Annotated in this window: 56 protein-coding genes (1 of these 56 running past the window's edge); 25 read left to right on the top strand and 31 right to left on the bottom strand. The window is 71.3% G+C overall.

The window, feature by feature from the left end; all coding sequences use genetic code 11:
• From ACFYRX_RS35255 to ACFYRX_RS35240, 4 genes are all read right to left on the bottom strand, one after another.
• Positions 1-1,368: the 5' portion of a TerD family protein gene (locus ACFYRX_RS35255; RefSeq protein ID WP_389108888.1), read on the bottom strand. 672 nt of this gene lie to the left of the window's left edge; 1,368 of the gene's 2,040 nt are visible here — the first part of the coding sequence; its start codon is at positions 1,366-1,368; its stop codon lies beyond the left edge, outside the window.
• Between the two features lie 49 nt (positions 1,369-1,417).
• On the bottom strand, positions 1,418-1,996 hold the full coding sequence (locus tag ACFYRX_RS35250; RefSeq protein WP_389108885.1) for a TerD family protein: 579 nt from the start codon (positions 1,994-1,996) through the stop codon (positions 1,418-1,420).
• A gap of 134 nt (positions 1,997-2,130) precedes the next feature.
• Positions 2,131-4,257 (bottom strand): excinuclease ABC subunit UvrB, encoded by a 2,127-nt coding sequence (gene uvrB, locus ACFYRX_RS35245; protein WP_389108882.1) that lies wholly within the window; start codon positions 4,255-4,257, stop codon positions 2,131-2,133.
• Between the two features lie 73 nt (positions 4,258-4,330).
• Positions 4,331-5,200, bottom strand: a complete 870-nt coding sequence (locus ACFYRX_RS35240) for an MHYT domain-containing protein (protein WP_389108880.1) — start codon at positions 5,198-5,200, stop codon at positions 4,331-4,333.
• 280 nt (positions 5,201-5,480) lie between these two features.
• Between ACFYRX_RS35240 and ACFYRX_RS35235 the strand changes: the two genes are divergently transcribed.
• The 3 genes from ACFYRX_RS35235 to fdhA all read left to right on the top strand — a co-directional run bounded on the left by ACFYRX_RS35235 (position 5,481) and on the right by fdhA (position 8,358).
• Positions 5,481-6,350 carry a glycerophosphodiester phosphodiesterase gene (locus tag ACFYRX_RS35235; RefSeq protein WP_389108877.1) on the top strand — a complete coding sequence of 290 codons (870 nt, stop codon included), beginning with the start codon at positions 5,481-5,483 and terminating at the stop codon, positions 6,348-6,350.
• 57 nt (positions 6,351-6,407) lie between these two features.
• The gene (locus ACFYRX_RS35230; protein ID WP_389108874.1) at positions 6,408-6,962 is read left to right on the top strand and encodes a methylated-DNA--[protein]-cysteine S-methyltransferase; all 555 of its coding nucleotides are present in this window, start codon (positions 6,408-6,410) and stop codon (positions 6,960-6,962) included.
• Between the two features lie 169 nt (positions 6,963-7,131).
• Complete coding sequence (fdhA, locus tag ACFYRX_RS35225; protein WP_389108871.1) at positions 7,132-8,358, top strand: formaldehyde dehydrogenase, glutathione-independent; 1,227 nt, start codon at positions 7,132-7,134, stop codon at positions 8,356-8,358.
• Between the two features lie 59 nt (positions 8,359-8,417).
• Here the strand turns inward: fdhA and ACFYRX_RS35220 are convergent, their stop codons facing one another.
• Complete coding sequence (locus ACFYRX_RS35220) at positions 8,418-8,846, bottom strand: VOC family protein (protein ID WP_389108869.1); 429 nt, start codon at positions 8,844-8,846, stop codon at positions 8,418-8,420.
• Between the two features lie 99 nt (positions 8,847-8,945).
• On the opposite strand from ACFYRX_RS35220, the gene ACFYRX_RS35215 reads away from it, so the two are divergent.
• Positions 8,946-9,854 (top strand): pseudouridine-5'-phosphate glycosidase, encoded by a 909-nt coding sequence (locus ACFYRX_RS35215; RefSeq protein WP_389108867.1) that lies wholly within the window; start codon positions 8,946-8,948, stop codon positions 9,852-9,854.
• Positions 9,851-10,789 (top strand): carbohydrate kinase family protein, encoded by a 939-nt coding sequence (locus ACFYRX_RS35210; RefSeq protein ID WP_389108864.1) that lies wholly within the window; start codon positions 9,851-9,853, stop codon positions 10,787-10,789. Before ACFYRX_RS35215 ends, ACFYRX_RS35210 begins: the two co-directional genes overlap by 4 nt.
• Before the next feature lie 34 nt (positions 10,790-10,823).
• Here ACFYRX_RS35210 and ACFYRX_RS35205 read toward each other — a convergent pair whose 3' ends face one another.
• Positions 10,824-11,618, bottom strand: coding sequence for a methyltransferase domain-containing protein (locus ACFYRX_RS35205; RefSeq protein WP_389108862.1), 795 nt, complete (start codon positions 11,616-11,618; stop codon positions 10,824-10,826).
• A gap of 210 nt (positions 11,619-11,828) precedes the next feature.
• Here ACFYRX_RS35205 and ACFYRX_RS35200 point away from each other — a divergent pair, with 210 nt between their 5' ends.
• Positions 11,829-12,956, top strand: a complete 1,128-nt coding sequence (locus ACFYRX_RS35200) for a magnesium and cobalt transport protein CorA (RefSeq protein ID WP_389108860.1) — start codon at positions 11,829-11,831, stop codon at positions 12,954-12,956.
• 22 nt (positions 12,957-12,978) lie between these two features.
• Here ACFYRX_RS35200 and ACFYRX_RS35195 read toward each other — a convergent pair whose 3' ends face one another.
• The gene (locus tag ACFYRX_RS35195) at positions 12,979-13,410 is read right to left on the bottom strand and encodes a CBS domain-containing protein (protein WP_389108857.1); all 432 of its coding nucleotides are present in this window, start codon (positions 13,408-13,410) and stop codon (positions 12,979-12,981) included.
• A gap of 200 nt (positions 13,411-13,610) precedes the next feature.
• Positions 13,611-14,243, bottom strand: a complete 633-nt coding sequence (locus tag ACFYRX_RS35190) for a uridine kinase (protein WP_389108855.1) — start codon at positions 14,241-14,243, stop codon at positions 13,611-13,613.
• 349 nt (positions 14,244-14,592) lie between these two features.
• Here ACFYRX_RS35190 and ACFYRX_RS35185 point away from each other — a divergent pair, with 349 nt between their 5' ends.
• The 4 genes from ACFYRX_RS35185 to ACFYRX_RS35170 all read left to right on the top strand — a co-directional run bounded on the left by ACFYRX_RS35185 (position 14,593) and on the right by ACFYRX_RS35170 (position 18,262).
• The gene (locus ACFYRX_RS35185; protein ID WP_389108852.1) at positions 14,593-15,108 is read left to right on the top strand and encodes a putative immunity protein; all 516 of its coding nucleotides are present in this window, start codon (positions 14,593-14,595) and stop codon (positions 15,106-15,108) included.
• 61 nt (positions 15,109-15,169) lie between these two features.
• On the top strand, positions 15,170-15,883 hold the full coding sequence (locus ACFYRX_RS35180) for a DUF2293 domain-containing protein (RefSeq protein ID WP_389108849.1): 714 nt from the start codon (positions 15,170-15,172) through the stop codon (positions 15,881-15,883).
• A gap of 158 nt (positions 15,884-16,041) precedes the next feature.
• Entirely contained in the window at positions 16,042-16,521 is a 480-nt protein-coding gene (locus tag ACFYRX_RS35175) for a DUF1772 domain-containing protein (RefSeq protein WP_389108846.1), read from the top strand.
• A 253-nt stretch (positions 16,522-16,774) separates the two neighbouring features.
• A complete protein-coding gene (locus tag ACFYRX_RS35170; protein WP_389108843.1) occupies positions 16,775-18,262 on the top strand; it encodes a glutamate synthase subunit beta in 1,488 nt (495 codons plus the stop codon).
• Between the two features lie 103 nt (positions 18,263-18,365).
• Here ACFYRX_RS35170 and ACFYRX_RS35165 read toward each other — a convergent pair whose 3' ends face one another.
• Positions 18,366-18,845, bottom strand: a complete 480-nt coding sequence (locus ACFYRX_RS35165) for a carboxymuconolactone decarboxylase family protein (RefSeq protein WP_389108840.1) — start codon at positions 18,843-18,845, stop codon at positions 18,366-18,368.
• A gap of 46 nt (positions 18,846-18,891) precedes the next feature.
• On the opposite strand from ACFYRX_RS35165, the gene ACFYRX_RS35160 reads away from it, so the two are divergent.
• Positions 18,892-20,349 (top strand): PLP-dependent aminotransferase family protein, encoded by a 1,458-nt coding sequence (locus ACFYRX_RS35160; RefSeq protein ID WP_389108837.1) that lies wholly within the window; start codon positions 18,892-18,894, stop codon positions 20,347-20,349.
• 152 nt (positions 20,350-20,501) lie between these two features.
• Here the strand turns inward: ACFYRX_RS35160 and ACFYRX_RS35155 are convergent, their stop codons facing one another.
• Positions 20,502-20,759, bottom strand: a complete 258-nt coding sequence (locus tag ACFYRX_RS35155) for a DUF397 domain-containing protein (RefSeq protein WP_389108835.1) — start codon at positions 20,757-20,759, stop codon at positions 20,502-20,504.
• On the bottom strand, positions 20,760-21,620 hold the full coding sequence (locus ACFYRX_RS35150; RefSeq protein WP_389108832.1) for a helix-turn-helix transcriptional regulator: 861 nt from the start codon (positions 21,618-21,620) through the stop codon (positions 20,760-20,762).
• 312 nt (positions 21,621-21,932) lie between these two features.
• Here ACFYRX_RS35150 and ACFYRX_RS35145 point away from each other — a divergent pair, with 312 nt between their 5' ends.
• From ACFYRX_RS35145 to ACFYRX_RS35135, 3 genes are all read left to right on the top strand, one after another.
• Entirely contained in the window at positions 21,933-22,595 is a 663-nt protein-coding gene (locus tag ACFYRX_RS35145) for an ATP-binding protein (RefSeq protein WP_389108829.1), read from the top strand.
• Positions 22,586-23,032: a hypothetical protein gene (locus tag ACFYRX_RS35140; protein WP_389108826.1), complete on the top strand. Its 447-nt coding sequence runs from the start codon at positions 22,586-22,588 to the stop codon at positions 23,030-23,032. Before ACFYRX_RS35145 ends, ACFYRX_RS35140 begins: the two co-directional genes overlap by 10 nt.
• Positions 23,033-23,458: 426 nt before the next feature.
• Positions 23,459-25,321, top strand: a complete 1,863-nt coding sequence (locus ACFYRX_RS35135) for an ABC transporter ATP-binding protein (protein ID WP_389109334.1) — start codon at positions 23,459-23,461, stop codon at positions 25,319-25,321.
• Between the two features lie 2 nt (positions 25,322-25,323).
• On the opposite strand, the gene ACFYRX_RS35130 is transcribed toward ACFYRX_RS35135, so the two are convergent.
• The 4 genes from ACFYRX_RS35130 to ACFYRX_RS35115 form a co-directional block, all read right to left on the bottom strand.
• Positions 25,324-25,506, bottom strand: coding sequence for a hypothetical protein (locus ACFYRX_RS35130; RefSeq protein WP_328746496.1), 183 nt, complete (start codon positions 25,504-25,506; stop codon positions 25,324-25,326).
• A 173-nt stretch (positions 25,507-25,679) separates the two neighbouring features.
• Complete coding sequence (locus tag ACFYRX_RS35125; protein WP_389108823.1) at positions 25,680-26,369, bottom strand: DUF899 domain-containing protein; 690 nt, start codon at positions 26,367-26,369, stop codon at positions 25,680-25,682.
• Between the two features lie 108 nt (positions 26,370-26,477).
• On the bottom strand, positions 26,478-26,693 hold the full coding sequence (locus ACFYRX_RS35120; RefSeq protein ID WP_389108820.1) for a hypothetical protein: 216 nt from the start codon (positions 26,691-26,693) through the stop codon (positions 26,478-26,480).
• A gap of 118 nt (positions 26,694-26,811) precedes the next feature.
• Positions 26,812-28,164: an amidohydrolase gene (locus ACFYRX_RS35115; RefSeq protein ID WP_389108817.1), complete on the bottom strand. Its 1,353-nt coding sequence runs from the start codon at positions 28,162-28,164 to the stop codon at positions 26,812-26,814.
• A 137-nt stretch (positions 28,165-28,301) separates the two neighbouring features.
• On the opposite strand from ACFYRX_RS35115, the gene ACFYRX_RS35110 reads away from it, so the two are divergent.
• Positions 28,302-29,282, top strand: a complete 981-nt coding sequence (locus ACFYRX_RS35110; protein WP_389108814.1) for an endonuclease/exonuclease/phosphatase family protein — start codon at positions 28,302-28,304, stop codon at positions 29,280-29,282.
• Positions 29,283-29,303: 21 nt separating this feature from the next.
• On the opposite strand, the gene ACFYRX_RS35105 is transcribed toward ACFYRX_RS35110, so the two are convergent.
• Both ACFYRX_RS35105 and ACFYRX_RS35100 read right to left on the bottom strand, forming a co-directional pair.
• Positions 29,304-31,286: an FUSC family protein gene (locus ACFYRX_RS35105; RefSeq protein WP_389108811.1), complete on the bottom strand. Its 1,983-nt coding sequence runs from the start codon at positions 31,284-31,286 to the stop codon at positions 29,304-29,306.
• Between the two features lie 178 nt (positions 31,287-31,464).
• A complete protein-coding gene (locus tag ACFYRX_RS35100; RefSeq protein ID WP_389108809.1) occupies positions 31,465-32,247 on the bottom strand; it encodes a nucleotidyltransferase family protein in 783 nt (260 codons plus the stop codon).
• Between the two features lie 121 nt (positions 32,248-32,368).
• Between ACFYRX_RS35100 and ACFYRX_RS35095 the strand changes: the two genes are divergently transcribed.
• The 4 genes from ACFYRX_RS35095 (at position 32,369) to ACFYRX_RS35080 (ending at position 34,947) form a co-directional block, all read left to right on the top strand.
• Positions 32,369-33,007 (top strand): hypothetical protein, encoded by a 639-nt coding sequence (locus ACFYRX_RS35095; RefSeq protein WP_389108806.1) that lies wholly within the window; start codon positions 32,369-32,371, stop codon positions 33,005-33,007.
• A 65-nt stretch (positions 33,008-33,072) separates the two neighbouring features.
• Positions 33,073-33,993, top strand: coding sequence for a GNAT family N-acetyltransferase (locus ACFYRX_RS35090; protein ID WP_389108802.1), 921 nt, complete (start codon positions 33,073-33,075; stop codon positions 33,991-33,993).
• A gap of 94 nt (positions 33,994-34,087) precedes the next feature.
• The gene (locus tag ACFYRX_RS35085; protein WP_389108799.1) at positions 34,088-34,501 is read left to right on the top strand and encodes a RidA family protein; all 414 of its coding nucleotides are present in this window, start codon (positions 34,088-34,090) and stop codon (positions 34,499-34,501) included.
• The gene (locus ACFYRX_RS35080; RefSeq protein ID WP_389108796.1) at positions 34,498-34,947 is read left to right on the top strand and encodes a GNAT family N-acetyltransferase; all 450 of its coding nucleotides are present in this window, start codon (positions 34,498-34,500) and stop codon (positions 34,945-34,947) included. Before ACFYRX_RS35085 ends, ACFYRX_RS35080 begins: the two co-directional genes overlap by 4 nt.
• Positions 34,948-35,090: 143 nt before the next feature.
• Here ACFYRX_RS35080 and ACFYRX_RS35075 read toward each other — a convergent pair whose 3' ends face one another.
• Both ACFYRX_RS35075 and ACFYRX_RS35070 read right to left on the bottom strand, forming a co-directional pair.
• A complete protein-coding gene (locus tag ACFYRX_RS35075) occupies positions 35,091-35,810 on the bottom strand; it encodes an aspartate/glutamate racemase family protein (RefSeq protein WP_389108793.1) in 720 nt (239 codons plus the stop codon).
• A 5-nt stretch (positions 35,811-35,815) separates the two neighbouring features.
• The gene (locus ACFYRX_RS35070; RefSeq protein ID WP_389108790.1) at positions 35,816-37,288 is read right to left on the bottom strand and encodes an NCS1 family nucleobase:cation symporter-1; all 1,473 of its coding nucleotides are present in this window, start codon (positions 37,286-37,288) and stop codon (positions 35,816-35,818) included.
• Between the two features lie 177 nt (positions 37,289-37,465).
• On the opposite strand from ACFYRX_RS35070, the gene ACFYRX_RS35065 reads away from it, so the two are divergent.
• Positions 37,466-38,134 (top strand): GntR family transcriptional regulator, encoded by a 669-nt coding sequence (locus ACFYRX_RS35065; RefSeq protein ID WP_389108787.1) that lies wholly within the window; start codon positions 37,466-37,468, stop codon positions 38,132-38,134.
• On the opposite strand, the gene pip is transcribed toward ACFYRX_RS35065, so the two are convergent.
• Positions 38,131-39,099: a prolyl aminopeptidase gene (gene pip / locus ACFYRX_RS35060; protein WP_389108784.1), complete on the bottom strand. Its 969-nt coding sequence runs from the start codon at positions 39,097-39,099 to the stop codon at positions 38,131-38,133. The two genes, ACFYRX_RS35065 and pip, sit on opposite strands and share 4 nt — an antisense overlap.
• A gap of 43 nt (positions 39,100-39,142) precedes the next feature.
• Entirely contained in the window at positions 39,143-39,847 is a 705-nt protein-coding gene (locus ACFYRX_RS35055; protein WP_389108781.1) for a uracil-DNA glycosylase, read from the bottom strand.
• Between the two features lie 95 nt (positions 39,848-39,942).
• Here ACFYRX_RS35055 and ACFYRX_RS35050 point away from each other — a divergent pair, with 95 nt between their 5' ends.
• Positions 39,943-40,725 carry an RNA-binding S4 domain-containing protein gene (locus tag ACFYRX_RS35050; protein WP_389108779.1) on the top strand — a complete coding sequence of 261 codons (783 nt, stop codon included), beginning with the start codon at positions 39,943-39,945 and terminating at the stop codon, positions 40,723-40,725.
• Between the two features lie 102 nt (positions 40,726-40,827).
• On the opposite strand, the gene ACFYRX_RS35045 is transcribed toward ACFYRX_RS35050, so the two are convergent.
• Positions 40,828-41,292 carry a DoxX family protein gene (locus ACFYRX_RS35045; protein WP_389108776.1) on the bottom strand — a complete coding sequence of 155 codons (465 nt, stop codon included), beginning with the start codon at positions 41,290-41,292 and terminating at the stop codon, positions 40,828-40,830.
• 180 nt (positions 41,293-41,472) lie between these two features.
• Positions 41,473-42,372: an acyltransferase domain-containing protein gene (locus ACFYRX_RS35040; RefSeq protein WP_389108774.1), complete on the bottom strand. Its 900-nt coding sequence runs from the start codon at positions 42,370-42,372 to the stop codon at positions 41,473-41,475.
• Between the two features lie 75 nt (positions 42,373-42,447).
• Between ACFYRX_RS35040 and ACFYRX_RS35035 the strand changes: the two genes are divergently transcribed.
• Entirely contained in the window at positions 42,448-42,714 is a 267-nt protein-coding gene (locus ACFYRX_RS35035; RefSeq protein ID WP_389108771.1) for a DUF6343 family protein, read from the top strand.
• A gap of 22 nt (positions 42,715-42,736) precedes the next feature.
• On the opposite strand, the gene ACFYRX_RS35030 is transcribed toward ACFYRX_RS35035, so the two are convergent.
• The 4 genes from ACFYRX_RS35030 to rpsA all read right to left on the bottom strand — a co-directional run bounded on the left by ACFYRX_RS35030 (position 42,737) and on the right by rpsA (position 46,529).
• Positions 42,737-43,117, bottom strand: a complete 381-nt coding sequence (locus ACFYRX_RS35030; protein ID WP_389108768.1) for a tetratricopeptide repeat protein — start codon at positions 43,115-43,117, stop codon at positions 42,737-42,739.
• 50 nt (positions 43,118-43,167) lie between these two features.
• The gene (gene coaE, locus ACFYRX_RS35025; RefSeq protein ID WP_389108766.1) at positions 43,168-43,821 is read right to left on the bottom strand and encodes a dephospho-CoA kinase; all 654 of its coding nucleotides are present in this window, start codon (positions 43,819-43,821) and stop codon (positions 43,168-43,170) included.
• Between the two features lie 28 nt (positions 43,822-43,849).
• A complete protein-coding gene (locus tag ACFYRX_RS35020) occupies positions 43,850-44,788 on the bottom strand; it encodes a PAC2 family protein (protein WP_389108763.1) in 939 nt (312 codons plus the stop codon).
• A gap of 232 nt (positions 44,789-45,020) precedes the next feature.
• The gene (gene rpsA / locus ACFYRX_RS35015) at positions 45,021-46,529 is read right to left on the bottom strand and encodes a 30S ribosomal protein S1 (protein WP_389108760.1); all 1,509 of its coding nucleotides are present in this window, start codon (positions 46,527-46,529) and stop codon (positions 45,021-45,023) included.
• Between the two features lie 317 nt (positions 46,530-46,846).
• Between rpsA and ACFYRX_RS35010 the strand changes: the two genes are divergently transcribed.
• The gene (locus tag ACFYRX_RS35010; protein ID WP_389108758.1) at positions 46,847-47,740 is read left to right on the top strand and encodes a class I SAM-dependent methyltransferase; all 894 of its coding nucleotides are present in this window, start codon (positions 46,847-46,849) and stop codon (positions 47,738-47,740) included.
• Between the two features lie 31 nt (positions 47,741-47,771).
• Entirely contained in the window at positions 47,772-50,246 is a 2,475-nt protein-coding gene (gene hrpB, locus ACFYRX_RS35005) for an ATP-dependent helicase HrpB (protein WP_389108756.1), read from the top strand.
• Here the strand turns inward: hrpB and ACFYRX_RS35000 are convergent.
• The 3 genes from ACFYRX_RS35000 to ACFYRX_RS34990 all read right to left on the bottom strand — a co-directional run bounded on the left by ACFYRX_RS35000 (position 50,236) and on the right by ACFYRX_RS34990 (position 53,273).
• Positions 50,236-51,222 carry a DUF3068 domain-containing protein gene (locus ACFYRX_RS35000; RefSeq protein WP_389108753.1) on the bottom strand — a complete coding sequence of 329 codons (987 nt, stop codon included), beginning with the start codon at positions 51,220-51,222 and terminating at the stop codon, positions 50,236-50,238. The two genes, hrpB and ACFYRX_RS35000, sit on opposite strands and share 11 nt — an antisense overlap.
• 21 nt (positions 51,223-51,243) lie before the next feature.
• The gene (locus ACFYRX_RS34995; RefSeq protein ID WP_389108751.1) at positions 51,244-51,378 is read right to left on the bottom strand and encodes an SPW_0924 family protein; all 135 of its coding nucleotides are present in this window, start codon (positions 51,376-51,378) and stop codon (positions 51,244-51,246) included.
• A gap of 146 nt (positions 51,379-51,524) precedes the next feature.
• A complete protein-coding gene (locus ACFYRX_RS34990) occupies positions 51,525-53,273 on the bottom strand; it encodes a lytic transglycosylase domain-containing protein (protein WP_389108747.1) in 1,749 nt (582 codons plus the stop codon).
• Positions 53,274-53,581: 308 nt separating this feature from the next.
• Between ACFYRX_RS34990 and ACFYRX_RS34985 the strand changes: the two genes are divergently transcribed.
• The gene (locus ACFYRX_RS34985; protein WP_389108744.1) at positions 53,582-54,427 is read left to right on the top strand and encodes a DUF4184 family protein; all 846 of its coding nucleotides are present in this window, start codon (positions 53,582-53,584) and stop codon (positions 54,425-54,427) included.
• Here the strand turns inward: ACFYRX_RS34985 and ACFYRX_RS34980 are convergent.
• Positions 54,360-54,761: a hypothetical protein gene (locus ACFYRX_RS34980; protein ID WP_389108741.1), complete on the bottom strand. Its 402-nt coding sequence runs from the start codon at positions 54,759-54,761 to the stop codon at positions 54,360-54,362. The two genes, ACFYRX_RS34985 and ACFYRX_RS34980, sit on opposite strands and share 68 nt — an antisense overlap.
• Positions 54,762-55,217 lie beyond the last annotated feature (456 nt).

The raw sequence follows: 55,217 nt of genomic DNA, 5'->3' as shown, positions 1-55,217 counted from the left end.
CAGCGGCAGCCTGACCAGCATGGGGATGCGCAGCTCGGCGCACTCCGGCAGGTGCAGATCACCCAGGCGCACGGCCATGGGCACCTCGAACGGCACCCGGTAGCCGTGCCAGACGGGGCTGTCCCAGCGGGCGAACGCCGGCGGCAGGGCGGGCTCGACGACCTCGGATTCGGCCGTCAGCTGGCCGAGATCCCGGTCGTAGGCCGCGCGGGCCTGTTCGACGAGCTGGGCGTGCTTGGCACGGGCCGCCTCCCGCGCGGCGTCACCCTGCCCACCGATCCGGCTGCGCGGGTCGGCGAGCGCCGCGTCGAGCTCCTTCTCCATGCGCGAGTCGGCGAAGTCGACGGCACTTCGGTATGCGGCCGTGGAGCGGGCCAGATCCTCGAACATGCCCCACACCTGGTTGTAGAGCCGCTCGTCCATGGACCAGCCGGTCGCGTCCCCGGCGACCGGCTGCGCGGGCTGCCCGGGCGGGGCGGGAGGCGCGACGGGCGGCGGAGGGGGCGGGGCGGCGTCCCGCCGCCGAGGGTGGCTGTAGTCGATCGGGCCCCCGGCCGAGGGCGCCGGTGGCTGGGCCGAGCCGGATGCGTGCGCGGGCCCGTGCGGGGCGTCGGAGACCGGGCCGCCGTTCGCGGACAACGGCTGTGGTGGGGAGTCCGGTGACGATGTGCCGTACGGCGACAGCGCCTGCGGCGGTACGGCGCCGGAGCCCCCGTGGGCCGCGGAGGACCCCTGGTCCGGGCCCGGTGTGGGCGTGGCCGTCTGCCGGGGGCGGTCGCCGCCCGCCGTGAGCGGCGGAGCCACCGGTACCGCGCGGGCCAGGCCTTGGGCCACTGCCTCGTGGATGCCGTTCGCGAGCCGGCGGGCCTCGGGAAGGCCCTGGTCGGTGAGGAGTTCGCCGAGACCGCCCGCGTAGCCCTGGCCCACGGCACGCACCTTCCAGGCGCCCTGACGACGGTAGAGCTCCAGCGCGACGACGGCCGACTCGGCGTCCAGGCCGGTGACGGTGTAGCTGGCGAGCTCGGTGCCGTCCAGGCCCGTCACCGCGACGAACGGGGCGGCGACGGCGCCGAAGCACCCGGGACCGCCCACCGCGGGCAGGGCGAGCAGCACATGGACCCGGTGGACGGCCTCGGGCACGGCACCGAGGTCGACCGCGAGACGGTGGTCGGCGGCAGCCTGCCGGGGAACCTCCAGACCCGGCAGGGTGGGGGCGCCCGGGTGGGCAACCCACTCGACGCCGTGCACCCTGCCGTGCTCGTCGCCGAGCGTGGCTCCGGCCACGACCGGCGTTCCGGCCGCGATCCGGATCTCGAGACGGGCCTGGGAGAGCGGGTGGTTCTGCCCCCGCACCAGCTCGGCCGTCATCGCCTTGTCCCCCTGTGTCGTGGTGTCGGTCGGGCCGCTCGGCGGGCCGTTACAGGTGCGGCAGGATCGCCGGCATCAGGTCCTGGAAGGTCCGGCCGCTGGCCGGCGTACCGAGGGCCGTCAGCGTCCAGCCCGGGCCCGTGCGGTGCACCTTCGCCATGATCTGGGCGGTGTAGGAGCCACCCCCGTCGAGCGTGTAGCGGGCGAGTTCCTGGCCGTTGGTCTCGTCGACGAGGCGGCAGAAGGCGTTCTGCACCTCCTGGAAGGTCTGGCCCGTGAAGGAGTTCACGGTGAAGACGATCTGGTCGACGTGGACCGGGACGCGGGCCAGGTCGACGAGGATCGCCTCGTCGTCCCCACCCTGGCCGACACCGCCGACGAGGTTGTCACCGGTGTGCTTGACCGAACCGTCGTCACTCACCAGGTGACGGAAGAAGACGACGTCGACGGGCTGCTTGTCCGCGAACAGGACAGCGGAGGCGTCGAGGTCGACCTCCCGCGTGCGCGAGCCGAACAGGCCACGCCGGGGGGCCGCCTGCCAGCCGAGGCCCATGCGCACCGCGGTCAGGCTGCCCCCGTCGTTCTTCTGCAGACTGATGGCCTGACCCTTGGTCATGTTGACGGTCACGCGCCGAACCCCTCTCGCTGCTGTCCCCTGTTGCCGCGGCGCCCGCGGTTGTCCAGAACCCTACGCAGGGCCGCTGCCGGTGACGCCCCTCGGACCGCACTTTGTGTCGGTCTTGCAACACAGCGCGATGGAGGTCAGGCCAGGCCCGCCTCCTTCATCTGACGGAGTTCCTTCTTCATCTCGGAGACCTCGTCGCGCAGCCGGGCCGCGACCTCGAACTGGAGGTCGGCGGCGGCGGCACGCATGCGTGCGGTCATCTCCTCGATCTGCGCCGCGAGGTCGGCCGCCGGACGGTCGGTCGGCACGGTCTCCTTGGCCCTGCCCCCGGCCGCTCTGCCGCCTGCCGCCTTGCCGCCGAGGGAGGGCACGGGCGCCTTGCCGTCCTTGCCCTTGCGATAGCCGGAGCCGAGCAGTTGCTCGGTGTCCACGTCCTCGCGGGCGATCTGCGCGACGATGTCGTTGATCTTCTTGCGCAGCGGCTGGGGATCGATGCCCCGCTCCTTGTTGTACGCGACCTGCTTCTCCCGGCGGCGATTGGTCTCCTCGATGGCCTTCTCCATCGCCGGGGTGATCTTGTCGGCGTACATGTGGACCTCGCCGGAGACGTTGCGCGCCGCGCGGCCGATGGTCTGGATCAGGGAGGTGCCGGAGCGCAGGAAGCCCTCCTTGTCGGCGTCGAGGATGGCCACCAGGGACACCTCGGGCAGGTCGAGGCCCTCCCGCAGGAGGTTGATGCCGACCAGGACGTCGAACTCGCCGGAGCGCAGCTCCCGCAGCAGCTCGATGCGGCGCAGGGTGTCGACGTCGCTGTGCAGATAGCGGACCTGGATGCCGAGCTCCAGGAAGTAGTCGGTGAGGTCCTCGGACATCTTCTTGGTGAGCGTGGTGACCAGGACGCGCTCGTCCTTCTCGGTGCGCTTGCGGATCTCGTGCACCAGGTCGTCGATCTGGCCCTCGGTGGGCTTGACGACGACCTCGGGGTCGACGAGGCCGGTCGGGCGGATGATCTGCTCCACGGCGCCGTCTCCGCGCGAGAGCTCGTACTTGCCGGGCGTCGCCGACAGGTAGACGGTCTGGCCGATGCGCTCCGTGAACTCCTCCCACTTCAAGGGGCGGTTGTCCAGGGCGGAGGGCAGCCGGAAGCCGTGGTCCACGAGGGTGCGCTTGCGGGAGGCGTCGCCCTCGTACATGGCGCCGATCTGCGGCACCGTGACGTGCGACTCGTCGATGACGAGAAGGAAGTCGTCCGGGAAGTAGTCGAGCAGGGTGTTCGGCGGGGAGCCCGGCTCGCGGCCGTCGAAGTGCATCGAGTAGTTCTCGACACCGGAGCAGGAGCCGATCTGGCGGAGCATCTCCAGGTCGTACGTCGTGCGCATGCGCAGCCGCTGGGCCTCCAGGAGCTTGCCCTGCTTCTCCAGCTCGGTCAGGCGCTCGCCCAGCTCCTTCTCGATGTCGTTGGCGGCCCGCTCCAGGCGCTCGGGGCCGGCGACGTAGTGGGAGGCCGGGAAGACGTACAGGTGCTCGTCGTCGCTGATGATCTCGCCGGTGAGCGGGTGAAGGGTGGAAAGGGCCTCGATCTCGTCGCCGAACATCTCGATACGGACGGCGAGTTCCTCGTAGACCGGGAAGATCTCGATGGTGTCGCCGCGGACCCGGAAGGTGCCCCGGCTGAAGGCCAGGTCGTTGCGCGTGTACTGGATGTCCACGAAGCGGCGCAGCAGCTGGTCGCGGTCGACCTCGTCGCCGACCCGGAGGGGGACCATGCGGTCCACGTACTCCTGGGGGGTGCCGAGGCCGTAGATGCAGGAGACGGAGGCGACCACGACGACGTCACGGCGGGTGAGCAGGGAGTTGGTCGCGGAGTGGCGCAGCCGCTCGACCTCCTCGTTGATCGAGGAGTCCTTCTCGATGTAGGTGTCCGACTGCGGGACGTACGCCTCGGGCTGGTAGTAGTCGTAGTACGACACGAAGTACTCGACGGCGTTGTTCGGCAACAGCTCGCGGAACTCGTTGGCCAGCTGGGCGGCGAGTGTCTTGTTCGGGGCCATCACGAGCGTGGGGCGCTGGAGCTTCTCGATCATCCACGCGGTGGTGGCGGACTTTCCGGTGCCGGTCGCGCCGAGCAGGACGACGTCCTTCTCACCTGCCTCGATGCGCTTGGCCAGCTCGGCGATGGCCGCCGGCTGGTCGCCGCTGGGCTGGTAGGGGCTGACGACCTCGAAAGGCGCCACCGTGCGTTCGATGTGGGAAACAGGCCGCATGGAGTCCACCGTACGACCCCCCACTGACAACGCGGCCGGATCAGGGGTTCCGGGCGGCGCGGGAGCCGGTGGGTCAGCGGTTCTGCGGGGTCCGGGAGTCGCGGTGGGCCGGGTCGCGGCGGGTTCGGAGTGCGGGGCGGTGGTCGGCGGGGTGCTGGACGATTTCTCGCGCGGGCACACCGGGTTTGTTCTCGACGGGTGACCACACGGGCTTGCCCATCACCATCAGCGGATCGAACATCACGACGACGCCCGCGAGCAGCAGGAAGGCGAGCGGACCGATCATCATCGGCGCGAGCAGGGAAGCGGGCGAGTCGCCCGCGACGGGGGCGGACGAGTTGTGCACGTGGACGCTGAGGGCGGCCATGCCGGTGTAGTGCATGCCCGTGACGGCGAGCCCCATGACGAGGCTCGCGCCCACGCTCCACAGGAACCCCCGGACCTGACCGGCGGCCCACAGTGCGGCGGTGGCGGCGACGACGGCTATGACCACGGAGGCGGCGACGGTGAGCGTGTTGTACTCCAGCTGCCCGTTCAGCCGCATCCCGGCCATGCCGAGGTAGTGCATCGAGGCGATGCCCAGTCCGGTGATGGCACCGCCGGTCATCAGGGCCGTTCCGCGCGCCCCGCGGTAGCCGACGATGAACACGCCGACACCCACCATGACGATGGCGACGCCGAGGCTCGCGAACGTGGTCGACCGGTCGTAGTGGATCGGCGCCTGGCGGACCTGGAACCCCATCATCGCGACGAAGTGCATGGTCCAGATGCCGGAGCCGATCGCCGCCGAGCCGAGAGCCAGCCAGCCGGGCCGCCAGGACCGGTTGACCAGCATGGATCTGGTGGTGCAGCGCAGGCCGAGGGCACCGCCGAGGCAGGCCATGAGGTAGGCCACCAGCGGTGTGACGAGTCCGTAGCTGAATCCGTCGACCGTGCCTTGCATGCGCGGCTGCCCTTCCGCCCTCTTACGTCCTGGAATTCACTGAAAATGCGCCTCTTCCCAGCACCGCCGAGCGGTCGGGGTCGAGGCAGAGAGTATGACCCCCACCAGAATGGTCGAACGATTTTCCGGCAAAGAAACACGCCCTTGCCCCAGATGTGCGGCCGCGGTGAGCGGCCTTGGGACGGTCCCGTTCAGGATGTGCTCATTCTGTACCCCACTGCCGTTGACCCGGTGCTGTCAGAGTGGTGCTGTACGTGATTGCTCGACGCGAGGAGTACGTATGCACGCGCGCGCAGCGACCGCCATGACCACCGCGTTCCTGGGAACCGCCGCCCTCCTGCTTCCCGCAACCGACGTCCGGGCCGTCGGGGACGGCACACCACCCGCGGTCATCGCCCACCGGGGCGCCTCCGCCCTGGCCCCCGAGAACACCCTGGCCGCCGTCGACAGGGCCGCGGCGCTCGGCGCGGTGTGGGTCGAGAACGACGTCCAGCGCACCAGGGACGGCACCCTCGTCGTCCTCCACGACGACAGCCTCCAGCGCACCACCGACGTCGAGGAGGTCTTCCCCTCCAGGGCGCCCTGGAAGGTGAAGGACTTCACCGCCGCGGAGATCGCGCGCCTGGACGCGGGCAGCTGGTTCAGCGCCTCCTATGCGGGCGCGCGCGTGCCGACGCTGAAGCAGTACGTGCACCGAGTCGATCTTCACCATCAGAAGCTGCTGCTCGAACTCAAGAACCCGGAGCTGTATCCGGGCGTCGAGCGGGAGACCCTCAAGCTCCTCAGCAACGAGGGGTGGCTGGACCGGCGGCACAGGGACCGGCTGGTCGTGCAGAGCTTCAGCACGACCGCCCTGCGGACCGTCCACCACCTGAAGCCCGGTGTGAAGACCGGCTTCCTCGGGACCCCGGCCATGGCGGACCTGCCCGCGTACGCGATGTTCGCCGACCACATCAATCCGTCGTACCGCTCCGTCTCCGCTGCCTACGTCTCCGCCGTGCACGCCTTCACGGGCCCGCACGGCACACCGCTGAAGGTCTTCACCTGGACCGTGGACACCGCGCGCACCGCCCGGCTCGTCGCCGGGTATGGCGTGGACGGCATCATTAGCAACAAGCCCGATGTGGTGCGGCGCGCGCTGCCCGACTGACGGTCCGTCCGCGCAGGTCACGAGGGGTTGTCAGTGACGGCCCGTACCGTGGGACGCATGAACAGCCATGGGCGGGAAGAGCAGCAGGTCGTGTGGGCCGTCGTCGGCACGGCCATCGGCCCGCTGCTGCTGGCCGCGACCCACGAGGGTCTGGTCAACGTCGTCTTCCACGCCACCGACGAGGTGCGGGGCAAGGCGCTGGAGCGGCTCGCGTCCCGGCTGGGCACCGAGCCCGTCGAGGCGCCCGGATCCCCGCTGCTGGCCGAGGCGATATGCCAGGTCGAGGCGTACTTCGCGGGTGAGCGACACGACTTCGAGCTGCCCCTGGACTGGTCACTGAGCTCGGGCTTCAACCGGCAGGTGCTGCGCGAGCTGGCGTCCGGCGTGGCGTTCGGCCAGGTCGTCGGATACGGCGATCTGGCGGGGCGGGTGGGTCAGCCCGGTGCCGCCCAGGCCGTGGGGGTGGCCATGGGTTCCAACCCGCTGCCGGTCGTCGTGCCCTGTCACCGGGTCGTCGAGCGCGACGGCGGTATCGGCGGGTTCGGCGGCGGTCTGGAGACCAAGCGGAAGCTGCTCGCGTTGGAGGGCGTGCTGCCCGAACCACTGTTCTGAGCCGCTGTTCTGAGCCGCTGTTCTGAGCCGCTGCGATGTGACGGCTTCGGGGGGTGTTCGGCCTGTCCGTGCGCGACGGCTGGTCGGAAGCGCGGTGCGGTAGCAGACTCCGCCATGCGCACAGCCGCTGGCATCCGAGGGCTCGGAGTCGAAGGGACGGCGATCAGAAATGAGCGGAAACAGGGCAGTCGCGTATCTCAAGCCGGGCGTCGTGGAGGTCAGGACCGTCGACCACCCCACGCTCGAGCTCCAGGACGGGCCGGGGGTGTCTCCCGAGGCTGTCGGCAGGAAGTGCCGGCACGGGGTCGTCCTCAAGGTCCTCGCCACCAACATCTGCGGAAGCGACCAGCACATGGTGCGCGGGCGGACGACCGCGCCCGAAGGGCTGGTCCTCGGACACGAGATCACCGGAGAGGTCGTCGAACGGGGGCCGGACGTCGAGTTCATCGAGGTCGGCGACATCGTCTCCGTACCGTTCAACATCGCCTGCGGGCGCTGTCGCAACTGCAAGGAGCGCAAGACCGGCATCTGCCAGAACGTCAACGCCTCCCGCCCGGGGGCGGCCTACGGCTATGTCGACATGGGCGGCTGGGTCGGCGGCCAGGCCGAGTTCGCCATGGTCCCGTACGCGGACTTCAACCTGCTGAAGTTCCCCGACCGGGACGAGGCGCGCGAGAAGCTGCTCGATCTGACCATGCTGTCGGACATCTTCCCGACCGGCTTCCACGGTGTGGTGAGTTCGGGCGCGGGCGTCGGCTCCACCGTGTACGTCGCCGGGGCGGGCCCGGTGGGTCTGGCGGCGGCCGCGTCGGCGCAACTGCTCGGCGCCGCCGTGGTCATCGTCGGTGATCTCAACGCCGAGCGCCTCGCCCAGGCGCGGAGCTTCGGCTGCGAGACCGTCGACGTGTCGCAGGGCGGTGTGGAGGAGCAGATCGCGCAGATCCTCGGGGAGCCCGAGGTGGACGCGGCGGTCGACGCGGTGGGCTTCGAGGCACGGGCCCACGGCAAGGATGCCCCGGAGGCGCCCGCGACCGTCCTCAACTCCCTGATGGGCGTCACACGCGCGGGCGGTGCGCTGGGTGTGCCGGGCCTGTACGTCACCGATGACCCCGGTGGGGTCGACGCGGACGCGAAGAGCGGCACGCTGAAGGTGCGGCTCGGGCTCGGCTGGGCCAAGAGCCACCGCTTCATCACCGGGCAGTGCCCGGTGATGCAGTACAACCGGAGCCTGATGATGGCGATCCTGCACGGCCGTGTGCACATCGCCAAGGCGGTCAACGCCACGGTCATCGGGCTGGAGGACGCACCGCGCGGTTATGCCGAGTTCGACCAGGGCGCCAGCCGCAAGTACGTGCTCGACCCGCACGGGGCACTGAGCGGAGTGCGGCCGGTCTGACACGCCTTCCGGTGCGGCGGGGGCCGCGCACGCGCCCGTACGCGCGGCCCCCGCCCGCGTCAGTCGTAGTGACGCGCCTCGAAGACGTTTCCGTCCGGGTCGCGGAAGTAGAAGCTGCGCCGGGCCGTTCCGCGGGCGCCGAAGGAGTCGTGGGAGAGGTCCGAGACAGGCACGGACCGTTCCTCCAGGCGGGCGCGGAGTGTCTCGAAATCGTCGGCGGGCAGGGCCAGGCAGACATGATTGACGGGGTGTCCCGCGCTCTCGGCGGCGCCGGGGAGCATGTGCATGTGTTCCGCCATGGTGAGCGGCATGAGGTCGAAGATGGTCTCGTCGTTGAGCCGTACGGAGGGGAAGGACACCGCCCCCGCGGCGTAGTCGGTGATCCTCAGGGATTCCATGCCGAGCGTCTTCTCGTAGAAGCCGGCCGATGCCACCGGGTCCTCCACCCAGAGCACGACATGGTCGAGACGTATCGAGTTGTCCGTCATGCACCCCAGGCTGGTGTCCTCCTCCACAGCCCGCAAGGGTTTGACCGGCCGTGCCGCCTGCCAGAGATGAGGGAAGACCGATCGACAGAAGGCAGGCCCGTGATGCTGGTGATGTCCGAAGAGGTGCGCGAGGCAGTCGACGCGCGTCGACCCGTGGTGGCCCTGGAGTCCACGATCATCGCGCACGGGCTGCCGCGTCCGCGGAACCTGCAGGTGGCGCTGGAGCTGGAGGACGTCGTACGGCAGGAGGGAGCCGTTCCGGCGACGATCGCGGTGCTGGACGGGCGGCCCCATGTCGGCCTGGACAAGGAGCAGTTGGAGCGGGTCGCCAACGAGGACGGGATCCGCAAGCTCGGCCATCGCGATCTGCCGCTCGCGGTGGCCACCGGGGCGAGCGGGGCGACCACGGTGTCGGCTACGGCCCAGCTGGCGGCCCTCGCCGGGGTGCGGGTGTTCGCGACCGGCGGGCTCGGCGGGGTGCACCGGGAGTGGACCGTCACACAGGACGAGTCGGCCGACCTCGGTCTGCTGGCGCGTACACGGATCACCGTGGTGTGCGCGGGGGTGAAGTCGATCCTGGACGTGCCCGCGACCCTGCAGCGGCTGGAGACCCTGGGGGTCGCGGTGGCCGGGTACGGCACGGACCGGTTCCCGGGCTTCTATCTGTCCGACTCGGGACACCCTGTGGAGTGGACGCTGAACACACCGGACCAGGTGGCGGACGTGATGCGGGCCCAGGACGCGCTCGATGCGCCCGGATCCTCGCTGATCGTCGCCAATCCCGTCCCCGAGGCGCAGCAGCTGGACCCCGGGCTGCACGCGCGGGTGCTGGCGGAGGCGCTGCACGCGTGCGGGGAGGCGGGGGTCACCGGGCAGGGGGTCACACCGTTCCTGCTGGACTACCTGGTGCGGCACACCGACGGTGCATCGCTGGACGCCAACCTGGCGGCGGTACGGGGCAACGTGCGGCTGGCGGGGCGGATCGCCGCGGCCTGGGCCGGGGCGTGACGACGGACCGGACCGGCACCGCCGCGGCTGATCCGGCAGGCGCCCTCCTGGTCGTCGGGGATGTCATCACGGACATCGTGGCCCAGCATCGGGGGCCTCTCGCCGCGGGGACGGACACGGTCGCGGCGATCCGCACGGTGCCGGGCGGGGCGGGCGCCAACGTGGCCTGCTGGGCCGCCCGCGAGGGCGGTGCGGAGGTGCGGCTGCTCGGACGGGTGGGCGCGGAGGCCGCCGCGTGGCACGAGCGGGAGCTGTCCGCGTGCGGGGTGAGGCCGCGGCTCGTCGTCGATCCGGAGGCGCCGACCGGAACGGTGATCTGCCTCGTGGACACGGGTGAGGCGGCCGAGCGGACGTTCCTCACCGACAGCGGGGCGTCGCTGCGGCTGGAGCCGGACGACTGGTCGGACGCGCTGCTCGACGGAGTGGCGCGACTGCATCTGTCGGGATATCTCCTGTTCTCGGAGCCGAGCCGGGCGCTGGTGGCGGTGGCCCTGGAGTCGGCACACGCGCGTGGTGTGCCGGTGAGTGTGGACCCGGCGTCGGCGGGCTTCCTCCGAAAGCTGGGGGTGGACCGCTTCCTCTCCCTGGTGGAGGGGGTGGACGTCCTCTTGCCCAGCCGGGACGAGGCGTGTCTGCTCACCGGGCTGCCCGACGCGGCGGACGCGGCGGCCAAGCTGAGCCGCCACGTCCCGCTGGTGGTCGCCAAGCAAGGGGCCGAGGGAGCACTGATCGCCCGGTCCGGCGCCGTGTACGCCCAGGTACCCGCCGTGGCGGCGACCCCCCGGGACACCACCGGGGCGGGCGACGCGTTCACGGGCGCGTTTCTCGCCGCCCTGCTGGCGGGCGCCGGGCCCGAGGACGCGGCGGCGGCGGGATGCCGGGCGGGTGCGCTGGCGGTGGAGCGGGTGGGCGGGAGGCCTCCGCTGCCGGACTGACGCCGGGCCGGCCGGCCCGGCTCCCGCTCCCCTGCTATGCCTTGCGCCCCCATGCCGAGATGAGGGGAGCGGTGGCCAGGTCCATGGTGCCGGTGGCCACGTTGGCGAGGTGCTGGTCGATGTCCTCGTCCGTGGCGAGGCCCGCCGTGACGAGCTGGTCCCGGATCTGACGGATCGTGGCGGACTCCAGGGCGGCGCAGGCCGGCGAGGCGAGCGGGAAGTACGCGTCGGCCGTCACCTGGCGCAGACCGGCCTCGCGGAGCAGCCGCGGAAGCGTGCGGCCGTAGGAGAGGTCGGCGCCGCGGTCGGCGAGCAGTCGACGGAAGCCCTGCCGCAGCCGGTTCGCCAGCTGCTGCTCCGGGCCGTACTCGTCGGGGCAGGTCAGGGGCTGGAGGGCGGGGTCGGCGTCCTCCAGCAGGAGTCGTCCGCCGGGGCGCAGGGACTTGATCATCGACTGCAACGCCCGTTCCCGGTCCGGCACATGGACGAGGACGAGCCGGGCGTGCACCAGGTCGAAGCCCTCCCCGGGCGGTTCCTCGGCGCTCACGTCGTGGACGCGTACATCCACCGGCGGGCGGGCCGCGGGGGTGAGCCGGGTGGTGTCGATGTCGGTCGCCACGATCTTTCCGGTCGGGCCGACCTTCTTGGCCAGCCAGGACACCACGGACGTGCCTCCGGCGCCGACCTCCCAGCAGCGCCAGCCCGGCCCGACACCGAATCCTTCGAGGTGCCGGAAGGTCGTGGGATCGAAGAGGGTGGCGAAGGCGTCGAAGCGTTCCGCCGCCTCCCTCTGCCGGTTGTCGAGGAGGTACCCGTCGGTTCGTGTCATGTCTCGATGATCCCAGTTGCCGGGCTTGTCGGAAGGGGGCGACGCGACGGACAACCTGCACCTCTCCGGATGGACCCGGGTTGTCCACAGGCGGGAACCAAGCGGAAGGTGCCTTGTCCACAGGCTCACCTGCCGCTTACGTCGACCTGGCAAACTGGCTCGCCAGGGCGCGGGAACGCGTCGCACGGAGATCCAAGCGAGGAGATCCAGATGTCCATGGCAGGGAATCTGCGAAAGGTCACGGGCCTCGGCAGGGTCGGCGGCCTGAGCAAGGTGGCCCGGCTGGCCCGGCGGCGCCCGCGCGTCGACCTGAGCCACCATGCCCGCTCCCCGCTGGGCACCTCGGTGGTCAACTGCGTGACCTACAAGGAGGGGGCGCGGGTCCCCACGGACGGCGATCTCGTCGACACCGTGGAACATCTGCGCAAGACCCGTGACGGTTTCGTCTGGCTCGGCCTCCACGAACCCTCGAACCACGAGTTCGAGGGCATTGCGGACCTCTTCGACCTGCACCCGCTGGCCGTCGAGGACGCGGTCGAGGCACATCAGCGCCCCAAGGTGGAGCGTTACGGCGAGACCCTGTTCGCGGTGTTCAAGACGGTCTGTTATGTGGAGCACGAAGAGCTCACGGCCACGAGCGAGGTGGTCAACACCGGCGAGATCATGGTGTTCGTCGGCCAGGACTTCGTGATCACGGTCCGGCACGGCAGCCACGGATCGCTGGGCCCGTTGCGCGAGGAGCTGGAGTCCGACCCCCGGCAGCTCGCGAAGGGACCGGCCGCGGTGCTGCATGCGATCGCGGACCATGTCGTCGACGACTATCTGCGCGTCACGGACGCGATGCAGACGGACATCGACCTGGTCGAGATGGCGGTGTTCGCGGAGAACGGCGGGCGGGTCGACGCGGGCCGCATCTACCAGCTGAAGCGTGAACTCCTGGAGCTGAAGCGGGCGGTGGTCCCGTTGAGCCGCCCGCTGGAGGAACTCTCCACCCGGCCGATCCAGGTGGTCGCCCCGGAGATACAGGCGTACTTCCGAGACGTCTCCGACCATCTGCTGCGCGCCAAGGAACAGATCGCCGCCTTCGACGAACTGCTCAACTCGATCCTGCAGGCCCACCTGGCGCAGGTGACGGTCGCGCAGAACGAGGACATGCGCAAGATCACCGCCTGGGCCGCGGTGATCGCCGTTCCGACGATGGTCTGCGGTGTGTACGGCATGAACTTCGATCACATGCCGGAGCTGCACTGGACGTTCGGCTACCCGTTGGTCATGGGTGTGATAGCCGTCGCGTGCGGCGTGCTGTACCGCGGCTTCCGGCGCAACGGCTGGCTGTGACCGGGGCCGGCCGCGCGGTGGGTCAGTGGGTGGTGGGGGTGCGTGCGTAGACGCTCTCGGCCCATCCGGCGATCTGCTCGTCCGTCAGATGCCGGGCCAGGTCGGCCTCGCTGATCATGCCCACCAGGCGTTTGTCGGCGATGACGGGGAGCCTGCGGATCTGGTGTTCCCGCATCTCGTGCAGTACCTCGTCGACATCGGCGCCCGCGTCGATCCAGCGGGGTGTGCCCTGGGCCATCTCGCCGGCGGTGACCGTGGCCGGGTCGTGGCCCATGGCGACGCAGCCGATGACGATGTCGCGGTCGGTGAGGATGCCGCACAGCCGTTCGTTCGCGTCGCTGATGGGCAGGGCTCCGACGCCGAGTTCACGCATCAGCTGGGCGGCGCGGTCAAGGGTCTCGTGGGCGGGGATCCACTGGGCGCCCCGGTGCATGATGTCTCCGGCGGTGGTCATGGAGTACCTCCCGGTGCCGGACGGCCGGCGCGGCGCGGAGGGTGCCGCAAGTCCCGGCGCCCTACATTCTCGCCGGGCCCGCGGGGGCGCGCACCCGGAACCCGCGGTGACGGCGGCCAGCCCCGGGTCACCGGTCCGCCGGCAGGCCGCGCGGCGCCCCGCGGGACCACGCGCACCGTGGCGGCTCCGGAACGGCCGGGTCAGCCGCTCCACGCCGGGTGGCGCGGGTCGTCGGCGCGGACGAGGACGTCGGCCGTGCCCGCCGGGTCGGTCTCGTCTGCATAGCGCTCGTAGGCGGGGAGGGTCCAGTGGTCGGACTCGGGTGTACGGCGTCGCAGGGCTCCCTCGGAGAGGAGGACGTGGACGGTCAGGTCGAAGGGGAACCAGTGACGCAGCAGGAGGGGGCCGTGGAGCAACAGGACGCCGCCGGGCGGGAGCTGGACGTAGGGGTTGCGGGTGGCGCGGTCGGTGACCGGGTCCCACAGGTCGGGCAGGACTCGGCCGTCGCCGCCTGGTTCGAGAGGACCGAAGACCTCGCGCCAGAGGGCACCGGTGTCGAACCAGCCGTCGTAGTAGGCCTCCAGGTCGTGACGGCCGTATTCCAGACGGAGCGAGGCGGGACGCAGGAAACCCTGCGCGCCGACGACGAGCGAGGGACGGCCGCGTATGCGCAGGGCCTCGCCGACCCGTTCGGCGAGATCACCAGGGCGGGCCGCCGGGGCGCCGTCGAGGGCCACGCGGGGCCAGGGGCTGCCGTCGGCCGGTTCCAGGTCGACAAGGCGGTCGGCCAGCTGGTCGCCGAGCCGGTCCCAGGTGATCGCTTCGAGTCGCACACGGCCATGATGCGTCAGCGGACGCTCGGGGCGCGTCGCGGTCATAGGTCCGGCAGGCGCTCAGGGACGCTCAAGGCGCCTACCTGGGCGGCGGGTTGAAGGGATGCCGTGTGCCGGTGGATTCGAAGGCGCGTTTACGCGACCGTGGTGTTGGCCGGCGGCGACGCCTGCCGGTGAGGAGTGCCGGTCAGGAGTGCCGGCCGGGCGGCCGGGCTCCCCTGCGCCGCCTGAGGTTCGCCGGACGTCCCGGCCGGCCGTTCATCGAGGACGCCCTCACGCCGATCCACACGACCTCGCGGATGCGCGTCGTCGGGTGCGGGCCGGATGTCAGCAGGAAGGAAGGCCGACCTTGATCCTCCCGAAGGTCAGAGATCCCCGCTTGGTGACGGTCCGTCGCGGTGGGACGCTCACCGATGCGGATCACCATCTCCTCGCTCTCTGGGCTGCGGCTTGCGCGGAGCACGTCCTTGACCTCTTCGAGTCGGTTCGCCCTGAGGACCCTCGGCCGCGCCAGGCGATCGAGCATGCCCGCGCCTGGGTGCGCGGCGAGGTGAGGATGATGGAGGCCCGCGCGGCGGGCGGCCATGCGATGGGCGCGGCTCGAGACCTACGCGGCGCGGCCCGGCATGCCGCGTACGCCGCCGGCCAGGCCGGATGCGTCGCACACGTCGCCGCGCACGAACTCGGCGCCGCCGCCTATGCGATCAAGGCCGCTCGCGCTGCCGCGCCGGCGAACGGGAGTGAGGCCGCGGGGCGGCTCGAGTGCCGGTGGCAGCGCGACCAGCTCCCGGAGGCGATTCGCGAACTCGTACTGGACGACCAGAGATTGCGGAACGACATCTGCTGGTCGGTGTTCGACTGCTGAACGCGCGGTGGGCGCCGGACAAGGGTGTCGGTGGTGGGGGTGCCTGGGGAATGAACCCCTCATGGCAGGCCCAGTGACTCCCGCGCCCCGTGGTGGGCCTGTCGTCATCCAGCCGTTGCGGAGACGGCACTGTGCGCGGTGCCGGGGTGGGCCGTTGGCGCTGCTCGTCGTCGAGGGCGGGGCGCCGCGGTGTCTCGACTGCGCCGATCTCGGGCATCTGGTGTTCCTGCCGCGCGGCGACACGGCGCTCACCCGTCGGTCGCGGGAGGAGAGCACGCTGTCCGCGGTCGTCGTGCGGTTCAACCGGCGCAAGGGTCGTTACGAGCGGCAGGGCGTCCTCGTCGAGGAGACGGGGCTCGTGCGGGCCGAGGAGCGGTGTCTGGCGGACGCGGAGGCACGGCGACGGCGACGGGCGCGGGACGCCCGCCGGCGGACGGTCGCGGACGTGCGGTTCGCGGAGGCGTTCGCGGCCGAGGTCCGGCGGCTCTTTCCCGGGTGCCCGGACGACCGGGCGGCAGCCGTCGCCTCGCATGCGTCCGTGCGGGGCAGTGGGCGGGTCGGGCGGAGTGCGGCGGGGCGGGCCTTGTCGGAGGGGGCGGTGATGGCGGCGGTGGTGGCGTCCGTGCGGCATGTGGACACGCCGTATGACGCGTTGCTGATGAGCGGGGTGGCGCGGCATGAGGCGCGGCGGCGGATCTCGGGGGACGTGGAGACGGTGCTGAGGAGGTGGCGCGGCGGGGGGACGGTGGTGGAAGGGGAGGAAGAAGCGGGCTGAGAGGGAGGCAGGTGGGGGTTCGGCTTCGGACGGGGGTGGACGTCTGCGTATGGCGGTGCGCGGAACGGCCATGGTGAGCGGACGTGGGGCGGGATTCACTGGTGGGGACGGGTGGTGCCGGGCCCGGGGCTCGGCCGGAGGCGGGAGCTGGTGTTGAGATGATCGATGGGCCGTACTTCGTGCTGGTCTTGCTGGGGGTACTGGGGACGGGGCTGGTGGCCGGCGTCTTCTGCGCGTTCTCGACCTTCGTGATGAGTGGACTCGCCGCGTTGCCGCCCGCGCAGGGCGTCGCCGCGATGAACGCCATCAATGTGACCGCGGTGCGGCCGCCGTTCATGGCCGTGTTCGCGGGCTCCGCGGTGCTGTCCGCGATGATCGCGGTGGTGACCTTCGTGCTGTGGCCGGACGAGGGGACGGTGGAACTGCTGGTGGGCAGCGCGTTGTATCTGTTCGGCTCGTTCGGGCTGACGATGGTGGCGAACGTGCCGCGCAACGACGCCCTGCTCAGGCTGGACCCGGGCACCCCGGAGGCGGCGGCATACTGGCCGACGTTCGTGCGCGAGTGGACGATGTGGAACCACCTGCGCGCGGCCGCCTCGGGCGCGGCGGCGCTGGCGTATGTCCTCGCCCTCACGTGAGCGTCCGAGCATCGCGCACACCCTCCCGGGGCCGCGAGAGGGCGCCGGCCCGCGCTGTCCCGGCGGCTTTCCGGCACTCTGCGCGAGTGGCCGATGAGTCGTATCGTGGCCGGAAGGAGTTCCGCGAGCGTGCCTCCCGATGACGCGCGGCCGCGCCGGGCACACCGAGCACGCTCCGAGCGCACCGGCCACGCCGAACTCACCGGACACGCCGGACGCGTCGGCGTCACCAGTGCGAGCAAGGGAGACGGCCATGGCCGATCCCAAGGGATTCATGACCACGCCTCGCCGGGACCGGCCCCGGCGGCCGGTCGAGGAGCGGGTCCGGGACTGGGACGAGGTGTACGTCCCCGGGGCGCTGCTGCCCATCGTCAGCGAGCAGGCGGACCGTTGCATGGACTGCGGCATACCGTTCTGCCACGAAGCCTGTCCGCTCGGGAACCTCATACCCGAGTGGAACGACCTGGTCTCCCGGGAGGACTGGCGGCAGGCCGCCGACCGGCTGCATGCGACGAACAACTTCCCCGAGTTCACGGGCCGGTTGTGCCCGGCGCCGTGCGAGGCGGGGTGTGTGCTCGCCATCAACCAGCCGGCGGTCACCATCAAGAACGTCGAGGTCGCCGTCGCCGACCGGACCTGGGAGCTCGGGTTCGCCCCGCCACGGCCGCCGGACCGGCTGTCCGGACGGACCGTCGCGGTGATCGGGTCGGGGCCGACCGGGCTCGCCGCGGCACAGCAGTTGACGCGCGCGGGACACACGGTCGCCGTCTACGAGAAGGACGACCGCCTCGGTGGGCTGATGCGCTACGGCATCCCCGAGTTCAAGCTGGAGAAGCGCCATCTGGAACGGCGGATCGGGCAGATGCGCGCCGAGGGGACGAAGTTCCGTACGTCAACGGCGGTCGGCCGGGATGTCGCGGCGGCGGAACTGCGGACGCGGTACGACGCGGTGGTGATCGCCACGGGGGCCACGGCCTGGCGTGACCTGGACGTGCCCGGACGGGAGTTGGCCGGAATCCAGCAGGCCATGGAGTATCTGCCGCTGGCCAACCGGGTGTGCGAGGGGGATCTGGAGGTGTCCCCCATGTCGGCCGCGGGCAGGCATGTCGTGATCGTGGGCGGGGGCGACACCGGGGCCGACTGTCTGGGGACCGCGGTGCGTGAAGGGGCCGCTTCCGTGACCCAGTTGGACATCTACGCGCAGCCCGGGGACGAGCGGGACGAGGATGCCGAGCCGTGGCCGACGTATCCGAAGATCTACCGTTTGTCGGCGGCGCACGAGGAGGCCCGGGACCTGGAGACGGCGCCTGCGGCGGACGCGGACGCGCGGATGTTCGCCGCGTCGACGCTCCGTTTCGAGGGGGACACCGAAGGGCGTGTGCGGTCGCTGCATCTCGTCGAGGTGGACGCGGCCCGGCGGGCGGTCGAGGGGACGGGGCGGACACTGCCCGCCGACCTCGTGCTGCTCGCGCTCGGGTTCTCCGGGCCGGACCAGGGAGACGGGCTCCTGGGGCAGTTGGGGCTGGAGACGGAGCCCCGGGGGACGGTCGCGCGGGATGCGGGGTTCGGGACGAATGTGCCCGGGGTGTTCGCGGCGGGGGACGCCGCTCGGGGGCAGTCGCTGATCGTGTGGGCGATCGCGGAGGGGCGGGCGGTCGCGGCCGCCGTCGACCGGTATCTGACGGGGAGTTCACAGCTGCCGGCGCCGATCGGGCCGTACGACCGGCCCATGACCGTGTAGGGCGTGCTGCGCGAGGGGCTCGGCGGTTCGGCACCGCCGGGCTGCCCCGTCGCGGTCGCGCGCACCACTGCGGCGGATCAAGGGGACCGGCGGGGCGGACCGCTCAGCGCCGCTCGTCCGTGCCCGCCACCTTCCCCGTCGCCAGCGCCACCCTGTTCCACGTGTTGATCGTCAGGATCAGGGACAGGATGTGGGCCAGTTCCCGCTCGTCGAACCACGCCGCGGCCTCGCCGTAGACCTCGTCGGGGACGCCGCCGTCGGCCACCAGCGTCACCGACTCCGTCAGAGCCAGGGCCGCCTGTTCCCTCTCGGTGAAGAAATGGCGGGCCTCCCGCCAGACGGGAACCATGTGGAGGCGGTCCTCGCTCTCACCGGCCTTGCGGGCGTCGTTGGTGTGCATGTGCAGGCAGTACGCGCAGCGGTTGAGGTGGGAGGCTCGGATCTGGATCAGTTCGACGAGGGCGGGGTCGAGGCCCTCGCGGGCCGCCGCGTCGAAGCCGACCAGGGCGCGGAAGACCCTGGGGGCGGCCTTCGCGAGGTTCAGCCGGGCCGTACCTGTCACGTTCGCGTTCGTCGTCGTCATGTGATCAATCTACGAGCCTGAAAGACCGGCTGTAGGGTGCATTTCCGTGGCGGAATCATGGGTCAATCACGCGGAGCGGATCGGCTCCGACCTGCACCTGGAGCTCTCCGCGCCCGGGAGTCGGCGCGCCGCGCTGATCCGGGCCCTGCGCGAGGCCGTACGCGGTGGGCGGCTCGCCCCCGGCACCCGGCTGCCGCCGTACCGCTCACTCGCCGTCGACCTCGGCGTCGCCCGCAACACGGTCGCCGACGCCTACGCCGAACTCGTCGCGGAGGGCTGGCTCACCTCCCGCCAGGGTTCGGGCACCCGGGTCGCCGAGCGGACCGAGCCGCTCCGCCCCGCCGTATCCGCACCCCTGAAGACACCCGTGAAGACACCCGCACGCGCGCGTGGCCCCCGCCACGACCTGCGCCAGGGCACGCCGGACTCCTCCGCCTTCCCCCGGGCCGCCTGGCTCGCCTCCTACCGCCGGGCCCTGCACCGGGCCCCCAACGAGGTCTTCGGTCCCGGTGACCCCGCCGGACGTCCCGAGCTGAGAGCGGCCCTCGCCGAGTACCTCGCACGCGCGCGTGGCGTGCGCACGGAGCCGGACCGGATCGTCGTCTGCTCCGGGGTCGCGCACGCTCTGCGGCTGCTCTTCGGAAGCGGCGTCCTGCGCGGTCCGCTGGCCGTGGAGGCGTACGGGCTGCCCTTCCACCGGGAGCTGCTCGCGGCCGAGGGCGTACGGACCGTTCCGATTCCTCTCGACGAACACGGCGCGCTCGTCGACCGGTTGGGGCGCGAGCGGGCCGTACTGCTCACGCCCGCGCACCAGTTCCCCACCGGCGGTCCGCTGCACGCCGAGCGGCGGGCCGCGGTGGTCGACTGGGCACGCGCGCGTGGCGGGGTGGTGCTGGAGGACGACTACGACGGGGAGTTCCGCTATGACCGCAAGCCCGTCGGCGCCCTCCAGAGCCTCGACCCGGAGCGGGTGATCCTCCTCGGCTCGGTCAGCAAGAGCCTGTCACCCGCGGTGCGCCTGGGGTGGATGGTGCTGCCGCAGCGGTACGTCGGCGACGCCCTCGCGGCCAAGGGCGAGCGGGAGGCCTGGGCGAGCATCCTCGACCAGCTGGCCCTCGCCGACCTCATCACCTCCGGGGCCTACGACCGTCATGTACGGCGGATGCGGCAGCGGTACCGGGCCCGCCGGGACCGGCTCGTCGCCGGGCTGGCCGAGCACGCACCGCACATCGAGGCCGGCGGGATCGCGGCCGGGCTGCACGCGGTGCTGCGGCTGCCGCCGGGCACCGAACGGTCCGCCGTCCAGGCCGCGGTCCGGCGGGGCGTCGCCCTCGACGGGCTCGCGGAGTTCCGCCACCCGGACACCGACATGCCGGCCCGCGACGGCCTGGTGGTGGGGTATGCGACGCCTTCCGAGCACGCGTACGGGGCGGCACTGGAAGCGCTGTGCGGGGCGCTGCCGCAGGGTGAGGCGCGGGTTCCGGCGACGCCGGCCCCGTCGTAGCGGTCGAGGCGGGCCGCCACCGGTACACACAGGTGGGGGCGAGCGTCTGCCGCTCGCCCCCACCGCCTCAAGGACGTGTGTGGTACTCCCACGCGTCGATCTCAACCATCAAGTGATACCCAGCAATTCAGCACCCGGGTCGGGTACCGGGGTCAGGACAGAAGGAAGTCGGCCGCCCCTGCCTTCGCGCCCTCGATGAACGCGGTCATCTCGTCGGTGGTGTAGATCAGCGCCGGGCCGTCCGGATCGGTGGACTGACGGACGGCGATCCGGCCGTCGGCGAGCTTCATCGCCTCCAGGCAGTTGCCGCCGTTGCCTCCGCTCCACGGCTTGTGCCAGCCTTCGCTCCCCAGCTCCCGGGCGGGCATCCCGTTGTAGACGGACATGCGCGGCGACTTGATGCGGTTCATTCACAACTCCTTGCGGAGATCCCGGAGGATCTCCTTCGTGCGATGTGCTGTAGCGGCCTGCGCCGCCATGCGGTCCATGACCTCGAGGTGGGTCGCCACCTCGACTCGCGCGTCCAGATAGATCGCGCCGGTCAGGTACTCGCTGTAGACCATGTCCGGAAGTTCGGGCACGGCGAATCGGAAGAGCACGAAGGGCCCGTACGTGCCGGGGTGCGGCCCGTTGGCGAACGGGGCGACCTGCAGCGTCACGTTGGGCAGCTTCGTTGCCTCGAGCAGTTTGTCGATCTGGGCACGCATCACCTCCGGGCCGCCGACAGGGCGGCGCAGCACGGTCTCGTCCATGACGACCCACAGCCGGGGCGCGTCGTGACGGGTGAGCAGTCCCTGGCGTTCCATGCGCAGGGCGACATGGCGCTCGATGTCCTCGGGACTGGTCTGGCCGATGGCGCCCGAGCGCAGGACGCCACGCGCGTAGTCCTCGGTCTGGAGCAGTCCGGGCACGAAGTGCGGTTCGTACTCGCGGATGAGCGCGGCCGCGCCCTCCAGGCTGACGTGCATCGAGAACCAGCCGGGCAACACGTCGTGGAAGCGCTGCCACCAGCCGGGGCGGTTGGCGTCCTCGGCGAGTTGGACGAAGTCCTCGGCCTCCTGGTCGGAGACGCCGTAGGCCTTCAGCAGGAGCTGGAGGTAGGGGATCTTGAGACCGACCTCGGCCATCTCCATACGGCGGACGGTGGCGGGCGCGACGCGGAGGATGCGGGCGGCTTCCTCGCGCTTGAGCCCGGCGCGTTCCCGCAGGTCCAGCAGGCGCCGGCCGAGGACGACCTGGCCGACCGTCGGCGCGGACCGCGGTTCACTCACGCTCCACCTCCACGAAGTCGCATACGTCGGACACTCGAACACATCAGGTACATCGGGCGCATCGAGGTGCATCGGAAACGCCGGGGACGGAAGTCACGGCCCTCTGCATGCTGACAGCCCAGCGGCGCCATTCGAAGACCTAATTCGAAGATCTGTACGGATACGAAGACGGATACGTACGGATCTCCGGTGATCCCAACTGGCGCCGCTCAAGATGCTGTTGCGTGCAGTCTGCCACGGCCTCTCACCGCGTCACACAGCACTCTGCATTTTTCAGAGTGACACTTGCCAAGTGTTCACGACGGGGCGATAGTGGCAAGCGTGATTCCGTCCCCGCCCTTAGGAACAGACGCCGCCGCGGACCGTCCCCAGGGTCTCGGTGCCATCGCGGGAGTGGGGCCCGAGAGGGCTGCTGCCCGGCGCCGGTTCCGATTCGAGCTGGCCGCGCATCCGGGTTCTCCCGCGCAGGCCAGACGCCTGACGAGGGCCAGACTGACCCACTGGTCGGTCTGTGAGGACACCTGTGACTCGGCCGCCCTGGTCGTCTCCGAGCTGGTCACCAACGCCATCGTGCACACCGCGAGCAGCCGTGTGGTCTGCGAGCTGCACGACGATGACGACCTGGTGCGGATAGCCGTCCGCGACGAGGGCTGTGCGCCGGGTGAGCCCCACCCGTCCCCGCAGCGTGGCGAGGAGGAGCACGGGAGGGGACTGCTCCTCGTCGACTCCCTCTGTCACGCGTGGGGTGCCCATGAGCACGGCCCCGGCCTGCTCGTCTGGGCGGAGCTGCCGCGCAAGGCGGACGAGCCCCTCACGGACACCGGCCCGCGCAACGACCTGGGCTGGGGGGCCCGCCCGAAGCCGGTTCCCTCCGGGGGGTCGGGCCAGGGTGACGAGGCCGAGGAGCACCACCGGGCGATGCCCGACGCGGAAGCGCGCGATCACGGGACGGGGGACGCGGGCGCATGGTCGTGAGGAGCGGATCCGGCGCCCAGGTGCTGACCCTGGACACGCTGGTCCGCCTCGGGCGCGGGCTGCGCGCGCCGGCGGCACCGCGCAAGCTGGCCGTGCCGGAGGGGATGACGGTGCCGCTGGGCTGCGACGCGGTGCGGGTGCCGGCGCTGCTGGGGCAGCAGCTGGTGCCGCGACTGCCCCGGGTCGGGTGCGTGTACGCCGATGACACGCACTGGTGGTGGCTGGTCCCCGCCGACTCCGACTACGCGCTCGAATGGCCCGCGCCTGCCCAGTACGCCACCGGGGCGGTCGTTCCGGACGCCCCGGTGGTACCCGACCTCGTGCACCGGCCGGAGGGGGCGTTGCCGTACACGCCGCCGATACCGTTGTACTTGGCGTTGTGCCGCCTCACGGGGACGACTCCGAACTGGTCGCGCCCGGTCAGCTCGGCCGGATAGGCCACCGCGCGGGGAGGGGACGCCCGCGACTGGTCACGTCCGGTCAGCTCGTCCGGAAAGACCACCGCCCGCCGACGCGACGCCCACGACTGGTCACGTCCGGTCACCCCGGCCCGATAGGCCGCCGCCCACGGACAGGACGTCTGTGACTGGCCGCCCGGTCCCCCGCGTTCCCGCACCCCCGCACCCCCGCACCCCCGCACCCCCGCACCCCCGCACCCCCGCACCGACCGTGCTCCCCCTTCCAGGTGTGCGCCCGCGCTCTCGCCGTACTTCCCTCTGCGCCCTCCCCCCGTGCGGCCCGCCCCGCCATAGTTGCCCCGTCCACGATCGGGGAGGTCCGCGGTGGGGAAACGGTCTGGCACTGAGCAGCCCGGGGTCTCGGAGTCGGAGCGGCTGCTCTTCGGGGGGCCGCTGCGGTACGACATGGGGTGGAACTCGCACTCCGACGCGTTTCTGGAGCTGGGGTTCCGGGCCATGGTCACCCGGCTGCCGTCGCTGCTGTCGGCGAGTCTCCGGCTGGCCTGGCAGGCGGACCGGCGGGCCGCACGGACCGTACTGGCCGCCGAGGTGACGCGGGGTCTGACACAGGCGGTGAGTCTGCTCGCGGTCAACAGTGTGCTGGGGCGGCTGATCAGCGGGGGCGCGCTGGAGGCCCGGCTGCGGGGAGCCGTGCCCGCACTGGTCACCATGGCCGCCGTGATGCTGGTCGGGGCACTGCTGCGGGCCGCGTCGACGCATGCCACCGGCCGCCTGGAGCCCAAGGTGGAGCGGGTGGCGACCGAGCGGTATCTGGAGCGGGCGGCGACCGTCGAGCTGGCCGCGATCGAGGACCACGCCTTCCACAAACTGCTGGACACCGCCCAGTACGGCGCCACCTCGGCCCGCCGCATGATCTCGTTCGCGACGCGCGTGGTGAACGCGATGATCTCGCTGATCGCGGCGGCGGGCGTGCTGACCGTGCTGCACCCGGCGCTGCTGCCGCTGCTGGTCACGATGACGATCCCGAGCGGCTGGGGCGCGCTGACGATCGCGCGCCGCCAGTACGAGTCCTTCCACACCTGGGTGCAGCACGTGCGGGCGGGCCGACTGCTGGGCGCCCTGCTGATCGAGCCGGAGGCGGCGCCGGAGATCCGGGTCCACGGGGTGGGCCCGTTCCTGCTCAGGCACTACCGCGCGATGGCGGAGACGGCGGAGACGGAGCAGGCCCGACTGGCCCGGCTCGCGGCACGCACGGGGCTGATCGCGGCGGCCTGGACGGGCCTGGCGACGGTGGCGACGTACGCGACCCTGGGCGGTTTGCTGCTGGCGGGCGCGATGGCGCTGTCGGTGGCCGGTACGGCCGTGATCGCCGTGCGCACCGGCTCGCAGAGCCTGAACACCCTGGTCGTCGAGATGAACGCCCTGCACGAGGAGGCCCTGTTCGTCGGCGACCTCCAGCGGCTCTACGAGGAGGCGGACAAGTGGGCGATCCCGGCGGGCGGGACGGTACTGCCGGACGATCCGAGCGAGATCCGCTTCGAGAACGTCACCTTCGCCTACCCGGGCGACGCGGCCCGCCCCGCGCTCGACGACGTGACGCTCACCCTGCCGCTCGGCAAGATCGTCGCGCTGGTCGGGGAGAACGGCTCCGGCAAGACCACCCTGGTGAAGCTGCTCGCGGGCCTGTACGCCCCGGGCCGTGGCCGGATCCTGTGGGACGACGTGGACGCGGCGCACGCGGACCGGAAGCTGCTCGCCGAGCGGGTCGCGATGGTCGCCCAGGACTTCAAGCGGTGGCCGTTCACCGCCCGCGTCAATGTGGCGGTGGGCCGCTCCTCGGCGCCGCTCACCGACGAGCGGGTGTCCGGCGCGGTCGCGGAGGCCGGGGCCGGAGAGGTACTGGAGGATCTGCCGCGCGGCCTGGACACGCTGCTGGCCCGCAACTTCAGCGGCGGGCACGAGCTGTCCGGCGGGCAGTGGCAGCGGCTCGGGATCGCCCGGGCCGCCTACCGGCGCGGGCACATCCTGATCGTGGACGAACCGACGGCCGCCCTGGACGCCCGGGCCGAACTGGAGGTCTTCGAGAAGATCCGCGCCCTGGCCGGTACCGGTCAGACGGTCGTCCTGATCACCCACCGGCTGGCGTCCGTACGTCACGCGGACCTGGTGCACGTGCTGGAGCAGGGCCGGCTCGTGGAGTCGGGCACGCCCGAGGAGCTCCTGGCCTCGGGAGGTGTCTACGCGGAGCTGTACTCGCTCCAGGCCGAGCAGTTCACGGGGAAGGTGCCCGCCAAGGAGGCGGGCTGACCTCAGGCGACGGCGTCGGCCGCCTCCGCACCGGGGACGATCACCAGGAACATGTCCGTGGCGAGGTCCATGACGACCTCCGCCGCCATTCCCTCGAGTCGCCTCGCGTGCGCGAACTCCTCCGCCGGCCACGATCCGCGCGGCCCGCCAGCGGGAAAGCGTTCGAGCACTGTTCGCCCGTTCACCACCCTGCACCTCCAGAAAGCGTTGTACTCACCCGTAGGAGCACTTGTAGGAGTTAACGCCTTCCGGGGCCCGTTGGCCTCGCTGAGTTGCCGTACTGAGACGTAGTTGACACGGCTTCACCCCGGAGTGTGAGGATCCTGTCACCGTACGGCGGCTTTTCTCACGCTCTGTGTCAGTCCTCGTACTCGTCGTGATACCTGATGCGCACACTGCCCGCGGGCGCCCCGAGAGCGGACGCGCGCCCCTTGGGTTCCTCCCATTCCTCCTGCCGTCCCAACGCGGTGAGGTCGAGGAAGGTGGTGGTCGAGCCGAGCCCGTCGAGGCCGCGTTCATAGGTCGAGTAGGTGTGGAAGACCCGGTCGCGGTCGCGCAGGAAGCAGCTGATGCCGGGCCGCTCTACCCACTCCCCGTCGATCTCCCGGGTGGCCTCGAAGTCGTGGTTGAAGTCTCCGCCGTTCGACGAGTACCAGGGCACGGTCCAGCCCATCCGCGCCTTGAACGGAAGGATCTTCGTGTACGGCGCTCTCGACACGGCCGCGAACGTCGTCCCCCGTGCCCTCAGATGGACGAGATGTCCGATCTGGTCGAGGAAGGCGGAGCAGCTGCGGCATCCCGCGTCCCACTCGGGCGCGAACATGAAGTGGTATACGACGAGCTGCCCGCACCCCTCGAAGAGGTCGAGCAGCGTGGCCTTGCCGTCGCCGCCCTCGAAGACGTACTCCTCCTCGACCTCGACCATGGGCAGCCTGCGCCGCTCGGCGTTGAGCGCGTCCCGCGCGCGTGTGGCCGCTTTCTCCCTGACCAGCAACTCCGCGCGTGCCGCGCGCCACTCGTCCCGCGAGACGATCTCCGGTAGTGACATGGGCCCTCCTGTACAACGGTCCGTTCGAGGTGGTGACCGTCGGGCGGGGCGGAACTCATCGCCGGCGCGGGAGATTCTTCCCATCGGCGTCGGCCCGGTGCCGCGGTGTCACGGACCGTCCGCCCGCGTGACCCCCTGGGCGAGTTGGCCGACCACGTCCGCGACGGAGTGCCCGAAGGCGGTCGGAGCGATCAGGATGCCGAAGACCAGCACGATGACCACGGTCAGTTTCTCGTCGTTGCGGCTGCGCGCCTGCGTTCGTCGACGCAGCCGCAGAACGATGATCACAGCGAGCAGTACCGCGACGTCGATCGTCAGCTCCACCCGGCCGGCCCTCCCCCTCAGACAGGTGTGTCCCGGCCTTCATGTGTAGCGTGAACCCACCGTCGCGACCGCCCGGTCACCGGTGGTTGGCGTCAAAGTACTTCTCCGCGACCGGATTTCAGGTCTTGTAGTCCTGGATCCGCCTGCCATGCCCCCGGTCGAGCAGCGCGGGCATCCGCTCCCCCAACTCCCTTACGACGGCGGCCACATCGACGGTCAGCAGCTCACGGTCCCGCATCAGGACGCGGCCGTCGACGATGGTCGTGCGGACGTCGCTCGAGCGGGCGCTGTGGACGAGGGTCGCGGCGAGATCGTGGACGGGCTGGGTGTGCGGGCCGGTGAGGTCGACCAGGATGATGTCGGCACGCCTGCCGGGTGCGATGCTGCCGACGACGTCACCGAGACCGACCGCGCGGGCGCTCTGCAGGCTTGCGTGGTGCAGGGCCTGACGGGATGTCAGCCAGCGGGGATCGCCGGTCGCCGACTTCTGGATCAGCGCGGTGAGCGCCATCGACTCCCATACGTCGAGGGAGTTGTTGGAGGCGGCCCCGTCCGTGGCGAGTCCGACGGGGATGCCGATGTCGTGCAGTGCGCGGACGGGGGTGGTGGTGGGCCAGGCGAACTTGAGGTAGCCGCGCGGGGCGGTCGCAACAGCCGTACGACCAGAAGCACTTGAGAGGATCGGCAGGTCGCTTTCGAGGATGCCGGAGCCGTGCGCGATCAGGACGTCGGTGTCGAGGATCCCGGTGCGCCGCAGCACCTCGATGGGCGTGACACCGTGCCGGGCGAGGCTCGCCTCGGCCTGGTCGCGGTTCTCGGAGGCGTGGAGATGGACGGGGAGGCCGTGCTCATGGGCGAGCGAGGCGGTCGCGGCGAGGTCGGTGTCGTTCACGGTGTAAGGCGCGTGCGGGGCGAGGGCGGTGGTGATACGGCCACCGGCGCCGCCGCGGTGCCGTAGCGCGAACTCCAGGGATTCCTCCCGGCCTTGGGGTCCCTGCGAGGAGAAGTACGCCTGACCGAGGTGCGCCCGGATGCCGCACTCCTCGACCACGGCGGCGACGGCGTCCATCGAGAAGTAGTGGTCGGCGAAGCAGGTGACACCGCCCCGGATCATCTCGGCGCAGGCCAGCCGTGCCCCCAACTCCACGTCCTCCTCGGAGAGGTTGGACTCGATGGGCCACACGACGTCGTTGAACCACTCCTCGGTCGGCAGATCCTCGGCGACCCCGCGCAGGGCGACCATGGGCGCGTGGGTGTGGCAGTTGACGAGCCCTGGAAGGGCGACCTGCCCCCGCGCGTCGATGCGCTCCACCGCGGGCAGTTCCTCGGCCCGCGCACTGCTGATCACCGACTCGACGACCCCCTCCCGTACGACGATCGCGGCGTCCTGCACGAACCCGACCTGCTCTTGATCGTCGTGCGTGAGCACCGTGCACGGGGAGATGATGAGACCTGCGGGAGAAGGCGTCATACAGGCACCGTACGACGCGGTCGTGCCCTCGCAGTGGGTGAACCGCGCATCCCGTCGCCGCTCTGTCGCGGCGGCCCGGACGCGTGCACCCTGGCCTCATCACCGCTCGTCGTACGCCTTTCCGGAAGGGGTCCGGCATGCTCGTCGGCACCTGGAACGTAGAGAATCTGATGCTGCCGCGCAGCGGCGACGGCGCTCCGAGTACCGAGGCGGAGTACGAGGCGAAAGTCGAGGCTCTCGCCTCCGTGATCACCGCGCTCGACCCGACGATCCTGGGCGTCCAGGAGGTCAGGCAGGAGGAGACGCTCGGCGACCTGGTCAAGGCGATCGGCGGGGAGTGGCACATCGCGCTCTCCCGGCACGCGGACCACAGGGGCATCCGCGTCGGCTTCCTCAGCCGCACGCCGCTCCGGGTACGGCGGGACACCCATGTGTTCGCGGAAAAGCTTCGCCCCGTGCAGGGCGACGACGGCACCGAGCCGGACGCGCACGACAGCGAGACCAGCCGCGGCTTCCTCGCGGTGGAGACCGACACCGGGGACGGGGTGCTCCAGGTGGCCGTCGCCCATCTCAAGTCGAAGCTTTTGTCGTATCCGGGCAACGGGGGCAGGAGCCGCTTCCAGCCGCACGACGAGGCCGAGCGGGCCCGCTTCGGCGCCTACGCCCTCTACCGGCGGGCGGCCGAGGCGGCGACCCTGCGCGCCCTCGCGGACTTCCTGCTGGAAGGCGCCGGGACCGAACGGGACGTGATCGTCCTCGGCGACATGAACGACGTGGTGAACGCCGCCACCACGCAGATCCTGCTCGGCCCGCCCGGCTCCGAGCTCGACAATCCGGGCGCGTTCCTCCGGCCGGACCTCGGAGATCGGTTCCGGCTGTGGGACATCGCCCCGCGCATACCCGAGGAGCGCCGCTTCTCCCGCGTCAGTTTCGGACGCGCCGAACTGATCGACCACATCCTGGTCAGCCACCGGCTGGCCGTCCGTATCGCGGAGGCGGGGACGGGTCTGCCCGAGCAGCGGGACGACGCGCTCGAACTGCCGTCGGTGGACGAGAACCCGACGAAGCGGGTGGGGACTCCCGGGTCGGACCACGCACCGGTGTGGGTGCGGGTGTGACTGTGGTTGCGGGTGTGACGCCTAACCGGCGAGGGGGACTTCGGGCAGCCGGACCTCCACCCGCCCCCGCCCTCCGTCGAGCCGGTCCAGTTCGTCGAGGAGTTCGGTGAGCCGTCGGACCTGTTCGGGGGCGAGCCGCCCGGAGTCGTCGAGGTGGACGGCGCAGGCGGTGGTCGTGTCGACGATCCGCTCGAGCACGGCGACGATCTCGTCGGCGCCCTCCGAGTGCCGGGCGAGCGCGGGGAGTTCGGCGGCGGCGAGGGCGATGGCGGCACGGGCCTCGGCGAGCCGCCGGTAGGCCTCGCGACGGAGGGTCCAGCGCAGGGCGCGGGTGTCCTCGGCCGGTGTCGTGTCCCGTACGACGGACTCGGCGGCTCGCGGAACGGGCCGCCGGGTGCGCCGCGGAAGGGGCCGCTCGGTCTGCCGGGGAACAGGCCGTGCCGTCTCCCGCAGAGGGGGCCGCCGGCTCTCCCGCAGGACGTGCTCGAGGTACGCCTGCGCCGCTCCGCCCGCCGCGGCGAGCCGGGACCGCACTCCCCCGCCGCGCTGCCCCGGCATCGGCAGATGACCCACGATCAGGACGATCGCGCAGGCGAGCAGGGTCTCGGCGATCCGGCCGACGGAGGCCTGCGGCTCGCCGCCGACCATCACGAGCGCCAGGACGAGGACCGTGACGACGGCGGTCTGCGCGGCGAAGTGCCGGGTGGCCACGGGGATGAGCGCGCCGCTGACGGCGACGAGCGCGATGAGCCCTTCGGGCCGCGGCAGCACGAGCGCGAACCCGGCGAAGACCAGCGCCCCGAGGACGGTCCCGGCGGCCCGGCACAGCACCCGGGAGGCGAGCGGTCCCAGGTCGGGCTTGACGAGGAAGACGGCGGTGGCGGGCAGCCAGTACCAGTGCTGGTGCTCCCCGTACCAGTGCGAGTGGTGCAGCGCCTGTGCCACGGCGACGCTGGCCCCGAAGCAGAGGGCGACCCGCAGCCCGTACTCCCGCCCGCCGGCCCCGAAGACGGACCGCAGCACGCCCTGGGCGGTGAGCCGGCGCGGGTGCAGATGCCCGCCCCGGCCCTGGTCGAAGGCGTCGGCGGCCCGCAGCAACGCGTCGTCGAGCGCCCGCAGCGCGGGTGCCGACCGGGTGGGCGCGGGCAACGGACCAGTGTGTGTGTTCTCCCGTACGGCGACGGCGAGCCGTCGGGGTCCCGCGGAGGCTCGCCCGGGCACCGCGTCCTGCGCCCAGGCGAGCGCGGTGGCGGCCTCGGCGAGCGGCAGCGCGGCGGCGTACTGCGCGTGCAGGCGCCGCTCGGTGGCCGAGCTGGCGTACCGCCGCAGCCGGGGCCCGGTGAGCGCGTCCTGCGCGTGATCGAGAGCGGCGGTCAGCGCGACGCGCCGCGAGGTGGCGTTCGCACTCCCCACGGCGTCCAGGAGCTCGGCGACGGCGTCGTACACGTCGGCGACCGCCTCCCGCTCCCCGTCGAACCGGAAGTCGCCGGTGAGGGCACCGGGAGTGGGCAGTACGAGCCGCAGCGCGATCAACCAGCAGGCCCCTCCCAGATAGCCGACGGCCCGCAGCCACCCTTCCTCCGGCAACGGCATCCCGGCCCCGATGGCGGAGGCGACGAGCAACTGCGTACCGGCCCCGGAGGCGACCGGGCCGATGGCGCTCACACCTCCCGCGACCAGCCCGAAGAGGGTGAGCAGCACGGTCAGCACGACCGCCCCCGTGTGCTCCCCCGCGAAGGTCCCCACGAACATCCCGACCGCCCCCGCGAGCGCCGGCACCCCGATCCGCCGGACGGAGACCCGTCGGCTGCCGGGCCGGTCGTTGATCCCGGCGAGCATGGCGGCGATGGCGGCGACGACACCGAGGGAGGTCCGACCGGCGACCACCGCGGCGAGGAGCAGCGGCCCGGCCGACAACGCCCCCCGCACCACCGCGTTCCAGGGAATCGGCCCCCGCTGAGCGCGCAGGGCGTGAGCGAGCCAGGGCGGTACGGCGAGTGACACAGGGCTCCTGTCGTCGAGGGAGGCGGGGTGTGCCTTCGGGCGACGGTGGCCGGGCGGTGGTGGGCTGTGGTCTCCACGGTAGGCCGTGTTCCTGGAGGGTCCGGGACGCTTGTGTTACCCGCGTGTGACGATGTCTGCAGGGGCCACGTTCTTTATGAACGGAATGGCTCCGCGCGTCTCACATCGCCCCCGGGGCCGCGGACCGGGCAGTGGAGAAGAGTGCTTCGGCATCGGCGATCGCCCGGAGCAGCAGCTCCGGTTCCGGCCGCGCGGACCCGAGGACCTCGTCGATGACGCGAAGTCCGGCCCGTTCCAACAACCGCTTCTCGTTCGTCACCCACTCCCCCCGCGCCGCCAGCACCGAGTGCCCCATCTGTACGGCGGCCGTGGCCAGCGCACCGGCGGTCTCGGTGAGGCGCCCGGCGGGGGCGTGGTTGGCCTTGGCGTAGGCGAGGGTGAGGTGGGCGGTGTCGTGCCAGCGGGCGGCGGCGGAGGTGCGGAGCTTCTCCGGATAGGCCGCCGGGCGCGGCAGGTCACCCCTCAGGACCTGGTTGATCGCGAGCTCGGCCACGATCAAGTAGGTGGGGATACCCGCGAGATGGAACATCAACGGCTCCACCCGGAACCGGCCCTCCTCCGCGTCCGCCAGCTCCCGTTCCACCACGTCGAGGTCCCGGTAGTGGACGTCGACCTGCCGCCCGTCGATCGTCAGCCACGCACCCCCGTTGAAGACACCGCCACCCCATCCGCCGACCTCCGACACCTCGCCCTCCCAGCCGACGGCACGGAGGTCGGACGGGGCGAAGTCGCCCCGGTAGTACACGGCGAAGTCCCAGTCACTGTCCGGCCGTTCGGTGCCCTGGGCGCGGGAGCCGCCGAGGGCCACGGCCCGGACGGTGGGAAGGGCCGCCAGGCGGTCGGCGACTGTGTCGAGGAAGGCGGGGTCGGAAGAGGCCGGCATGCCCGCAGCGTACGGAGCCGTCCGGTGGACCTCCACACGATTACCTGCCGGAGGCCGTTGTCAGTGCCACGCGTTATCAATGAAGTCGTCACTCAGCGTTACGACGACGGGGGAACCACCGATGACGACACATGAGAACGACCACGGGGACCTGGAGGGGCTCGACGCGGCCGGGCCGTCCCGTACGCATCTGTCCGCGGCCGGGCTGCGGATCCGCGGCTGGACCGCCGGCATGATCCGCCGCCTGCTCGGGGAGCCTGATCTGCGGCGCACCAACCCGTATTTCCGTACGGCTCCGCAGACCCGTCTCTACAGTGTCGAGCGCGTGGAGGCCGCGGAGCGGAGCGAGGAGTTCAGGGCCGTCTCGGCGGTGGCGGCCCGGCGGTCCGCCGCGGTGAAGGACGCGGCGTTGCGGAGGCGGCGGGAGGTGCTCGCCCGGATCGCGGCGGAACCGATCGAGGTGCCGGTGCTCGCCCCGGAGAGACTGGCGGCGCTGGCCGTCGGGTATCGCGATCATCAGGACAGGGGGCAGGGGCCCGGGCCCGGGTCGCTCGACGGCTGGAAGGTCGATTACCTCTGCCATCGGCTGGCCCGCTACGACGGCATCCTCGACGAGTTGTCCGGCCGCACCGGACGCGCGGCCGCGGAGCGCCTGCTGCGGCGCCGGGTCTACACGGCCATCGCCCAGTCGTATCCGGAGCTTGCACAGGAGTGCGAACGCCGGTCGTGTGCGCAGGAGTGCGGTCCGTCGCCGGGATGACACGGCCGGGCGGAGGAGGCGCGAAGGGCGCCGGCCGGCAGTTTGTCTCCCTACGCTCCGGGCGCATGAGAGACGATCAAGTCGCCCGTGTGCACGAACGCCTCGCGACCGCACCCGAGTTGTCTCCCGTGACCTTCCGCGAAGGCCGTCGGTTCGGCCGCTGGGAGCTCGCCTCACTCGCCGAGGGCGCCTTCGGCGAGTGCCTCGACCCGGACTCGCTCACCGTGACCGGCGAGAAACGGTTGCGGCTCCGGCTGGGGGCGGGGGCACGTGAGCAGGGGCACGCCGACGACGTGCGTGTCAGGTACTGGGTCCGTTCCCCGCAGGGCCGCGGCGGCGAGCCACTCGGGACAGTCGCCGTCGACACCTGGCCCGTCGGCGTGGGCGCGGTGCGCATCACCTCGCTCTACGTCCATCCGGTCGCCCGGAGGCAGGGACTCGCCTCGACCGTGCTCGACCTGGTCCACGACGCCTGCCGCGCGGAAGGTCTGCAGGGGTGCCGGCTGGACACGTACTGGACCTGGCAGCGGACCGTCCGCTACTGCCTCCGGCGCGGGCTGTGGGTCACGTCATGGAAGCACGCGCTGGGATTCGCCCGGCTGTCACAACTGCCCCGGTACGAGATCGAGGAGAACGGAGAGGGAGAGCTGACGTTGCTGGTGGCCGGCGAGGAGGGACGGCCGGTTCCGGTTCTCACCGCGGGGAGCTCCGGCGGTCTCCTTCGGCTGCGAGAGAGCGAGGAGTACCGCGGGACACCGGACCGCCTGGATGCCGTACGGCTGTACGCGCGCTCGACTCTGGCACTGCATCTGGCCGTGCGCGGAAGGCCGTTGGTGCGAGGAGAGTCGGAATGGGCCGGCGCACATCACTGGTGCGACATCGGCGAGCCGGAGGGACTCGCCTACAGGATCGGCGTGTTCGAGCGGGCCGCACGGGACCGGGGGTGGCGAGTGGAGAGTCCTTACGACCGCCCTCCGTCCCTATGACACGCACACGCGCACGCAGCGGAAATTGAGGTGCGGTCCCGTCCGTCACGCCCGATGATCGAAAGGTTGTCCGCCGTTCGCCCCAGGAGCCCCCGTGATCCAGCGCGTCACCGCCCCGGCGCTCTTCCCGCCGCCGACCTACGCCCACGCCTCCGTCGTCGAGGCGGGCACGAAGCTGGCGTTTCTCGCCGGGTCCGTTCCGCTGGACGCGAAGGGGAATCTCGTCGGTGAGGGCGACCCCGCGCGGCAGGCCGAGCAGGTGATCGCGAACCTTCGGGAGCAACTGCACGCCGTCGGCAGCGACTTGGGGCATGTGCTGTCGACCGATGTGTACGTCGTGAGCAGCGAGCCCGCGGTGCTGTCCAGAGTGTGGGAGGTCGTGGAGGCGTCCGGGCTGAGCGGCGGGCCGCATTCGTCGACGCTGATCGGGGTCGCCTGCCTCGGGTACACCGGCCAGTTGGTGGAGATCACGGCGACGGCCGTGGTGCCGGAGAAGGCAGTCCGGTGAGCGCGGTCGTCATCCGCCGGGCCACCGCCCCCGACGCCTCCGCCACGGCCGACGTCTATCTGCGCTCCTTCGCCGCCGCGCTGCCCACGGTCGTCCGGCCCCGGTCCGACGACGAGGTGCGGGCCTACATCCGGGACGTCGTGGTGCCGTCGCGGGAGACGTGGGTTGCCGTGGCGGAGGAACAGGTCGTGGGGCTCATGGTCCTCGCCGGGGATCTGCTGTCCCAGCTGTATCTCGACCCCGACTGGCGGGGGCGCGGCATCGGCGACGAGTTCGTCGCGCTCGCCAAGGAACGCAGCCCGCGGGGGCTGACCCTGTGGACCTTCCAGGTCAACGAGCCGGCCCACCGCTTCTACGAGCGTCACGGCTTCGTCGAGGCCGAACGCACCGACGGCACCGGCAACGAGGAGCGGGAGCCGGATGTGCGGTATGTCTGGCGCCCCTGAGCGCGACCAGCCCCAACGGGGGTCTGTCTCCCTCGGCCGGCCCGACCGCGATTCCCACAGCGGTCACCCACAGTCGGTCCGATCATGATCAGCGGCGGTCTCCGCAGCCGGCCTGGCCGCGAACCCCACGGCGGCCCCCTCGGTCAGCCCGACCGCGGTCCCCAGATCCGCTTCTTCGGCACCGGCTTCGCGTAGCTCCCCGCCCGGCTGGTGCTCAGCCCCAGCCCCACCAGCGACTCCGCCAGCTTCACCGCCGCCCCCACGCCGTCGACCACCGGGACCCCCAGCTTCTCCCCCAGCGTCCGCTGCAGTCCGGTCATCCCGGCGCACCCCAGTACCAGCACCTCGGCGCCCGCGTCCCGCACCCGCTCGGCGGCCGCCAGGAACGCCGCCTCCGTGCGGTCGGTGTCGCCCAGGTCGAGAACGCCCAGTCCCGTCCCGACGACGGCCGCGCAGTTGCGCCCCACCCCCGCCAGCTCCAGGCTGTCCTCGATCTGCCCGCAGGAGCGCTCCAGTGTGGTGACGACGCCGTAGCGCCGGCCGAGCAGACAGGCCAGATGGGCGGCGGCCTCGGTGATGTCGACGACCGGTACGTCCACCAGCTCCCGGACGCCCTCCCGCCCGTGCTCGCCGAAGCCGGCCATGACGACGGCGTCGTAGGAAGGACCCTCGTAGGTGCGCAGCAGGTCGATGACCGCCGCCGCGGAGAGGTGGCTGTCGAGCCAGCCCTCCGCGGACTCGGGTCCCCACGCCGGGGTGAGTCCGAGCACGGTGGTGCCCGGGCCTGCGGCGGCCCGGGCACCTCGCACGATCTCCTCGGTCATCTCCTGCGTGGTGTTGCAGTTGGTGACGACGATCCGCACGTCTCTCAGACCTCCACGGCCTCGGGGACCTCGGAAGCGGCCGCTCTCTCGCTCCGGTTCAGCAGCATGTACAGGCCGCCCGCGAGCGCCGTACCGATGAACCAGGAGTACGGGGCGACGTCGCTGAACGTCTTCACCAGGGCGAGGACGCCCGCGACGCCCGCCGCGGGCAGGAACGCCCACAGGGCCCTGGGGTTGACGCCCTTGCGGTAGTAGTAGCGGGAGCCGGGCGCGGCGTCGAACAGCTCGTTCACGTCGACGCGGCCCTTCTTGAGCCAGTAGTAGTCGAGCATGATCACGCCGAACAGCGGGCCGAGGAAGGCACCGAGGCCGCCGAGGAAGTAGTTGACGACCGTGGGGTTGGAGAAGAGGTTCCACGGGGTCACGACCAGCGCGGCGACCGTGCTGATCATGCCGCCGACCTTGAAGGTGATCTTCTGCGGCCAGACGTTGGCGAGGTCGTACGCCGGTGAGACGAAGTTGGCGACGATGTTGACGCCCATGGTGGCGACCGCGAAGGTGAGCGCGCCAAGCACCATCACCCAGGTGTTGCCGACCTTGGCGACGAGTTCGGCCGGGTCGGTGATGGCCTGGCCCCACACCTCGAGGGAGCCCGCGGTGACGATGACGGAGACGACCACGAAGGCCGTGGAGTTGATGGGCAGGCCCCAGAAGTTGCCGCGGCGGACGGTCTTGTAGTCCGGCGCGAAGCGGGAGAAGTCGCAGAAGTTGAGCATCAGCGTGCCGTAGGTGGCGAGGATCAGGCCGATCGCGCCGAACCACTGCCGCCACTGCTCGCCCACGGAGACCGGGTGCGGGGTGGAGGTGAGCGAGATGCTCCAGCCGGCCTTGGCCAGCACCCAGACCGCCAGCGCGATCATGACCAGCCAGATCGCGGGACCGCAGAAGTCCTGGAACTTGCGGACCGACTCCATGCCCTGGCTGATGATCAGCGCCTGGATCAGCCACAGCGAGAGGAAGGAGACCCAGCCGAGGGCGTCGAGGCCGAGGAAGGAACTGTGCGTCCAGGACTCCAGACCGGGCCAGGCGGCCAGCAGCATCACGTTGACCGCGACGGAGGCGAGGTAGGTCTGGATGCCGTACCACATGATGGCGATCACGGCCCGGATCAGCGCCGGGATGTTGGCACCCCACACCCCGAAGCTGATGCGGCTGACCACGGGGAACGGCACGCCGTGGCGCTGGCCGATCTTCCCCATCCAGTTCATGCCGACGTAGATGATCACGAAGCCGACGAGCAGGGACGTGAAGACCTGCCACACGTTCATGCCGAGGACCAGCAGGCCGGCCGCGAAGGTGTAGTTGCCGAGGTTGTGGACGTCGGACATCCACATGGCGAAGAGGTCGAAGACCTTCCAGTTCCGCTTGTCGGCGGGGGCCAGGTCTTCGTTGGTGAGCCGGGGATCGGGGACGAACGCTGGCGTGCCGGTGACTGCGGCACGGTCGGCGAGGGACACAGGGCCTCCAGGGACGGGAGGGACAGGAGGAGTGCGGCCGCCTGGCATCCGGTTTTGGTATACCAAACTGCCGACATGGTCCCGCCGTCAAGAGTTCCGACCGATGTCGCGTTCGTTAAGGCTCCGTAAAACAGCTCCGGCGTCAGTCGACGCACCGGCGTCGGAGAAGATAGCTCCATGAGCTCCACGACGAACACCGAGCCCCTCGGCGCCGTCCGCGAACGCGTCCTGACCACACTGCGGCAGGAGATCATCGCGGGCGGACTGCTTCCGGGCGACCGACTGGTGGAGCGGGAGCTCGCCGACCGCTTCGGAGTTTCCCGGGTACCGGTCCGCGAGGCGATCCGCGCCCTGGTCGCCGAGGGTTTCGTCCACTTCGAGACCCCGCGCCGGACGGTCGTACGGCGGCTGACCCCGAACGACGTCAAGGAACTCTTCGAGTTGCGCGAGGCGTTGGAGGTGTACGCGGCGGGCCTCGCCGCGGCCCGTGCGACCCCGCAGGATCTCACCGAGGTCGAGCGGCTCCTCGACCTCGCGGCGACCGCGACCGCGGCGGGCGACGCGGAGACCATCACGGACGTCAACAGCCGCCTGCACGACAGCATCGTGGCCATGGCCCGCAACAGTCTGCTGGTCGAGGCCCTGGAACCGGTCGCCGGGCGACTGCGCTGGATGACCCGGCGGAACGAGGAATGGCCCCAACTCCTCGTCGAACACCGCGACTTGTACGAGGCCATCGCCTCCGGCGACCCGGAGCGGGCCCGCGCCCACGCCCTCGCGCATGTGCGGACCAACTACGAGTCGACGGTACGGCAGTTGTTCGGGGACACCGTCGAGCTGATCTAACTCATGGAACGGCGGGCGTACTTGTCCGTCGCCGCCACCATCGCGGCTACACCCCGATCGCCGACACCGTGTCCGACGTCTTCGATCACCGTCAACTCACTGCCCGGCCAGGCGTGATGGAGCCGCCAGACGGTACCGAGGAGGTTGCTGAGATCGAGGCTTCCCTGGACGAGGGTGCCGGGGATTCCCTTGAGCAGGGGCGCGTCACGCAGGACGACCCCCTCGTCGTTGCCCTCGCCCAGGAAGTGGTCGTTGCCCCAGTAATGGGTCACGGTACGGGCGAACCCCTGCCGGAACACCGGGTCCTCGTAACGCGGTACCGACCGCGGTGGCGCGGAGTCGATCGCGGTCTCCCAGTCGGTCCACGCCCGCGCCGCCCGCTCGCGCACCTCGGGGTCGGGCGATTCGAGCAACCGGTTGTAGGCGGCGGGAACGTTCCCGGACCGTTCCTCGACCGGCAGCTCCCCGATGAACCGCTCGAACGCCTCCGGGAAGATCTTCCCAAGTCCCCTGGTCAGCAGGGCGACTTCGGGATTCGCGGCGGTCGCGACTCCTGTCAGTACCAGCTCCGTCACGGCCTCCGGATGCGTCTGCGCGTACCGCAGCCCCAGCACCGACCCGAACGACACGCCCCACACCAGCCACCGCTCGATCCCCAGATGCCGCCGCAGCAGTTCCAGGTCCGCGATGAGATGCGGGGTCGTGTTGACGCTCATGTCGGTGTCGTACACGCTCGCGTGCGGTGTCGACCGCCCGGCACCACGCTGGTCCAGGAGGACGATCCGGTAGGCGGCGGGGTCGAACAGCCGGCGCACCCACGGCGTACAGCCGGACCCCGGCCCACCGTGCAGCACGACCGCCGGCTTGCCGTCCGGATTGCCGCAGGTCTCCCAGTACACGAGGTTGCCGTCGCCGACGTCGAGCATGCCGTGGTCGTACGGTTCGATCTCCGGGTAAAGAGGCATCCGGCGACCCTAACCGTCGTACGACAGCCTCGTCGCGCCCTTTTCAGGCAGTACCGCCGTGCCCGTTCAGCCCCGCTGCCCGCGCCGCCGTGCGCAGCACCTCCCGCAGCATCGCGGGGGTGAGCTTGCCGGTGAAGGTGTTGCGCTGACTGACGTGGAAGCAGCCGAAGAGTTCGAGGCCGTCGAGCGGGACACGCACCCCGTGCCCGAAGACGGGCCGCGGCCGGGGCACGCTCCACCCCGCCGCCGTGAACGCGGGCAGCGCGGCCTGCCAGCCGAAGGCGCCGAGCACGACCACGGCCCGCAACGTCGGCCGCAGCAGGTTCAGTTCCTCGACCAGCCAGGGTCGGCAGGTGTCGCGCTCCCCGGGAGTCGGCTTGTTGGCGGGCGGCGCGCAGTGCACGGGCGAGGTGATCCGCACGCAGTGCAGTTCCAGGCCGTCGTCCGCGGTCACGGCGGTCGGCTGCGAGGCGAGCCCGAGGTCGTACAGCGCCTGGTACAGCACGTCCCCGGAACGGTCACCGGTGAACATCCGCCCCGTACGGTTCCCGCCGTGGGCGGCCGGCGCGAGCCCGACGATCAACAGCCGCGCATCCGACGGCCCGAATCCGGGCACCGGGCGCCCCCAGTACGTCCAGTCCTCGAAGGCGGCCCGCTTGGTACGTGCCACCTCCTCACGCCAGTCGACCAGACGCGGGCAGGCACGACAGTCCGCGATCCGGTGGTCAAGAGCGGTCAGGGCATCCACGGCTCCACGGTACGACCCTGACCGACCGGGCGACGGCGAGCGCCTGCCCGAAAACCCGGCCGGGGTGTGAGGCCTCGGGTACTAAGGTCGCAGGCATGGGTGTGGAGCGTACGGACGACAGCGAGACGGGTGGGACGGACCGGACGGGCTCGACCGCCGAAGGTCCCGAGATGAAGGCCGCCGCCCCGGCCCCCGAAGCCGTGGCCGCTGAAGCCGTGACCGCTGAGACCGCGGCCCCCGAGACACCGGACCCGAAGATCGCCGCAGCCGTCGCCGCCGCGGAGGCCGCCGGGCCGCAGAACGGCGGGGCCGTGCGCACCGACAGCTGGATCTGGTCCGTGCGGCTGGTCAAGACCCGTTCGGCCGGGGCCACCGCCTGCCGGGGCGGGCATGTGCGGGTGAACGGTGAGAGGGTGAAGCCCGCCCACTCCCTGCGCGTCGGCGACGAAGTACGCGTCCGCGAGGAGGGCCGGGAACGGATCGTCGTCGTCAAGCGCCTGATCCGTAAGCGGGTCGGCGCTCCTGTGGCCGCCGAGTGCTACGTCGACAACTCTCCCCCGCCGCCGCCCCGCGAGGCCTTCGCTCCCGCCGGTGTCCGGGACCGCGGGGCGGGCCGCCCGACCAAGCGGGACCGCCGCGAGCTGGAACGCCTGCGCGGCCTCGCGGAAGGCGACCGCCGCAACCGGTTCACCGGACCGGGCGGCCCGAGCGGGTCCGGCGCCCCGGACGACCCCGAGGGCGCGAACGCCCCCGACGGCCCGTCCGACACCCGCCGCTCGGACAGGAGCGGGAACTCCTCGGACAGGGGCGGCAACTCGAGGAGGGCCGGTAGCCCGAGCAGGGCCGGAAACCCGCGCAGAGCCAGGCGCTCCAGCTGAGCCACGTCCCGAACAGGAAACCGTCGGCCACCGAGGTGAGGCCGGTTCCCGCCCTTCCGGAGGGGAGCGGCCTCACCGCGGTGGCCGACGGACGGCTCGCCGTCACGCCCGTCGTCGCACCAGCCGCAGCAGATCCGCGTTGTGCCGGCGCCGGGCCCAGGCGATCAGGGCGAGCGGGACGATCAGGATGAGCGGGGTCGCCGCGTTCTCCCCGTCGAAGTAGCTGAGCTGGACGACGAACGCGCCGACCATCAGCCCGCTCAGCGCCACGGCTGCCACGGACTGCAGGACGGGGATCAACAGGGCGATCCCACCGGCCAGTTCGAGAACTCCGATGACGTACATCCCCGCGCTGCCCCAGCCCATCTTGTCGAAGCCCTCGACGGCCGAGGGGTGTGCGATCAGCTTGGGAAGCGCGCTGGCGACGACGTAGAAGAGGGCGAGTACGACCTGAAGGGTGCGCAGGGCGATCCGGGCCCGGCGGCCGCGGGAGGTCGAGGACTCGGCGATGACGGGAGCGTCGGCGACGGAAGCGGTGCGGGTGACGGGGACGGTGGTCTCGGACATCGGGGTCTCCTGGGGAAGCGGTCGTTGGTGCTTTCACAGAGGTAGACCCGCACCCGCTGCGGAACTCATCGCCGTACCACCACCGATTTCCCTCGGGCTCCCACATCCCCAGCTTCATGACCGCCCAACGGCCCGCATCCGTACGGCCGTTCCCGAGGCGGACGAGTTCACCCGTCCGAGCTACAGGGGAAACCAGCCGCGCCCGATGTACCAGTGCCGGCCGGCCCGCAGGTGGTCGCCGACGGCCCGTTCCAGCACCGTGCGCCGGGGCAGGCTGTCCACCGGCAGCTCCGCGTCACCGAACACGAACTGCACCGGCTCGGTGTCCTCCGGCTCCCCGTACTCGGGGGCCAGCCGGAAACGCTCCTGGAACCGGACGATGTTGGAGTCCGCGGGCAGATACTCCTTCAGCTGAGGGTCGAGCAGCCAGGAATGGCACAGCGCGGCCCGGTACGGCTCCTCCGGGTAGTGCCGGGTGAAGAACTCGTCGGCCAGGGCGAGTGAGCGGTCGCAGGACTCCGGGGACAGCGGGCCGAGGAAGTCGGGGATGTGCAGGCTCAGACAGGGCGTGCCCGGGGCGATGTCCGCTCCGGCGGCCGTCAGGGCCCGCCGGTTCCAGGGCCCGCACCGCGTCCGTTCGAACTGGAGCCGTCCCAGCTGGTACAGCTCGCCGCGGAAGTGCCGGGTCAGCCAGCGCGGTGACTGCACGCCGGCCCTGCCGTACCGCCTGCGGTGCACGGCCATGTTCCGCCCGAGGTCGGCGAGGGTGCGCCGGGAGACGTCGTCCGGGATGCCGAGCGAGCGGTGGTACGCGCGGGTGTGGGGCAGCGCCGCGACGAACACGTAGACGGGGAAGCAGCGTTGGAGGGCGCCGGCCGGCCAGTCGAGGTCGGGCAGGACGATCGGGTCGTCGGCCTTGCCCAGGTCCCGGACGAGTTCGTCGACGGAGTGTTCCAGAAACCTCCGCAGCTCAGGGTCGTCCATGACCCGTCGGCCCATCCGCACCAGTTCGTTGACGTCCTCGTGCGGCACGGCGAGTTCCACCAGTACCTCGGCCAGTTCGTCGGCGTCGGGAAGCACGCGGTGACCTCCTGTTCGACCCTTTGGTCAACGTCCGTTCCGAAGAGTACGTTGCAGTCAGGAGTGGTGATTGCGATGCGTACGGGCAGTGAGCCGACGACAGCACGCAGTGCGCTGCGGGCGCGGTTCTGGCTGAGTGTGTGGGGGCTGGTCTGGACGCTGCTCGGCACGGCCGCGTTCGCGCTGGCGGGGCGGCCCGGGTGGGCCCTCGCCTGCGGGGTGCTGTGGCTGGTGATCACCGCCGACCTGGTGGTGATCCTCCGGCACATCCGCCAGGGCCCGCACTATCAGCCCGGCCCCGACATCCCGCCGTACCGGCCACCGGAGAACCCTCACAGGTAGCCGCAGCACCTGAGGGCAGCCGTCAGGAGTCGAACCGCGCGGCCTTCAGGAACTCCGGTTTCGGGTCCAGCGCGGCCGCCAGCCGGAAGTGTCGCCTGGCCTGGTCCGGCCGCCCCTGTCGCTCATAGGTGCGGGCGAGCGCGAAGTGGGCGAAGGCGTTGTCCGGCTCGCGCTCCAGGACGATGGTGAACTCCAGCTCGGCGGGACGCAGTTGCGCGGCCGCGAAGAAGGCACGCGCGCGCAGCAGCCGGGCCGCGGTGTTCTCCGGGTGGGCGGCGATGACCTGGTCGAGCAGCTTCACCGCACCCCGCGGGTCCCGCGCGGCGAGCAGCTGCTCGGCGGCACGGAAGTCGATGATATGCGTCTCCGGAGTACGTCCGGTCGAACCGCTGGTCTCGGGCACGGCAGAGTCCTTCCCTCACTGGAAGGGTTCAACGCCCGCACAGGGGGACGCTATTCCTGGGACGCCTGGGGCGGGTCGGCGGAAATGGCCTCGTCCGCCCCCTGGGCCGCACGCGTCCGCCGTACGAGATCGGCCCACACCTCGCGCACGCGTTCCCGCAGCTCTTCCAGGGGTACGTCGTTGTCGATCACGACATCCGCGATCTCCAGGCGCTTCTCGCGCGTCGCCTGGGCGGCCATACGCGCGCGCGCGTCCTGCTCCGTCATGCCGCGCAGGCGGACGAGCCGGTCGAGCTGGGTTCCGGGGCTCGCGTCGACGACGACCACGAGGTCGTAGAGCGCTGCGAGGGCGTTCTCCGCGAGGAGGGGCACGTCGTGCACGACGACCGCGTCCTCGGGGGCGGCGGACTCCAGCTCGCGGGATCGGGCGCCCACCAGTGGATGCACGATCGAGTTCAGTACGGCGAGCCGCTCCGGGTCGGCGAACACGATCGAGCCGAGCCTGGGCCGGTCCAGGCCGCCGTCCTCGGTGAGCACGTCCTCACCGAAGGCCTCCACGACCGCGGCGAGACCGGGTGTGCCCGGGGCGACGACCTCGCGCGCGATACGGTCCGCGTCGATCAGGACGGCGCCGTGCTCCACGAGGAGCCTGGACACCTCACTCTTGCCGACGCCGATACCGCCGGTCAGGCCCACCTTCAACATGACCGGCAGCCTAGACGGTCGCCGCGCGTCAGTTGTCGCCTTCTCGTTCCGCGAGGAAGCGCTCGAACTCTTTCCCGATCTCGTCCGCCGAGGGAATGTCGACCGGCTCGGCCAGCATGTTCCCCCGTGTCTCCGAGCCGGCCGCCGCGTCGTACTGGTGCTCGAGACCCTGGACGAGGGCCACGAGGTCCTCGTCGCCCTCCTGGATCTGGCGGTCGATCTCGGTCTGGGTGCGGTGGGCGTCGGTGCGCAGGGCGTGGGCGATGCCGGGCAGAACCATGCCGGTGGCGGCCGTGATGGCCTCCAGGACGGTCAGTGCGGCGTCCGGGTACGGCGAGCGCGCGATGTAGTGCGGCACGTGCGCCGCGACGCCCAGGACGTCGTGGCCTGCTTCCATGAGCCGGTACTCGACCAGAGCCTCGGCGCTGCCGGGCACCTGCGCCTCGTCGAAGGGGCTGCGGTGGCCGGGGACGAGGTCGTGGCGGTTGCCGTGCGGGGTGAGGCCTACGGGCCGGGTGTGCGGCACGCCCATGGGGATGCCGTGGAAGTTCACCGACAGCCGCACGCCGAGCCGCTCCACGATCTGCTGGACGGCCGCGGCGAAGCGCTCCCACTCCACGTCCGGCTCCGGGCCGGACAGCAGCAGGAAGGGCGCTCCGGTGGCGTCCTGGACGAGCCGCACGTCGAGCGTGGGCTCTTCGTAGTCCGTCCAGCGGTCGCGCTTGAAGGTGAGCAGCGGCCGGCGGGCGCGGTAGTCCACGAGCCGGTCGTGGTCGAAGCGGGCCACCACCTGATGGGGCAGCGTGTCGAGCAGCCGGTCGACGACCTGGTCGCCGGTCTCACCTGCGTCGATGTATCCGTCGAAGTGGTAGAGCATGACCAGTCCGGCCGACTCCTGGGCGAGCGCCATGTCAACCACGGCGAGCCCCTTGGGCTCCCATGCGTACAAACCCTGCGGATCAAGCACAGTGACCGCTCCTCCTCGTGTTCATACGCTTCAACACGCCCTGGAACAGCGGCATTCCCACCCACGACCCTGATCAGGCCATCTCTTACGCCCTTTTCGTTCGAGGGGCGCGGGGAACTGCGCGACAAGCCCGCACCGGCCCGCAGCGAACAACGAACCCGGGCAACGCTGAAGGACCGCACCTCGAAAGGTACGGCCCTTCAGTCACCTGCTAGACCTCAGCGGGAAGCGTTCAGCTCTGGCCGCCGGCCAGCTTCTCGCGAAGCGCGGCAAGCGCCTCGTCCGACGCCAGCGCACCGGAGGTGTCCGCACCCTCGGAGGAGTACGAGCTGCCACCGCCGCCACCGCCCGCGGCCGGAGCCGCACCCGCAGCGTCGCCGCCCTCGGCCGCAGCAGCGGCGTCGGCCTCGCGGGACTTGATGACCTGCTGCTGGTGCTGCTCGAAGCGGGTCTGCGCCTCGGCGTACTGGGTCTCCCACACCTCGCGCTGGGATTCGAAGCCCTCGAGCCAGTCGTTGGTCTCGGGGTCGAAGCCCTCGGGGTAGATGTAGTTGCCCTGGTCGTCGTAGGACGCGGCCATGCCGTACAGGGTCGGGTCGAACTCGACCGAAGCCGGGTCCCCACCGAAGGCCTCGTTGGCCTGCTTCAGCGAGAGGCTGATGCGACGGCGCTCGAGGTCGATGTCGATGACCTTGACGAAGATCTCGTCGTTGACCTGGACGACCTGCTCCGGGATCTCCACGTGGCGCTCGGCCAGCTCGGAGATGTGGACCAGACCCTCGATGCCCTCGTCCACGCGGACGAACGCACCGAACGGAACCAGCTTCGTGACCTTGCCGGGCACGACCTGGCCGATCTGGTGGGTCCGGGCGAACTGCTGCCACGGGTCTTCCTGCGTCGCCTTCAGCGACAGGGAGACACGCTCGCGGTCCATGTCGACGTCGAGGACCTCGACGGTGACTTCCTGGCCGACCTCGACAACCTCGGAGGGGTGGTCGATGTGCTTCCAGGAGAGCTCGGAGACGTGCACGAGACCGTCGACGCCACCCAGGTCCACGAAGGCACCGAAGTTGACGATCGAGGAGACGACGCCGGAACGGACCTGGCCCTTCTGCAGGGTCGTGAGGAAGGTCTGGCGAACCTCCGACTGGGTCTGCTCCAGCCAGGCGCGGCGGGACAGGACCACGTTGTTGCGGTTCTTGTCCAGCTCGATGATCTTGGCCTCGAGCTCCTTGCCCACGTAGGGCTGGAGGTCGCGGACACGGCGCATCTCGACGAGGGAAGCCGGCAGGAAGCCACGGAGGCCGATGTCGAGGATGAGACCACCCTTGACGACCTCGATGACGGTACCGGTGACGATGCCGTCCTCTTCCTTGATCTTCTCGATGGTGCCCCAGGCGCGCTCGTACTGGGCGCGCTTCTTCGAGAGGATCAGGCGGCCTTCCTTGTCCTCCTTCTGGAGAACAAGGGCTTCGATCTCGTCACCGACGGCGACGACCTCGTTGGGGTCGACGTCGTGCTTGATCGAGAGCTCGCGGCTCGGGATGACACCTTCGGTCTTGTAACCGATGTCGAGCAGGACCTCGTCCCGGTCGACCTTCACGATGACGCCGTCGACGATGTCGCCGTCGTTGAAGTACTTGATCGTCTCGTCGATCGCGGCGAGGAAGGCTTCCTCGTTACCGATGTCGTTGACCGCTACCTGCGGAGTGGTAGAGGTGGTCTCGGTGCTGCTCGTCATGTGGGAAAGGGCTCCGGTACGGACAGTGAGTCGTAGGTACTGCTACGCCGGGAGCCCGTGTCGCTCTGAAGAAGCCGGACAGCCAAGGAAGCGCCACTTTGGAAAAAATCCGGTGACGCCTCGAAAACCGAGGGGACATACGACAGATGCGGCGCAACCTGCTACGTCTGAGGTGCGCAGGCCCGCAGCGCAACTTGTAGCATACGGGGGCAGCCGGACAGGGTCAATGCGCGAAGGCGCACACCCGGGGCGGATCGCCGCATACCCGGCACAAAACATGTCTCACGAGGCCACGCGGGCCCGATGACGCCCCATTCGTGACGCCGTCGCGACGGGTCCGACGGAAGATCCCGCACATTAGTACGAGGGAGCCGATCATCCAAGAGCCCGCAGCACACCAGCAGGCGACCGGGCCGGACGACGAGTCGGAGGCCACCCGGCGCGACGCGGACGTCACCGAGAGCTCCCGGGCCAACCGCGGCTGGTGGGACCGCAACGCCGACGAGTACCAGATCGAGCACGGCACGTTCCTCGGTGACGACCGTTTCGTGTGGGGCCCCGAGGGCCTCGACGAGGTGGAGGCCGAGTTGCTGGGCCCCTCCGAGGACCTCAAGGGCAAGGACGTCCTGGAGATCGGCGCCGGGGCGGCCCAGTGCGCGCGCTGGCTGGCCGTGCAGGGCGCCCGCCCGGTCGCCCTCGACATCTCCCACCGCCAGCTCCAGCACGCCCTGCGCATCGGCACGTCCTTCCCCCTGGTGTGCGCCGACGCGGGCGCCCTGCCCTTCGCGGACAACTCCTTCGACCTGGCGTGCTCGGCGTACGGCGCGATGCCGTTCGTCGCCGACCCGGTGCTGGTCCTGACGGAGGTGCGCCGCGTCCTGCGCCCGGGCGGCCGCTTCGTCTTCTCGGTCACGCACCCGATCCGCTGGGCCTTCCCGGACGAGCCCGGCCCCGAGGGTCTGTCCGTCTCCGCCTCCTACTTCGACCGCACGCCCTACGTCGAGCAGGACGACAGCGGCCACGCGGTGTACGTCGAGCACCACCGCACGATCGGCGACCGGGTGCGCGACGTGGTCGCCGGCGGCTTCCGCCTGGTCGACCTGGTCGAGCCGGAGTGGCCGGCCTGGAACACCTCGGAGTGGGGCGGCTGGTCCCCGTTGCGCGGGAACCTGATCCCCGGGTCCGCCATCTTCGTGTGCGAGCGCGACTGAGGCGTTCCGGCTGTCGTACGACACTAGGGGCGTGATCCGTTACGACGCCCTGGACTCCCTTCCCGTACGCGGTGCCCTGCCCGCGCTGGGCGACGCCCTGGAACGCCACGGTACGGCCGTCCTGGTCGCCCCACCCGGGACCGGCAAGACGACCCTCGTACCGCTGGCCCTCGCCGGCCTGCTGGACTCCGAAGCACCCGCGCGGAAAGTCGTCGTGGCCGAACCCCGCCGTATCGCCGCCCGCGCCGCCGCCCGGCGGATGGCGTGGCTGCTGGGCGAGAAGGTAGGCGGGAGCGTCGGCTACACGGTGCGCGGCGAGCGGGTGGTCGGACGGCACACGCGCGTGGAGGTCGTCACGACGGGCGTGCTGCTCCAGCGGCTCCAGCGCGATCAGGAGCTGGCCGGTGTCGAGGCGGTGGTGCTCGACGAGTGCCACGAGCGGCATCTGGACGCGGACACCACGGCGGCCTTCCTCTGGGACGTACGGCAGACCCTGCGCCCGGAGCTGCGCCTGGTGGCCGCGTCCGCGACGACCGATGCCCAGGGGTGGGCACGGCTGCTGGGCGACGCACCCGTCGTCGAGGCGCAGGGCGTCTCCCATCCGGTGGAGGTCGTGTGGGCGCCGCCGTCCCGTCCCGTACGGCCGCCGCACGGCCTGCGCGTCGACCCCGTGCTGCTCACGCATGTGGCGTCGGTCGTACGGCGGGCGCTGGCCGAACGGGACGGGGACGTGCTGTGCTTCCTGCCGGGCGTGGGCGAGATCGCGCGTGTGGCCGGGCAGTTGGGCGCCCTCGGCGACGTGGAGGTGCTCCAGGTCCACGGCCGGGCACCCGCGGCCGTCCAGGACGCGGTGCTGGCGGGCGGGGAGCGGCGGCGGGTGGTGCTGACGACCTCCGTGGCCGAGTCGTCCCTGACGGTGCCCGGGGTACGGGTGGTCGTCGACTCGGGGCTGGCGCGCGAGCCGCGCGTCGACCACGCGCGCGGGCTGAGCGCGCTGGCGACCGTAAGGGCCTCGCAGGCGGCCGGTCGGCAGCGGGCCGGGCGTGCCGGGCGGGAGGCGCCGGGTGCGGTCTACCGGTGCTGGGCGGAGGCCGAGGACGTCCGTCTGCCGCGTTTCCCGTCGCCGGAGATCAAGGTGGCCGACCTGACGGCGTTCGCGTTGCAGGTGGCCTGCTGGGGCGACCCGGACGCATCTGGCCTCGCGCTGCTGGATCCGCCGCCGGGCGGGGCGATGGCGGCGGCCCGTGAGGTTCTGAGGGCCGTCGGAGCGGTGGACGCGGACGGCCGGGCCACCGCGCGGGGTGCGCGGCTGGCCCGGCTGGGGCTGCATCCCCGGCTGGGGCGGGCGTTGCTGGACACCTCCGGTGCGGGGGCCGAGGTGATCGCGCTGCTGTCGGAGGAACCGCCCCGGGAGTACGGCGACGACCTGACGGCCGCCCTGCGGACCGCTCGACGGGGCAGCGACTCCTATGCGGGGCGCTGGCGGACGGAGGTGCGGCGACTGCGGTCCGCCGCGCCGGAGTTCACGGGGGCGGCTGCCGGGAGTGACGGGCTCGTGGCCGCGCTCGCCTTCCCCGAGCGCGTCGCCAGGGCCGACGGCGGCTCCTATCTCATGGCTTCCGGTACCCGCGCCGAGCTCTCCGACGGCTCCCCTCTGCGGGGAGCTCCCTGGATCGCCGTGGCCGTGGCCGACCGCCCGGTCGGGAAGGGGCACGCGCGTGTGCAGCTCGCCGCCGTGATCGACGAGGACACGGCCAGGTCGGCGGCGGCGTCGCTGCACTCCGAGCTCAAGGAGGTGCACTGGGCCGACGGGGACGTCGTGGCACGGCGGGTGGAACGGCTCGGCGCGATCGAACTCGCGGCACGGTCTCTCAAGAACGCCGACCCCGCCCTCGTACGCGAGGCCCTTCTGGACGGACTCCGTCAGGACGGACTGCGGCTGCTGCGGTGGACGCCCGACGCCGACGTGCTGCGGCAGCGTCTCGCGTTCCTGCACCACCACCTCGGCGACCCGTGGCCCGAAGTCTCCGAGGACGCGCTCCACGCGCGTGTGGACGAATGGCTGGAGCCGGAGCTGAGCCGCGCCCGGCGACGCGCCGACCTGGGGCGCATCGACGCGGGAGGGGCGCTGGCGCGTCTCCTTCCCTGGGCCTCGGGCGAGGCCACGCGGCTCGACGAACTGGCACCGGAGCGGGTCGCCGTACCGAGTGGGTCCAGAATCCGGATCGACTACGGCGACCCCGGGCAGCCGGTCCTCGCCGTGAAGCTGCAGGAGATGTTCGGGCTCCAGGAGTCGCCCCGGGTCGCGGGCGTTCCGCTGCTCGTGCATCTCCTCTCCCCCGCCGGGCGCCCCGCAGCCGTCACCGCCGACCTCGCGTCCTTCTGGAAGGACGGCTACAAGGGGGTGCGGGCGGAGTTGCGCGGCCGGTATCCGAAGCATCCGTGGCCCGAGGATCCGGCGGGCGCCGAGCCGACTCGGCACACCAACGCGCGGCTCAGGCGCTGACCGGTTCCGGTGTCTCCGCCTTCACGGGGGCCGGGCGACGGCTGCGGGCCTCCAGCCACAGCGACAGGGCCAGCAGCAGGACGCCCAGGGTCAGAGAGCCCCAGGGCAGGTAGGCGGTCATCAGGAGGATCAGGGTGCGGTTCGACTTGACCAGGTCGACCGTGTGCTCGATGTAGTCCTCGCGCATCTTCACGTCACCGGCGAAGACCGTCACCTTGTCGCGGCCGCCGAGCAGGGTGCCGCCGCGCAGCTCCTCCTTGTGGATTTCCTCGCCGTTGACGGGGGCGCCGGTGAGGGGTTCGACCCAGAACTTGCGGACCGTGGTGTACCAGCGGGTCGTGCCCGTCTTCGCGATGGCGGCGGGGGTGATCCCCTGGACCGGCATGGTCTTCGGGAAGGGCACCTTGGTCCAGGGGATCGTCTGCTCGAAGTAGTAGACCTCGACGCCACGGAAGTTCTGGGTGCCCTTGTAGTGGATGGGGGCCGAGGTGCGGGCCTGGGCGTCGAAGTACTCGTAGTCCCGCTTCTCCGTCAGGAAGGGGAACTTGAACTCGATTCCCTCGCGCTTGACCGGGGTGCCATCGACCATCTCGCCGGTGGCGTGGACGGGTTCCTGGGTGTGGGCGTCGAAGATGTAGCGCTCGGGGATCTTGGAGACCATCCTGCCGTCGGGGCCGACGACATAGGACAGGCCGTCCCAGACGACGACGTCCTTGCCCGCCGTCTTCTCGATCTTCTCGGAGGCCTCCACGTTGCCCTTGAGGGTCTGCACGATGGTGACCTTGGAAACCTTCTTCGCCTTCATTCCGTCGTTGTAGTCGATGAGGGTCGCGTTCTTCGCCTCCAGGACCATGTCCTGGTACTGGTTCGCGGGGATCTTGGCCAGGCGCGGGAAGGCGTACCAGCGCGTCAGTGGGGACAGCGCCGCGAAGAACACGGCGAGGGCGAGCAGGACCAGGCTGGTCTTGCGGCGCATCTCGGCCTCCCGGGCGGGCGGTTACGGGTGTGCGGGCACCGTCGTCAGCAGTGGCTTCGGAGACGTCTTCCCCGTCGGCTGCCCCATCGCGGTGATGGCGAGGATCAGGGCGAACGCGAGGGCGAGACCGGTCGCGGCGGCGATCAGGGCGCGCATGGCTGCCTCCCTGCCAACGGGAACTGATACATCGTCAGGTCCGGCACCGTAGCAACGGGCGGGCAAGATGAGAACACGTCGCGCACAGACGAAGGGCGCCCTGTCCGCCGTGGCGGAAAGGACGCCCTGCGAGGTGGGTCCGGTGTCTACGAACTCGCGCTCGGGCTGGGCGACGGGCTCGCGGTGGTGTCCGTGGCGGTGGCGGCCGCCACGGTCAGCGTCACGTCGAGCGTCGCGCCGCCCGGGGTGGTGATGCGGAGCACGAAGGTGCCGGTGGTGTCGTCGGCGTAGAGCTGCGGCAGCTTCAGCAGGCCGTCGGCGTCCGTCGTGAGGCCCGTCAGGGTGCGGACGGTCTTGCCGTCGGCGTCCTTGAAGTAGGGGCCCTTGTCGTTCTCGGTGGCGTCGTCGGCCGACGTGATCAGGGTGGCGGTGGCGGCGACCTTGTCGGCCACGGCGTCCTTGTAGGTGGCCTTCACCCGGACCGCGTCGGCGAACTCGCCGCCCGGGGTGCAGGTCAGATCGGTCGTGGCGGTCCGGACGAGGGTGTCGGCGACGCGCTGGGTCACGGTGGCCGTGTAGGTGGGGCCGGTGACCGTACGGCCGATGAGCGTCGCACGGACCGTGAAGGCGCCGGTGGTCTCGCCCGCCTGGAGCGCGGGCGCGGTGGCCACACCGGAGGCGCCCGTGAGACCGGTGGCGACCTTCTCGCCGCCGGTGAAGGTGGCGTCGGTGTCGCCGACGATCGTGAAGCGGATCCGGACCTTGGGAACGCCCATGCCCGCGGCGTTCTCGGCCTTGGTGCTGATCTTCTGCGTGAACGCGTCGCCCGCCGTGGCGGTGAGCTTCGCCGTGCCCGAGTCCTCCAGGTGGTCCACCGACTGGGTCGGGGTGACGGGAGTCGTCGGAGCCGGCGAGGTCGGGGTCCCCGAGGAGGGCGGGGTGGTCGAGGGCGGAGTCGGGCTCGGACTCGGCGAGCCGGTGCCGGGCGTGTTCGGCGTGGACGTACCCGGCGTCGTGGTCGACGGCGTCGAGTAGGACGAGCCGTTGCCGCCGCTGCCGTCGCTGCGGCTGTCCGGGACGCTGCCGGTGCCGTCGGGGACCTCGTAGGTGCCCTTGCGGTAGTACTCCAGCCACGACAGGACCGTGTTCAGGTAAGCCCGCGAGGGGTTGTAACTGAGGATCGCCGTGTCCAGGTCACCACTGTCCGACAGATCCCAGCCGTTGCGGCACAGGTAGTGGCCGGCGGCGAGGGAGGCGTCGTAGACGTTGTTCGGGTCCTTCACCCCGTCGCCGTTGCCGTCGCGGCCGGCCCACGCCCAGGTGGACGGGATGAACTGCATCGGGCCGACGGCCGAGTCGTACGCGGTGTCGCCGTCGTAGGCACCGTTGTCGGTGTCCTTGATGAGCTCGAAGCCGTTGCCGTCGAGCTGCGGGCCGAGAATCCTGGAGGTCGTGGTGCCCTCCGCGTCGACCCGGCCGCCGCGGGCCTGGCCCGACTCGACCTGGCCGATGGCCGCGAGGAGCTGCCAGGGCAGGTTGCAGCCGGGCTTGGACTCCTGGAGCTCGGCCGCAGCCTGCTTGTAGGCGGCGAGGACGGTCGCGGGTATACCGGCCTCGGCCTCGGTCGGAGTGGTCGTGGCGGAGGTGCCGTCGGTCGGCGCGGGGTTCGGGGTGTTCAGCGGCGGCAGGTCCGTGTAGTACGGCGAGTTGCCGGTCGCGGTGCCGTCACCGGCGGTCCCGTCGGGGGAGGGCTGCGCGTCGGCGGCGGTCGATCTGCCGTTGTCGTCGACCGTCGCTCCCGGGGCCTGGGAAGCGGCCAGTGCCGCGACCGCGGCCGCGGCCACGGCGGTGGTCACCGCTCCCTTGCGGAGCCTCCTGCCGAATTGCGCCGCCATAAGGTGAACCCCTCCCAAGGACGCCCGAACGCCCGTCTCCGTCTGTCGCTCTCGTCCAGTTGTGACAGTCGAGCCGTCCTGGAGGTTGCCCCCGTGACGCACGGCAATTCCTGATGCGCACGTTCGACCGAGCTCCCCAGCGCGGTGACCCGTGCGACCCTACGACAACTTCCTTTCCTCGGACACCGGTTCGTGCCCGTTATTCACCGGTTGGCCATGTTCGATCTGCGCGGGACCGCGTCGCCCATACTGGACGGGACCGATCGCCCGGGCCGCCGCCCGGCCAACACCCGCCGCAAGGAGCCCCGTTGCCGTTCACCCTGAGCCATGCGGCGGCGGTACTGCCCGCGGTGCGGTCCGACGGGACCGGCCGGGGACGACTGGTTCCGGCCGTACTCGTGGCCGGCTCCTTCTCGCCCGACATGACCTATTTCGCGGCAAGTGCCGTTTCCGGGGCGATGGAGTTCGGCACCGTCACCCACTCCTTCCCGGGCGTCTTCACGGTCGACGTCCTGACCGCCTGGGCGCTGGTGGGCCTGTGGCTGCTGCTGCGCGAGCCGCTGGTGGCCCTGCTGCCACGGGGACGGCGGGCCAGAACGGCGACCCTGCTGCGCTGCGGAACACCACGCGCCCGCATCCGTACGCGACTGGTCGTGCGCTGGTACGTCTCCGCCGCATTGGGGGCGCTCACCCATGTCGTGTGGGACGCGTTCACCCACTACGACCGGTGGGGGATGCGGCTGCTGCCCGTCCTGGGCCGGGAGGTGCACGGGTCCCCTCTGTACTGGTATCTCCAGTACGGCAGTTCGGCGGGGGCGGCGATCGTGATCACGGTGTTCTGCGGAATCGCGCTACGGCGGGCACCCTCGAACACCCGGCCCGCGGGGGTCCCCGAACTGTCGGTGCGGGACCGGTGGTGGGCCACGGCCGTGATCGGCGGGTGCGTGACGGTGGGCGCGGTGCAGCGGACCTCGCGGTGGTGGGCGGAACGGGGCTCCGCCGCGAAACCGTGGGAACTGATCCCGACGCTCTGCTTCGGCGCCGGGGCCGGGCTCGTGCTCGGGGTGCTGTTGTACGCCGTGGGGGTCAGGCTGTGGCGTCCGGCTCCGGTGTCCGGTGATCCGCGGGAGGCCGGTCTTCCGATCGCCCGCTGACGGTGCCGGCCGGCGCGACGAACACCGTCATCGTGGGCAGCGGCCGGGACCGGGGCAGCAGGGTGAGGGCCAGGGCCAGATGACCGAGCGCCATCTCGGCCCACCGCCGGCGGCCGGAGACCACGGCGTCCCCGCCACGGCGGGCAAGGCGGCCCGGGACGCCGGCCCGCGCCCGGCGCAGGAGAATCGCCAGGTCGACGGGGATGCGGGCGGTACTTGCGGCGGCCGCATGGGCCGGGACCGGAGGCCGCGTGAAGGACGGGACCTTGTCGGCGTGCACCTGTGCCTGCGTCCGTGCGGGGGCCGTCCGGCGGTGGAGCATGCGTATACCCATGACCGCATCCTGGCCGGGGGTGCGAGCGGGGGCGCTGTTCTGACGTCCACGCGAGTGATGGGTGCGGGTCAGTGGGGGCTGGTCGCGCAGTTCCCCGCGCCCCTGAGTGGGGACGGTGAACCCTCAGAGGGGGTGGGACGCTCTGCCGTAGAGCGGGTGCGGCCCGGTGGGGGCTGATCGCGCAGTTCCCCGCGCCCCTGAGTGGGGACAGCGAACGCACCTTCGAAGGCGCACCGAGTGGGGGCTGGTCGCGCAGTTCCCCGCGCCCCTGAGTGGGGACGGTGGACGCACCTTTGGATGCACACGGCCCCCGCCCCCCGGGTGGGGACGGTGGACGCGCCTGCAGTCGCAGACGGCGGGAAGGGGACGGGGTGGGGGGTGTCCGCCCGCAGCGGCCGGCGTCCGGAACCGAGCACTGTCGAAACGACCGAGCCGCCGGACCGAGGACGGACACCC

The sequence above is a fragment of the Streptomyces sp. NPDC005374 genome (genome assembly GCF_042872225.1).
Taxonomy (GTDB): domain Bacteria; phylum Actinomycetota; class Actinomycetes; order Streptomycetales; family Streptomycetaceae; genus Streptomyces.
This window is presented reverse-complemented; position numbering and strand designations above follow the sequence as displayed.

What these genes read in the sequence shown, in the direction of transcription:
- uvrB (WP_389108882.1), bottom strand. Translation starts at nt 4,257, where the DNA reads ATGCGGCCTGTTTCCCACATCGAACGCACGGTGGCGCCTTTCGAGGTC.
- ACFYRX_RS35240 (WP_389108880.1), bottom strand. Translation starts at nt 5,200, where the DNA reads ATGCAAGGCACGGTCGACGGATTCAGCTACGGACTCGTCACACCGCTG.
- ACFYRX_RS35235 (WP_389108877.1), top strand. Translation starts at nt 5,481, where the DNA reads ATGCACGCGCGCGCAGCGACCGCCATGACCACCGCGTTCCTGGGAACC.
- ACFYRX_RS35230 (WP_389108874.1), top strand. Translation starts at nt 6,408, where the DNA reads ATGAACAGCCATGGGCGGGAAGAGCAGCAGGTCGTGTGGGCCGTCGTC.
- fdhA (WP_389108871.1), top strand. Translation starts at nt 7,132, where the DNA reads ATGAGCGGAAACAGGGCAGTCGCGTATCTCAAGCCGGGCGTCGTGGAG.
- ACFYRX_RS35220 (WP_389108869.1), bottom strand. Translation starts at nt 8,846, where the DNA reads ATGACGGACAACTCGATACGTCTCGACCATGTCGTGCTCTGGGTGGAG.
- ACFYRX_RS35205 (WP_389108862.1), bottom strand. Translation starts at nt 11,618, where the DNA reads ATGACACGAACCGACGGGTACCTCCTCGACAACCGGCAGAGGGAGGCG.
- ACFYRX_RS35200 (WP_389108860.1), top strand. Translation starts at nt 11,829, where the DNA reads ATGTCCATGGCAGGGAATCTGCGAAAGGTCACGGGCCTCGGCAGGGTC.
- ACFYRX_RS35195 (WP_389108857.1), bottom strand. Translation starts at nt 13,410, where the DNA reads ATGACCACCGCCGGAGACATCATGCACCGGGGCGCCCAGTGGATCCCC.
- ACFYRX_RS35180 (WP_389108849.1), top strand. Translation starts at nt 15,170, where the DNA reads ATGGCAGGCCCAGTGACTCCCGCGCCCCGTGGTGGGCCTGTCGTCATC.
- ACFYRX_RS35175 (WP_389108846.1), top strand. Translation starts at nt 16,042, where the DNA reads ATGATCGATGGGCCGTACTTCGTGCTGGTCTTGCTGGGGGTACTGGGG.
- ACFYRX_RS35170 (WP_389108843.1), top strand. Translation starts at nt 16,775, where the DNA reads ATGGCCGATCCCAAGGGATTCATGACCACGCCTCGCCGGGACCGGCCC.
- ACFYRX_RS35165 (WP_389108840.1), bottom strand. Translation starts at nt 18,845, where the DNA reads ATGACGACGACGAACGCGAACGTGACAGGTACGGCCCGGCTGAACCTC.
- ACFYRX_RS35155 (WP_389108835.1), bottom strand. Translation starts at nt 20,759, where the DNA reads ATGAACCGCATCAAGTCGCCGCGCATGTCCGTCTACAACGGGATGCCC.
- ACFYRX_RS35140 (WP_389108826.1), top strand. Translation starts at nt 22,586, where the DNA reads ATGGTCGTGAGGAGCGGATCCGGCGCCCAGGTGCTGACCCTGGACACG.
- ACFYRX_RS35135 (WP_389109334.1), top strand. Translation starts at nt 23,459, where the DNA reads ATGGGGTGGAACTCGCACTCCGACGCGTTTCTGGAGCTGGGGTTCCGG.
- ACFYRX_RS35125 (WP_389108823.1), bottom strand. Translation starts at nt 26,369, where the DNA reads ATGTCACTACCGGAGATCGTCTCGCGGGACGAGTGGCGCGCGGCACGC.
- ACFYRX_RS35115 (WP_389108817.1), bottom strand. Translation starts at nt 28,164, where the DNA reads ATGACGCCTTCTCCCGCAGGTCTCATCATCTCCCCGTGCACGGTGCTC.
- ACFYRX_RS35110 (WP_389108814.1), top strand. Translation starts at nt 28,302, where the DNA reads ATGCTCGTCGGCACCTGGAACGTAGAGAATCTGATGCTGCCGCGCAGC.
- ACFYRX_RS35100 (WP_389108809.1), bottom strand. Translation starts at nt 32,247, where the DNA reads ATGCCGGCCTCTTCCGACCCCGCCTTCCTCGACACAGTCGCCGACCGC.
- ACFYRX_RS35095 (WP_389108806.1), top strand. Translation starts at nt 32,369, where the DNA reads ATGACGACACATGAGAACGACCACGGGGACCTGGAGGGGCTCGACGCG.
- ACFYRX_RS35090 (WP_389108802.1), top strand. Translation starts at nt 33,073, where the DNA reads ATGAGAGACGATCAAGTCGCCCGTGTGCACGAACGCCTCGCGACCGCA.
- ACFYRX_RS35065 (WP_389108787.1), top strand. Translation starts at nt 37,466, where the DNA reads ATGAGCTCCACGACGAACACCGAGCCCCTCGGCGCCGTCCGCGAACGC.
- pip (WP_389108784.1), bottom strand. Translation starts at nt 39,099, where the DNA reads ATGCCTCTTTACCCGGAGATCGAACCGTACGACCACGGCATGCTCGAC.
- ACFYRX_RS35050 (WP_389108779.1), top strand. Translation starts at nt 39,943, where the DNA reads ATGGGTGTGGAGCGTACGGACGACAGCGAGACGGGTGGGACGGACCGG.
- ACFYRX_RS35045 (WP_389108776.1), bottom strand. Translation starts at nt 41,292, where the DNA reads ATGTCCGAGACCACCGTCCCCGTCACCCGCACCGCTTCCGTCGCCGAC.
- ACFYRX_RS35035 (WP_389108771.1), top strand. Translation starts at nt 42,448, where the DNA reads ATGCGTACGGGCAGTGAGCCGACGACAGCACGCAGTGCGCTGCGGGCG.
- coaE (WP_389108766.1), bottom strand. Translation starts at nt 43,821, where the DNA reads ATGTTGAAGGTGGGCCTGACCGGCGGTATCGGCGTCGGCAAGAGTGAG.
- rpsA (WP_389108760.1), bottom strand. Translation starts at nt 46,529, where the DNA reads ATGACGAGCAGCACCGAGACCACCTCTACCACTCCGCAGGTAGCGGTC.
- ACFYRX_RS35000 (WP_389108753.1), bottom strand. Translation starts at nt 51,222, where the DNA reads ATGCGCCGCAAGACCAGCCTGGTCCTGCTCGCCCTCGCCGTGTTCTTC.
- ACFYRX_RS34995 (WP_389108751.1), bottom strand. Translation starts at nt 51,378, where the DNA reads ATGCGCGCCCTGATCGCCGCCGCGACCGGTCTCGCCCTCGCGTTCGCC.
- ACFYRX_RS34990 (WP_389108747.1), bottom strand. Translation starts at nt 53,273, where the DNA reads ATGGCGGCGCAATTCGGCAGGAGGCTCCGCAAGGGAGCGGTGACCACC.
- ACFYRX_RS34980 (WP_389108741.1), bottom strand. Translation starts at nt 54,761, where the DNA reads ATGGGTATACGCATGCTCCACCGCCGGACGGCCCCCGCACGGACGCAG.